Annotated in this window: 55 protein-coding genes and 1 tRNA gene (1 of these 56 running past the window's edge); 29 read left to right on the forward strand and 27 right to left on the reverse strand. The window is 68.6% G+C overall.

Translation table 11 applies throughout. The features are described from left to right. Positions 1-443 (reverse strand): hypothetical protein (locus AVL48_RS19000; RefSeq protein ID WP_208616222.1); only part of this gene is annotated, 443 nt, incomplete at its 3' end. After that, positions 443-697, reverse strand: coding sequence for a helix-turn-helix transcriptional regulator (locus AVL48_RS19005; RefSeq protein WP_061987950.1), 255 nt, complete (start codon positions 695-697; stop codon positions 443-445). The genes AVL48_RS19000 and AVL48_RS19005, both read right to left, overlap by 1 nt. A gap of 390 nt (positions 698-1,087) precedes the next feature. Here AVL48_RS19005 and AVL48_RS19010 point away from each other — a divergent pair, with 390 nt between their 5' ends. Continuing rightward, positions 1,088-1,753 carry a GntR family transcriptional regulator gene (locus AVL48_RS19010; RefSeq protein WP_061987948.1) on the forward strand — a complete coding sequence of 222 codons (666 nt, stop codon included), beginning with the start codon at positions 1,088-1,090 and terminating at the stop codon, positions 1,751-1,753. A gap of 68 nt (positions 1,754-1,821) precedes the next feature. Here AVL48_RS19010 and AVL48_RS19015 read toward each other — a convergent pair whose 3' ends face one another. Beyond that, positions 1,822-2,658 carry a hypothetical protein gene (locus tag AVL48_RS19015; RefSeq protein WP_061987974.1) on the reverse strand — a complete coding sequence of 279 codons (837 nt, stop codon included), beginning with the start codon at positions 2,656-2,658 and terminating at the stop codon, positions 1,822-1,824. Positions 2,659-2,953: 295 nt separating this feature from the next. Here AVL48_RS19015 and AVL48_RS19020 point away from each other — a divergent pair, with 295 nt between their 5' ends. The 8 genes from AVL48_RS19020 to AVL48_RS19055 all read left to right on the forward strand — a co-directional run bounded on the left by AVL48_RS19020 (position 2,954) and on the right by AVL48_RS19055 (position 10,887). Next, positions 2,954-3,394, forward strand: a complete 441-nt coding sequence (locus AVL48_RS19020) for a GNAT family N-acetyltransferase (RefSeq protein WP_061987946.1) — start codon at positions 2,954-2,956, stop codon at positions 3,392-3,394. Between the two features lie 85 nt (positions 3,395-3,479). Further along, entirely contained in the window at positions 3,480-4,646 is a 1,167-nt protein-coding gene (locus AVL48_RS19025) for an ROK family transcriptional regulator (protein WP_061987944.1), read from the forward strand. 97 nt (positions 4,647-4,743) lie between these two features. Further along, on the forward strand, positions 4,744-5,763 hold the full coding sequence (locus tag AVL48_RS19030) for an ABC transporter substrate-binding protein (protein WP_061987942.1): 1,020 nt from the start codon (positions 4,744-4,746) through the stop codon (positions 5,761-5,763). Beyond that, a complete protein-coding gene (locus AVL48_RS19035) occupies positions 5,760-6,521 on the forward strand; it encodes an ABC transporter ATP-binding protein (protein WP_061987940.1) in 762 nt (253 codons plus the stop codon). The genes AVL48_RS19030 and AVL48_RS19035 overlap by 4 nt, the downstream gene beginning before the upstream one ends. After that, on the forward strand, positions 6,521-7,357 hold the full coding sequence (locus AVL48_RS19040; protein ID WP_061987938.1) for an ABC transporter permease: 837 nt from the start codon (positions 6,521-6,523) through the stop codon (positions 7,355-7,357). Before AVL48_RS19035 ends, AVL48_RS19040 begins: the two co-directional genes overlap by 1 nt. Beyond that, the gene (locus AVL48_RS19045) at positions 7,354-8,691 is read left to right on the forward strand and encodes an LLM class flavin-dependent oxidoreductase (RefSeq protein WP_061987936.1); all 1,338 of its coding nucleotides are present in this window, start codon (positions 7,354-7,356) and stop codon (positions 8,689-8,691) included. The genes AVL48_RS19040 and AVL48_RS19045 overlap by 4 nt, the downstream gene beginning before the upstream one ends. Further along, positions 8,688-9,590 (forward strand): TauD/TfdA dioxygenase family protein, encoded by a 903-nt coding sequence (locus AVL48_RS19050; RefSeq protein WP_061987933.1) that lies wholly within the window; start codon positions 8,688-8,690, stop codon positions 9,588-9,590. The genes AVL48_RS19045 and AVL48_RS19050 overlap by 4 nt, the downstream gene beginning before the upstream one ends. 70 nt (positions 9,591-9,660) lie before the next feature. After that, positions 9,661-10,887 (forward strand): RNA polymerase sigma factor, encoded by a 1,227-nt coding sequence (locus AVL48_RS19055; RefSeq protein WP_061987931.1) that lies wholly within the window; start codon positions 9,661-9,663, stop codon positions 10,885-10,887. A 3-nt stretch (positions 10,888-10,890) separates the two neighbouring features. On the opposite strand, the gene AVL48_RS19060 is transcribed toward AVL48_RS19055, so the two are convergent. The 3 genes from AVL48_RS19060 to AVL48_RS19070 are packed head-to-tail and all read right to left on the reverse strand — an operon-like array spanning position 10,891 to position 12,842. Then, positions 10,891-11,502 (reverse strand): hypothetical protein, encoded by a 612-nt coding sequence (locus AVL48_RS19060; RefSeq protein WP_143105049.1) that lies wholly within the window; start codon positions 11,500-11,502, stop codon positions 10,891-10,893. 17 nt (positions 11,503-11,519) lie between these two features. After that, positions 11,520-11,963, reverse strand: a complete 444-nt coding sequence (locus AVL48_RS19065; RefSeq protein WP_061987927.1) for a nuclear transport factor 2 family protein — start codon at positions 11,961-11,963, stop codon at positions 11,520-11,522. Positions 11,964-11,966: 3 nt separating this feature from the next. Next, the gene (locus AVL48_RS19070; RefSeq protein WP_061987925.1) at positions 11,967-12,842 is read right to left on the reverse strand and encodes a TIGR03619 family F420-dependent LLM class oxidoreductase; all 876 of its coding nucleotides are present in this window, start codon (positions 12,840-12,842) and stop codon (positions 11,967-11,969) included. Between the two features lie 129 nt (positions 12,843-12,971). On the opposite strand from AVL48_RS19070, the gene AVL48_RS19075 reads away from it, so the two are divergent. Continuing rightward, the gene (locus AVL48_RS19075) at positions 12,972-13,757 is read left to right on the forward strand and encodes a hypothetical protein (RefSeq protein WP_061987923.1); all 786 of its coding nucleotides are present in this window, start codon (positions 12,972-12,974) and stop codon (positions 13,755-13,757) included. An 89-nt stretch (positions 13,758-13,846) separates the two neighbouring features. Here AVL48_RS19075 and AVL48_RS19080 read toward each other — a convergent pair whose 3' ends face one another. Beyond that, a complete protein-coding gene (locus AVL48_RS19080) occupies positions 13,847-14,656 on the reverse strand; it encodes an Fpg/Nei family DNA glycosylase (RefSeq protein WP_061987921.1) in 810 nt (269 codons plus the stop codon). Between the two features lies 1 nt (position 14,657). Continuing rightward, positions 14,658-15,131 (reverse strand): ribose-5-phosphate isomerase, encoded by a 474-nt coding sequence (locus AVL48_RS19085; RefSeq protein ID WP_061987970.1) that lies wholly within the window; start codon positions 15,129-15,131, stop codon positions 14,658-14,660. On the opposite strand from AVL48_RS19085, the gene AVL48_RS19090 reads away from it, so the two are divergent. Continuing rightward, on the forward strand, positions 15,051-15,896 hold the full coding sequence (locus AVL48_RS19090) for a 2-phosphosulfolactate phosphatase (protein ID WP_244162393.1): 846 nt from the start codon (positions 15,051-15,053) through the stop codon (positions 15,894-15,896). The two genes, AVL48_RS19085 and AVL48_RS19090, sit on opposite strands and share 81 nt — an antisense overlap. Further along, positions 15,893-16,696 carry an MBL fold metallo-hydrolase gene (locus tag AVL48_RS19095; RefSeq protein ID WP_061987919.1) on the forward strand — a complete coding sequence of 268 codons (804 nt, stop codon included), beginning with the start codon at positions 15,893-15,895 and terminating at the stop codon, positions 16,694-16,696. The genes AVL48_RS19090 and AVL48_RS19095 overlap by 4 nt, the downstream gene beginning before the upstream one ends. Here the strand turns inward: AVL48_RS19095 and AVL48_RS19100 are convergent. After that, the gene (locus AVL48_RS19100) at positions 16,693-17,313 is read right to left on the reverse strand and encodes a mycothiol-dependent nitroreductase Rv2466c family protein (protein ID WP_061987917.1); all 621 of its coding nucleotides are present in this window, start codon (positions 17,311-17,313) and stop codon (positions 16,693-16,695) included. The genes AVL48_RS19095 and AVL48_RS19100 overlap by 4 nt on opposite strands. Before the next feature lie 165 nt (positions 17,314-17,478). Here AVL48_RS19100 and pepN point away from each other — a divergent pair, with 165 nt between their 5' ends. Next, positions 17,479-20,052, forward strand: coding sequence for an aminopeptidase N (pepN, locus tag AVL48_RS19105; protein WP_061987915.1), 2,574 nt, complete (start codon positions 17,479-17,481; stop codon positions 20,050-20,052). 103 nt (positions 20,053-20,155) lie between these two features. On the opposite strand, the gene AVL48_RS19110 is transcribed toward pepN, so the two are convergent. Then, positions 20,156-20,638 (reverse strand): DUF5130 family protein, encoded by a 483-nt coding sequence (locus AVL48_RS19110; RefSeq protein ID WP_061987913.1) that lies wholly within the window; start codon positions 20,636-20,638, stop codon positions 20,156-20,158. Then, positions 20,625-20,888, reverse strand: coding sequence for an aa3-type cytochrome oxidase subunit CtaJ (ctaJ, locus tag AVL48_RS19115; protein ID WP_061987911.1), 264 nt, complete (start codon positions 20,886-20,888; stop codon positions 20,625-20,627). The genes AVL48_RS19110 and ctaJ overlap by 14 nt, the downstream gene beginning before the upstream one ends. 300 nt (positions 20,889-21,188) lie before the next feature. Between ctaJ and AVL48_RS19120 the strand changes: the two genes are divergently transcribed. After that, positions 21,189-21,560, forward strand: coding sequence for a hypothetical protein (locus AVL48_RS19120; protein WP_061987909.1), 372 nt, complete (start codon positions 21,189-21,191; stop codon positions 21,558-21,560). Positions 21,561-21,703: 143 nt separating this feature from the next. On the opposite strand, the gene AVL48_RS19125 is transcribed toward AVL48_RS19120, so the two are convergent. Beyond that, entirely contained in the window at positions 21,704-22,198 is a 495-nt protein-coding gene (locus tag AVL48_RS19125; RefSeq protein WP_037319481.1) for an HNH endonuclease, read from the reverse strand. Between the two features lie 421 nt (positions 22,199-22,619). Here AVL48_RS19125 and AVL48_RS19130 point away from each other — a divergent pair, with 421 nt between their 5' ends. From AVL48_RS19130 to AVL48_RS19140, 3 genes are read left to right on the forward strand one after another with little or no spacing between them, the layout of a single operon-like run. Further along, positions 22,620-23,597 (forward strand): mechanosensitive ion channel family protein, encoded by a 978-nt coding sequence (locus AVL48_RS19130; protein WP_061987907.1) that lies wholly within the window; start codon positions 22,620-22,622, stop codon positions 23,595-23,597. 20 nt (positions 23,598-23,617) lie between these two features. Next, a complete protein-coding gene (locus AVL48_RS19135; RefSeq protein WP_061987905.1) occupies positions 23,618-24,013 on the forward strand; it encodes a globin in 396 nt (131 codons plus the stop codon). After that, positions 24,013-25,566, forward strand: coding sequence for a glycoside hydrolase family 13 protein (locus tag AVL48_RS19140; protein ID WP_061987903.1), 1,554 nt, complete (start codon positions 24,013-24,015; stop codon positions 25,564-25,566). Before AVL48_RS19135 ends, AVL48_RS19140 begins: the two co-directional genes overlap by 1 nt. Positions 25,567-25,644: 78 nt before the next feature. Here AVL48_RS19140 and AVL48_RS19145 read toward each other — a convergent pair whose 3' ends face one another. After that, the gene (locus AVL48_RS19145; RefSeq protein ID WP_061987901.1) at positions 25,645-27,093 is read right to left on the reverse strand and encodes an LVIVD repeat-containing protein; all 1,449 of its coding nucleotides are present in this window, start codon (positions 27,091-27,093) and stop codon (positions 25,645-25,647) included. An 87-nt stretch (positions 27,094-27,180) separates the two neighbouring features. Between AVL48_RS19145 and AVL48_RS19150 the strand changes: the two genes are divergently transcribed. After that, a complete protein-coding gene (locus tag AVL48_RS19150; protein WP_061987899.1) occupies positions 27,181-27,822 on the forward strand; it encodes a DUF305 domain-containing protein in 642 nt (213 codons plus the stop codon). A gap of 87 nt (positions 27,823-27,909) precedes the next feature. On the opposite strand, the gene AVL48_RS19155 is transcribed toward AVL48_RS19150, so the two are convergent. From AVL48_RS19155 to AVL48_RS19190, 8 genes are all read right to left on the reverse strand, one after another. Then, positions 27,910-28,197 (reverse strand): hypothetical protein, encoded by a 288-nt coding sequence (locus AVL48_RS19155; RefSeq protein WP_061987897.1) that lies wholly within the window; start codon positions 28,195-28,197, stop codon positions 27,910-27,912. Positions 28,198-28,260: 63 nt separating this feature from the next. Further along, positions 28,261-28,896 carry a DUF8010 domain-containing protein gene (locus tag AVL48_RS19160; RefSeq protein ID WP_061987895.1) on the reverse strand — a complete coding sequence of 212 codons (636 nt, stop codon included), beginning with the start codon at positions 28,894-28,896 and terminating at the stop codon, positions 28,261-28,263. Beyond that, complete coding sequence (locus AVL48_RS19165) at positions 28,889-29,308, reverse strand: acyl-CoA thioesterase (protein WP_061987893.1); 420 nt, start codon at positions 29,306-29,308, stop codon at positions 28,889-28,891. The genes AVL48_RS19160 and AVL48_RS19165 overlap by 8 nt, the downstream gene beginning before the upstream one ends. Next, positions 29,308-34,281: an NAD-glutamate dehydrogenase gene (locus AVL48_RS19170; RefSeq protein ID WP_061987891.1), complete on the reverse strand. Its 4,974-nt coding sequence runs from the start codon at positions 34,279-34,281 to the stop codon at positions 29,308-29,310. Before AVL48_RS19170 ends, AVL48_RS19165 begins: the two co-directional genes overlap by 1 nt. A 343-nt stretch (positions 34,282-34,624) precedes the next feature. After that, positions 34,625-37,153: a hypothetical protein gene (locus AVL48_RS19175; protein WP_061987889.1), complete on the reverse strand. Its 2,529-nt coding sequence runs from the start codon at positions 37,151-37,153 to the stop codon at positions 34,625-34,627. 16 nt (positions 37,154-37,169) lie between these two features. Next, positions 37,170-38,846 (reverse strand): energy-dependent translational throttle protein EttA, encoded by a 1,677-nt coding sequence (ettA, locus tag AVL48_RS19180; RefSeq protein ID WP_037319456.1) that lies wholly within the window; start codon positions 38,844-38,846, stop codon positions 37,170-37,172. 97 nt (positions 38,847-38,943) lie between these two features. After that, complete coding sequence (locus tag AVL48_RS19185; RefSeq protein WP_061987886.1) at positions 38,944-39,399, reverse strand: single-stranded DNA-binding protein; 456 nt, start codon at positions 39,397-39,399, stop codon at positions 38,944-38,946. A 250-nt stretch (positions 39,400-39,649) separates the two neighbouring features. Then, the gene (locus AVL48_RS19190) at positions 39,650-41,680 is read right to left on the reverse strand and encodes a bifunctional copper resistance protein CopD/cytochrome c oxidase assembly protein (protein WP_061987884.1); all 2,031 of its coding nucleotides are present in this window, start codon (positions 41,678-41,680) and stop codon (positions 39,650-39,652) included. Positions 41,681-41,722: 42 nt separating this feature from the next. Here AVL48_RS19190 and AVL48_RS19195 point away from each other — a divergent pair, with 42 nt between their 5' ends. Further along, positions 41,723-42,361, forward strand: a complete 639-nt coding sequence (locus tag AVL48_RS19195) for a histidine phosphatase family protein (protein WP_061987882.1) — start codon at positions 41,723-41,725, stop codon at positions 42,359-42,361. Here AVL48_RS19195 and AVL48_RS19200 read toward each other — a convergent pair. Together AVL48_RS19200 and AVL48_RS19205 are read right to left on the reverse strand one after the other, a co-directional pair. Beyond that, positions 42,335-43,456 (reverse strand): sensor histidine kinase, encoded by a 1,122-nt coding sequence (locus AVL48_RS19200; protein ID WP_425266093.1) that lies wholly within the window; start codon positions 43,454-43,456, stop codon positions 42,335-42,337. The genes AVL48_RS19195 and AVL48_RS19200 overlap by 27 nt on opposite strands. Positions 43,457-43,564: 108 nt before the next feature. Then, positions 43,565-44,743, reverse strand: coding sequence for an MFS transporter (locus AVL48_RS19205; RefSeq protein WP_061987878.1), 1,179 nt, complete (start codon positions 44,741-44,743; stop codon positions 43,565-43,567). Positions 44,744-44,864: 121 nt separating this feature from the next. Here AVL48_RS19205 and AVL48_RS19210 point away from each other — a divergent pair, with 121 nt between their 5' ends. The 9 genes from AVL48_RS19210 to AVL48_RS19250 all read left to right on the forward strand — a co-directional run bounded on the left by AVL48_RS19210 (position 44,865) and on the right by AVL48_RS19250 (position 52,436). Beyond that, entirely contained in the window at positions 44,865-45,914 is a 1,050-nt protein-coding gene (locus tag AVL48_RS19210; protein WP_082857688.1) for a LacI family DNA-binding transcriptional regulator, read from the forward strand. Positions 45,915-46,101: 187 nt separating this feature from the next. Next, positions 46,102-46,491, forward strand: a complete 390-nt coding sequence (locus AVL48_RS19215) for a peptidase inhibitor family I36 protein (protein ID WP_061987874.1) — start codon at positions 46,102-46,104, stop codon at positions 46,489-46,491. A 243-nt stretch (positions 46,492-46,734) separates the two neighbouring features. Further along, positions 46,735-46,808 (forward strand) — tRNA-Arg (locus tag AVL48_RS19220). A gap of 369 nt (positions 46,809-47,177) precedes the next feature. Then, positions 47,178-48,338 (forward strand): hypothetical protein, encoded by a 1,161-nt coding sequence (locus AVL48_RS19225; protein WP_143105047.1) that lies wholly within the window; start codon positions 47,178-47,180, stop codon positions 48,336-48,338. After that, positions 48,335-48,751 carry a hypothetical protein gene (locus AVL48_RS19230; protein ID WP_061987870.1) on the forward strand — a complete coding sequence of 139 codons (417 nt, stop codon included), beginning with the start codon at positions 48,335-48,337 and terminating at the stop codon, positions 48,749-48,751. Before AVL48_RS19225 ends, AVL48_RS19230 begins: the two co-directional genes overlap by 4 nt. A gap of 124 nt (positions 48,752-48,875) precedes the next feature. Further along, positions 48,876-49,499, forward strand: a complete 624-nt coding sequence (locus AVL48_RS19235) for a hypothetical protein (RefSeq protein WP_061987968.1) — start codon at positions 48,876-48,878, stop codon at positions 49,497-49,499. Further along, the gene (locus tag AVL48_RS19240; protein WP_244162395.1) at positions 49,496-50,560 is read left to right on the forward strand and encodes a peptidoglycan-binding protein; all 1,065 of its coding nucleotides are present in this window, start codon (positions 49,496-49,498) and stop codon (positions 50,558-50,560) included. The genes AVL48_RS19235 and AVL48_RS19240 overlap by 4 nt, the downstream gene beginning before the upstream one ends. Beyond that, the gene (locus AVL48_RS19245) at positions 50,557-51,246 is read left to right on the forward strand and encodes an ABC transporter ATP-binding protein (RefSeq protein ID WP_061987866.1); all 690 of its coding nucleotides are present in this window, start codon (positions 50,557-50,559) and stop codon (positions 51,244-51,246) included. The genes AVL48_RS19240 and AVL48_RS19245 overlap by 4 nt, the downstream gene beginning before the upstream one ends. Further along, the gene (locus AVL48_RS19250; protein WP_061987864.1) at positions 51,243-52,436 is read left to right on the forward strand and encodes an ABC transporter permease; all 1,194 of its coding nucleotides are present in this window, start codon (positions 51,243-51,245) and stop codon (positions 52,434-52,436) included. Before AVL48_RS19245 ends, AVL48_RS19250 begins: the two co-directional genes overlap by 4 nt. On the opposite strand, the gene AVL48_RS19255 is transcribed toward AVL48_RS19250, so the two are convergent. From AVL48_RS19255 to AVL48_RS19270, 4 genes are read right to left on the reverse strand one after another with little or no spacing between them, the layout of a single operon-like run. Next, positions 52,433-52,918, reverse strand: coding sequence for a GerMN domain-containing protein (locus AVL48_RS19255; protein WP_061987863.1), 486 nt, complete (start codon positions 52,916-52,918; stop codon positions 52,433-52,435). The genes AVL48_RS19250 and AVL48_RS19255 overlap by 4 nt on opposite strands. Then, on the reverse strand, positions 52,915-54,324 hold the full coding sequence (locus AVL48_RS19260; protein ID WP_061987861.1) for a sensor histidine kinase: 1,410 nt from the start codon (positions 54,322-54,324) through the stop codon (positions 52,915-52,917). Before AVL48_RS19260 ends, AVL48_RS19255 begins: the two co-directional genes overlap by 4 nt. Beyond that, entirely contained in the window at positions 54,321-55,004 is a 684-nt protein-coding gene (locus AVL48_RS19265) for a response regulator transcription factor (RefSeq protein ID WP_061987859.1), read from the reverse strand. The genes AVL48_RS19260 and AVL48_RS19265 overlap by 4 nt, the downstream gene beginning before the upstream one ends. A gap of 8 nt (positions 55,005-55,012) precedes the next feature. Further along, on the reverse strand, positions 55,013-55,438 hold the full coding sequence (locus AVL48_RS19270; RefSeq protein WP_061987857.1) for a MarR family winged helix-turn-helix transcriptional regulator: 426 nt from the start codon (positions 55,436-55,438) through the stop codon (positions 55,013-55,015). A gap of 87 nt (positions 55,439-55,525) precedes the next feature. Here AVL48_RS19270 and AVL48_RS19275 point away from each other — a divergent pair, with 87 nt between their 5' ends. Continuing rightward, positions 55,526-56,480, forward strand: partial view of a substrate-binding domain-containing protein gene (locus AVL48_RS19275; RefSeq protein WP_279626627.1) — the 5' portion only. The gene runs 122 nt beyond the window's last position; 955 of the gene's 1,077 nt are visible here — the first part of the coding sequence; its start codon is at positions 55,526-55,528; its stop codon lies off the right edge, out of view.

Here is a 56,480-nt window from a genome sequence, read left to right on the forward strand (position 1 = left end):
GTCTTCGCCTTACGCCGCATCGCCGACTTCGACGCCACCCGCCGGATCTGCCAGCGCGACGCCACACCGCCATTACGGCGCGACCGCCGCGACCACTTCCCGATCAGCCCCGCCGAACCACTCCGGCCACGCAAACTCACGAATGCCGCGACCGCCAGCACCGGGCCACCGATCAGCAGGCCCCACGGCCACACCTCGTAGCCCGGCGTCTCCTCAGGAACCCAGCCCGCGAACCACACCGACAACCCGGTCAACCCGGCCGCGACCGTCACCAGCCGCGCCGCGTTTCCCTTCACCAGCTCCGCCAGACCAAACACGCCGGCGAAGACACCCGCGACCACAAACCAGGGCCACACCACAGCGGCCTTCACGTCCCAGTCGCTCAACAGATTTCCCAGCGCGATCAGCATCGCGCCCGTCAGAAACGCTCCGAAGGTGCGCATCAGGCCGCACCCCCAGCCGCGAACCCAGCTTCATCCTGGTCTTCGCGCTCAGCCCTTGTTGCCGCGGCGGACTCGCATGCGGCGATGTACTGCTCGATGGCCGCGCCCGGGATCCGAACCGCGCCCCTCCCGGTGCCAATCCGGATTGCACGTAGCGCTCCGGATTCGACCGCTCGATAGATCGTGGCCACTGAGACGTCGAAGCTGTCCGCGACCGTCCGAACCCGGTACAGCCGGGTACGTTCCACCTGCATCGTTACTCCCAAGGTTCCGGTGCAAGCCCCGGTCGGTGTGCCAGCACTGGCCGGGGCATCTGCTTTTGCTGCGGTCGCAACCCCCTCTGGAGTCGCTGTGATCGCAGCGTATACGCAACTGTGTATGCACAACAGTCCTGGTTATGCACAGTTGGATATACACAGGGCCGAGGCATCCGTTTTGCAGCCCTCACCTGGGAAAACCTTTAAAAGTAACGATCAGGCAACGGCCAAATCCACCGAGGTCGGGCTGAGAGTTCGGGCAGGCGACGTCTGTCCCCAAGGGGGACTGGCGTCGCGATGCGGCAACCCATCAACGGAACGCTATGTATACGCAGCTGTGTATACTCTGCGAAATGTCCGCTCGCCCCAATGCATGGAAGGAAACAAATGCCCGAGCCAGCGTACGTTTCCATCGCAGGTAAATACGCTCGAAAAATTCGAAGCGGGCAGCTTCCTCCGGGCGTTCAGCTGCCAAGTCTCACTGAGATTTCCGCAGAGAACGGTGTCTCAAAGATCGTTGCAAGAAAGGCGATCGAGCTTCTACAGAACCAGGGTCTCGTTCGAACAGTTCAACGTCGAGGGGTCTTCGTTTCGAGTCGAACAAACCTCGTTCGGGTGGCCTTGGAGCGACAGTTCGAAGATGCGGAAACAACCTTTGGTCATGAATCGGCCGAAGAGGCACATGTGGAGCGGGACACCGAGGAAATTCCTGCACCCCCGGAAGTAGCCGAAGCATTAAACGTGCCAGTCGGCGAGATAGTGACTCATGTTGTTACGAGAGCAACTGAAGAGCGGCTGCCGATCTCCATATCTGACACCTATCAGCCGCTCGGGATCACCGGGGTCTCTACCGCAAAGTACCTTGAGGAAACCCACGCCGACCGGCTTCCTGTTCCAGAACACGCCCAATGGCTGAAGGTTGAACCCGGAGAAATCGTGAAGACCGTGCATCAAAAATTCACCACAGAAGACGGCGACGTGGTGATGATTTCTGACATCTCCTACCCCCGGGACAGGTATGATGCATTTGTCTTCAAGATGACCCTTCGGTGAGATCGACCGTCGATTAACCCTCAAATGCGGGCCCGGCTTTCGAAGCCTGGCCCGCATTTGTTCGTTGATTAGCTCCGCTCCCAAATCTGGGCAACGTCGTTCAGGTTCCACCACGACACAAATCGATCATCTTCGGCGACAAGACTCCAGCGCGTTGCTAGAGCATCGAAAAATGACTCATCGCCTGTCTTTCCGCCACGTGGCTCACCAATGAACAAGAGTCGATGACCGCCGGACGCTTCGAATTTGGCCAACGACTCTGAAGCCATCGAGTTGCCCCACCCTGGCGGCCAACACAGGAAGAGCGCACTTTTGCCGCCGTCCCAGACGTCCGGCTGCAATTCCTCAACGCTCCGGACGGAATGCCACACGGCTTGCCGCCCCACTGCATGGTCAAATGACGCGTTCACAGTCGCGTCGGGCGGTGCGATATCGAACGCACGAACGTCGAGGCCCGACTGGCTCAGCTGGGCAGCCCAGTAGCCGCGGCCCGCACCTACCTCGACCACTGCGAACCCCGAACAGGCCAATGCAACCCACTCCAGGGTTTCCGGCGACGGAATGGCGTAGGCGAAGCTCGACTGCAAGATCGTGGCAGCGAACGCGAGCCGACTGCTGCCCGAAGGCCGGCCGCCATCGACGACTCGGCGACCGGCGCGCTCAGAAACGAGCGGCGCAACGATCTCCCAGTACGGATTGCCACTGGCCGACTCGCTGGCTGTCAGGTAGTGGACCATCCGCAAGTCGAAGGCTGCGTCAAGCTGGTCGTCACCGGTCCCTGGCAAGCCTGGTGCGATGTCCAGGTACTCGGCGAGTTTTGGGTACTCCCTTTGGAGACGTTCCTGATCGTCAAGCAGCGCGACCAACTCACTGCGGCGATTGTCTGTCAGCACAAGTTCGACCACGTCCAACAGTCTGACGCATCCCCTTCGAGCCCAACACTGCCCGCACGCCAACGAGCGAGCGTCGTTGACGTGTGTCGCGAGGCGGTGTCCGTCTCAGATTCCGTCTCAGTTCGTACCCCGTCGGGGCACTTCACGAGTCGCACAAATCGCGCTGACCTGCGCTTAAGCAACTTGGGCTAGCCCAGGAAACCGCTCCCCCGGGTCTTTGGGAGCGGAGGGTCGCAGGTTCAAATCCTGTCATCCCGACCATAGGTCTTCGACCTGCGGATTTTCGCCGACCGCTTTAATGGGAGGCATGGAGATCCGCCACGCTCACAGCGCAGACGCCCCCGCCGTGACCGGGCTGCTCGCCCAGCTGGGCTACCCGGACAACGAAGTGGAAGACGTGCGCCGCCGGCTCGAACGCTGGGAGCGTCATCCCGAAGGTGCCGCGTTCGTCGCCATGGCGGGCGAAGGCGTGGTCGGTGTCATCGCGGTGGTCGCGATCCCGCTTCTCGAGCGAGAGGGTTCCGTGGGGCGGATCGTGGCCCTGGTGGTGGACGAGACCCAGCGCGGTACCGGGGTGGGACGTGAACTGGTCGCCACCGCCGAAGCGGAGGCACTGCGGTGGGGCTGTGGTGGCATGGAGGTCAGCAGTTCCCGCCGCCGGACCGGTGCGCACGCCTTCTACCGGGCGCGGGGGTACGAGGACCGCTGTGAGCGCAGCGCCAAGTTCTTCCGTGAGCTGACCGCCTGACTTCGCCCCTGGGAGGGTGCCGCGAGCGGCTCCCGGATGCTGAGAGCTCTAGGTCCGTCAGCACCCGCTTGCGAACATCGGCACCGTGACCGGCAGGCGGAGCGCCAGTGCCAGTGCGGTGCTCCGCGCGGTGCTGGACGAAGGGGCGATAGCGCGCAGCACCATCGCGCGCCGCACCGGGCTGTCCGCGGCGGCCGTCACGGGGCATGTGGCGGAGCTGATGCGCCGCGGGTTCCTCACCGAGCTGCCCGAGGTGGCCGGCGCGGTCGGCAGGCCACATGTGCCGCTGGACCTCGACACGGAACGGTTCGTGGTGTGCGGAGCGCACATCGCGGTCGAACACCTCACAGTCGGACTCCTCGACCTGCGTGGAAAGGTGCTGGCCCAACTGGAGGCACCGCATCACGGAGCCGAGCCCGCCGTGCAGGCCGCACAGCTAGCGGAACTGCTCGACGACCTCCTCATCGGACACGCACCGGAACGCATCCCGCTCGGCTTGGGCGTCGCGACCGGTGGATGGGTCGACGAAGCGTCGGGGACGGTGGTGGAGCACGGCCTGCTCGGCTGGCGAGGGGTCCCGTTGCGCGATCTGCTGACGGAGGTCACCGGTCTCGACGTCCGGGTCGACGGGCATTCCCGTGCGCTGATTCACGCCGAAAGGCTGCTGGGGCAACCGAGAGCGCGCAGCAGTGTCGTGCAGTTGTTCACCGGTAACGTGGTCGACGCCGCCTTCGCGACCGGTGACACCGTCCATCATGGACCGCGGTCCGCCGCGGGCGCCGTGGCGCATCTGCGGGTCGACGACAGCGATGAGCCTTGCCGCTGTGGGCGTTCGGGCTGCTTGGAGGCCACCGTGTCCGAACGAACGGTCGCCCGCAAAGCCGTCGAAGCAGGGCTTCTCGAAGAACCGAGTTTCACCGCAGTACTCCACTTGGCGGCATCGGGAAACAAAGGCGCCGTCGCCCTTTTCCATGAGCGCGGGCGAATTATCGGACAGGCTGCTGCTTTGCTCTTCGACGTTCTCAATCCGGAAATCCTCATCGTGCTCGACCAGAGTGTACGCGACGTCGAAGGCTGCCTTTCCACGATTCGGGACGAGGTCTCCCAGCGTTCTTGGATCTGCCAAGACGCGGCGAAGAACGTTGTGGCGTCGAGCTTTCCGGGAAACGAGCTGGCGACGGCCGGCGGGGCGGTCATGTTGAACGCCCTCTACGAAGATCCGCTTTTCACCCGGCTCGCCAACGTCTCTTGAGGCCGGGATTACTTCATTAAATCGCAAAATTGACGCTCTCCACCGGGCCTGCGAAGAATCTTCTTCATCGACGCGAACTCGAACGAAAGAGCCCACCGTGAAGAAACCAGTGCCCTTGATCGCCGCGCTCCTCGCCGGATTGGCGCTGTCGGGCTGCGGCGCCTCCGCGACTCCGGCGGGCGTGGCCGGGCAGCCCGAAGAACTCGAACTCCGCTACCAAGGGTCGGCGAACAACGTCACCTTCCCTGAACTCGCCGAAGACCTCGGATACTTCGGCCCCGTCAAACTCAAGTGGGTCGGCAACACGATCAGCGGACCGCAGGACATCCAGTCCGCCGCGACCGACCAGACCGACTTCGGCGGCGCCTTCACCGGCGCGGTCGCCAAACTCGTCGACGCCGGGGCCCCGATCAAGGCGGTCGTCAACTACTACGGTTCCGACGCGAAGACCTTTTTGGGCTTTTACGTCAAGGAAGACAGCCCGATCCGCCACCCCCGCGACCTCATCGGCAAGAAGGTCGGCGTCAACACCGTCGGCGCGAACCTGGAGGCCGCCCTCGACACCTGGCTCAAACGCAGCGGCCTGACCGACGCCGAGATCGACCAGGTGCAGCTGGTCGTCCTTCCGCCGATCAATACCGAACAAGCCCTGCGCAACGGCCAGATCGACGTCGCCGCGCTCAACGGTGTTCTCCAGGACCGCGCCCTCGCCGGGGGCGGCGTGCGCGCCATCGTGAAGGACGTCGAGGCCTTCGGCCCCTACAACGGAGGGCCGTACGTGCTGCGGACCGACTTCATCAAGAAGTACCCGGAGACCACGAAGACCTTCGTCACCGGGGTCGCCAAGGCGATCGAATGGGCACGCACCACGCCCCGCGACGAGGTCGTCGCCCGGTTCACCAAGATCATCCAAACCCGCGGCCGCAACGAGAACACCGAAACGCTCAAGTACTGGAAGAGCACCGGCGTCACCAAGGGCGGGCTGATCTCCGACAACGACTACACGCTCTGGACCGACTGGCTCAAGCAATCCGGGTTCATCAAGAACGACCAAGTCGACCTGAAGAGGATCTACACCAACGAGTTCAACCCGTTCCGCGAAGGCGGTGGCGCGTGACCGCCAAGATCAGCCTCCGCTCGGTCACCAAGACCTTCGGCGCCTTGACCGCGCTGGACGACGTCTCCCTCGACATCGAGGACGGCACGTTCCTGTCGCTCGTCGGGCCCAGCGGTTCCGGCAAGTCCACGCTGCTCGATCTGCTCGGCGGGCTCGCGAAACCCACCTCCGGCGAGGTGCTGATCGACGGGAAGCCCGTCACCGGACCGGGGCTGGATCGCGGGGTCGTGTTCCAGCAGTACGCGCTGTTCCCCTGGCGCACCGCACGCGCCAACGTCGAATTCGGTCTCGAAGGCGGCACGCTGACCAAACGGCAGCGTGCGGAACGGGCACGGGAATTCCTCGACCTTGTCGGGCTTTCCGGGTTCGAAGACCATCTCCCCCACCAGCTTTCCGGTGGAATGAAGCAACGCGTCGCGATCGCGAGGAGCCTCGCCTACGACCCGGACGTGCTGCTGATGGACGAACCGTACGCCGCCTTGGACTCCCAGACCCGCGAACTCCTGCAAGAGGAACTGCGGCGGATCTGGAAGCGCACGGGCAAGACCATCGTCTTCATCACCCACAGCATCGAAGAAGCCGTCTACCTGGGACAGAAGGTCGCGGTGCTCACCTCGCGGCCGGGCAGGCTCAAGGAGGTGGTCGACATCGACCTCGGCGACCGCTCGAACGCCGACCTTCGCTCGGCGCCCGCGTTCGTGGCCCATCGCCATCGGCTGTGGGAACTCCTGCACGACGAGATCCGGAGGGCCGCCTGATGACCGCCACCCTCGAAGCACTCAAGGTCCACAATGGACCAAAGGTGGTCGAAAACCCCCGCAAGAAGAACCCGCTGCGCAAGGTGTTCCGCAGTTCGGCGGCGATCCTGCTGTTCCTGGCGATTTGGGAACTCGCTCCCCGGTACCTTCTCGACGAAGGCACGAGGACCTTCCTTCCGCCGCTGTCGGAAGACCTCGTCGCGCTGTGGGGACTGATCCTGAACGGGCAGCTGGCCGACCATCTGCTGGCGAGTCTCGGCCGGTCCGCGGCCGGATTCGTGATCGCCGTGGGTGTCGCGGTGCCGCTCGGACTGCTGATCGCCTGGTATCGCCCGCTCTCGGAGTTCTTGAACCCGCTGCTGGAGCTGGCCCGCAACACCGCCGCACTGGCCCTGCTGCCGGTGTTCACGCTCCTGCTCGGCATCGGCGAGGTGTCCAAGATCGCGCTGATCGTCTACGCCTGCGTCTGGCCGGTGCTGCTCAACACGATCGCCGGGGTCAACACCGTGGACCCCCTGCTGGTCAAGGCCGCGCGGTCCCTCGGGCTGTCCAATCCGAGCCTCTTCCGGAAGGTGATCCTGCCGTCCGCGGTGCCGACCATCTTCACCGGCATCCGGATGGCGGCGGCGTACTCGATCCTCATCCTGATCGCCGCCGAGATGGTCGGCGCCAAGGCCGGGCTCGGTTATCTGATCAACAACTCCCAGGTCAACTTCCAGCTCCAGCAGATGTACGCCGCGATCATCACGGTGTCGGTGCTCGGCCTGGCCATCAACGCGGGTTTCGTCGCGCTGGAGCGACGGTTCTCCACCTGGCGTGTCAAGGAGAAGGCATGACCTCGGTCAAGAAACAGCTGCACCTCAACGCGTTCATCATGCCGAACGGTCATCACGAGGCGGCATGGCGGCATCCGAGCACCGATCCGCGCCGTGCGGCCACGTTGAAGCACTATGTCGACATCGCGCGCACAGCGGAGCGCGGCAAGCTGGATTCGCTGTTCCTCGCCGACGGCGTCGCCTTGTGGGGCAACGTCCGCTACAACTCGCACACCCTGTTCGAGCCGCTGACGCTGCTTTCCGCGCTGGCCGGGGCCACCGAGCACATCGGCCTGATCGCGACCGCGTCGACGACCTACAACGAGCCGTACCACCTGGCCCGGAAGTTCGCGTCGCTCGACCATCTCAGCGGTGGCCGCGCGGGCTGGAACATCGTGACGTCGGCGGGCGAGGACGAAGCCCGCAACTTCAACCGCGACGCCCGGCCTGCGCATTCCCTGCGCTATGAACGGGCCACCGAATTCGTCGAAGTGGCCAGGAAACTCTGGGACAGCTGGGACGACGACGCGGCCGTGATCGACAAGGCGAGCGGGGTCTACGCCGATACCGACCGCATCCACCCGATCGACCACACCGGGCCGCATTTCCAGGTCCGCGGCCCGCTGAACATCCCGCGTCCGGTGCAGGGACATCCCTTGCTGGTCCAGGCCGGTTCGTCGGAGACAGGCAAGGAGTACGCGGCCCGCTTCGCCGAGGCGGTGTTCACCGCGCAGCAGACTTTCGCGGAGGGCAAGGCTTTCTACGACGACGTGAAGGGCAGGCTCGCGAAATACGGGCGCTCGCCCGACGAGATCAAGATCCTGCCCGGGATCAGCCCGATCCTCGGCCGCACCGAGGCCGAAGCGAAGGAACGTGAAGCCGAGCTCAACGCCCTCATCACCCCCGAGTACGGCGTGCGGCAGCTGTCGAACATGCTCGACCACGACCTGACGCCGTACCCGCTCGACGGGCCGCTGCCCGACGTCGGCACGTTCACCGAAGGCGCGCAGAGCCGGTTCGACCTGGTCACCGGCCTGGCCAGGCGTGAGAACCTGACCATCCGCCAGCTCATCGAACGGCTGGCGGGTGGCCGCGGCCATCGCGTCTTCGCCGGCACCGCCATCCAGGTCGCCGACCAGCTGGAGCATTGGTTCACCGAAGGCGCCGCCGACGGCTTCAACGTCATGCCGCCCACCCTGCCCGAAGGACTCGTCGACTTCGTCGACCTCGTCGTCCCGGAACTGCGGCGGCGCGGCCTGTTCCGCACCGAATACACCGCCACGACCCTGCGCGGCCACTACGGCCTCGCCCGGCCCGTCACCCGCACCACCACAGTGAAGGAGCACGCCGCATGACCGCCCTCAACACCCAGGTCGAGGTCCGCAAGATCACCGGCCGGATCGGCGCCGAGGTGATCGGTGTCGATCCCGCCGCGGAACTGGACGCGCCGACCGTCGCCTTCCTCACCGACGCCCTGCACGAGCACAAGGCGCTCGTCTTCCGGGACGTCGACCTCGACGACGCGGGCCAGCAGCGCTTCGCCGCGTACTTCGGGGAGTTGACGAAGGCGCACCCGACCGTCCCCTCGGTCGAAGGCGAGCCCGCGATCCTGCCGGTCGACAGCGAACGGGGCCGCGCGAACCAGTGGCACACCGACGTCACCTTCGTGCACAACCCGCCGAAGGCCAGCACACTGCGCAGCCTGGTCGTGCCGCCATACGGTGGCGAGACGCTGATCGCCAACTCGGCCACCGCCTACCGCGATCTGCCCGGACCGCTCCGGGCGTTCGCGGACACGCTGCGCGCCGAGCACACCAACGACTACGACTACGCGAAGCCGCCGGAGTCCCTTGACGAGGCGGAGGAGGAACGCCGTCAGGTCTTCATTTCGCAGAAGTTCCGCTCGGTGCATCCGGTGGTGCGCGTCCACCCGGTTACCGGCGAGCGCGGGCTGTACATCGGCGGGTTCGCGCAGCGGATCATCGGCCTGTCCAAGGGCGAGTCGCGGGACATCCTCCAGTTGCTGCAGTCGTACGTGACGCGGCCGGAGAACGTCGTCCGGGTGACCTGGGCGCCGAACCAGCTGGTGCTGTTCGACAACCGCATCACCCAGCACTACGCCGTCGACAACTACGACGACCTGCCCCGTCGCCTGAACCGGGTGACCGTGGCGGGTGACGTCCCGGTGGGCATCGACGGGGTGCCGAGCGAATCCCGCGAAGGCGACGCTTCGCACTACTCCCCCGTCGCCTGACGCCCCGCGTTTAGTCCTCTGGATGCGGTAGGTACGCGTTCAGAGGACCAAATGCGGTAAGACTGGCGTCGTGAATGTGGAACGCCAGGTGGAAGCGCTGCTCAGGGAGCTGGCGCCGCAGGTCATCGGTCTGCTGGCACGGCGGCACGGGCAGTTCGACGCCTGCGAGGACGCCGTCCAGGAGGCCCTGCTTTCGGCCGCGCAGCAGTGGCCGGAGCAGGGCATCCCGGACAGCCCGAAGTCCTGGCTCGCGACAGTGGCTTCACGGCGGCTGGTGGACGAGTGGCGCAGCGAGAGCGCGCGGCGGCGGCGCGAGGAGAACTCCGCGCTGATGGACCTGTCCGGCCCGGGCGAAGCGTCCACTGTGTCCGAATCGGACGACACCCTCACCGTGCTCTTCCTGTGCTGCCACCCTTCCTTGTCCGCGCCGTCGCAACTCGCGCTCACGCTGCGCGCGGTCGGCGGCCTGACCACCGGCGAGATCGCGAGCGCGTTCCTGGTCGGAGAATCGACGCTGGCTCAGCGCGTCAGCCGCGCGAAACAGACCATCAAGAAGGCGGGCGCGGAGTTCGTCCTGCCGCCGCCCGCCGAACTCGCCGAACGTCTCCGCGTCGTCCTCCACGTGCTGTATCTGATGTTCAACGAGGGCTACACGACCAGCGGCGGCCCCGAGCTGCACCGCGCCGACCTGACCGCCGAGGCCGTGCGGCTGACCCGCCTGCTGCACCGGCTGATGCCCGACGAGGACGAGGTCACCGGCCTGCTCGCGCTCATGCTGCTGACCGACGCCCGCCGCGCCGCCCGTGCCGGTGACGACGGCTCGCTCATCCCCCTCGCCGATCAGGACCGCTCACGGTGGGACGCCGGGATGATCGCCGAAGGGGTCTCGCTGGTGAGCGGGGCGCTCGAAGCCGGGCCTGTCGGGCCCTATCAGGTGCAGGCCGCGATCGCCGCCGTCCATGACGAAGCGGCCACCGCGGCCGACACCGACTGGTCTCAGATCCTCGCGCTCTACGACGTCCTCGAGAAGGTCTCGCCGGGACCGGTCGTCACGCTCAACCGCGCCGTCGCGGTCGCCGAGGTCCACGGCCCGGAAGCGGGTCTCGAACTGCTCGCCACCCTCGACGGCGACGCCCGGATGGACCAGACCCACCGGGTCGATTCGGTCCGCGGGCATCTGCTGGAACTGGCCGGTGACACCGGCGCCGCGCGTGAGGCCTATCTGCGGGCCGCCGGGAAGACCGCGAGCGAACCGGAGAAGCGGTATCTGAGGCTTCGGGCGCAGCGGCTCGGCTGAGCTTCACACGCGCAGGTGCGGCAGCAGGCGGCCCATCACCGCGGTGTAGTCGGACCGGGCTTCGATGGCGCGGGGCACGTCGTCGAACGTCGTCACCGAGTCCGGGCACACCCGGACCCCGGGCAGGACGAAGGTGTCGAGCAGGCGTTTGCTTTCGGCGTCGTAGGCCTTGTAGGTGTATTGGACACCGGTGACGGCGACGGAGAGGGGCGGCCTCCCCTGCCGTTCGTACCCGTCACAGGTGCCGATGGGCTTGTCCGTCGGCTTCGGGTACTCACACACCACCACCTGGACCCACCCCTCCTGGGAAGTCCCCATCGGCAGATGCTGGGCGGCGGTGCCGGTGAAGTCATGCATGCCCTTGTCGTCGATCACGAAGTAGGCCAGCCGATGCGGACCGGAAGGGGTGCGCGGTCCCGTCTTCCCGTCGAGACCGGACGGGGAGCGTACGCGATCCGATTCCGCGGTCTCCGGGCAGAAGGCCACGGGTGGTGCCGCCGTCGTCGTCGCCGGAGGCGGCGGGCTGGGTGCCGCCTCCGGAAGCGGTTTCTCCCGGGAGGTCACCACGACGGCGGCGACCACCCCCGCGGCCACGACGGCCAAGAGCGTGATCATGACCCGCCGCCGCATGCTCAGCCCTCTTGGCGAGCCGTGGCCATCGCGCGTTCGGTCTCCCAAAACGCCCGCATCGACACGATCAGCCCGTCCTCGCGGACCCGGTAGACGAACACGCCGTCGGTGTCGACGCGATAGCCACCGGGCAGGTACGTGGTGATCGTGCCGACGTTCGCGACCTCGTCACCGGCCGCGTGGGAGTCGCGGATGGTGAACTGGAAGCGTTCGACGTTCGCGATCGTCTTGTCCCAGAAGGCACTGATGCCGTCGTGCCCGTGGTGTCCTTTGCCTTCTTCGTCGAACATGGAGGGGCCGATCGGGTCCTCGACGACGGCATCCCCGGCGAAGAGTTCCAGCCACGCGGCCTTGTCCCCGGCGGTGACGGCGGTCATCGAACGAAACGCGGCCCGGCGTGCGGGCGGCTGCGCGGCGGCCGGATCCCAGCAGACGTCGACACCCATGGCTCAGTCTCCGATCTTGACGATGATCTCGTCACCGAACTTCTTGATGGAGTCCAGCTTCGGGCCGACTTCGGCGTCGAACCCGAGGCCGTCGAACACCCACGGCATGGTGATGATGTCGGTGACGCCGATGTCGCCCTGCTCGCGGTAACCGTCGAGGCCGAACTTGTCGATGCAGACGGCCTGGTACTCGAACGGGTCTTCAGCGCGGTCTTGTTCGGCCAGCAGCGCACGCAACCGGGCGATGGTGTCGCGGAGGTCGTCGAACTTCATCATCGCCGACGACCAGCCGTCGCCGACGCGCGCGGCCCGGCGCAACGCGACCTCGGTGTGCCCGCCGATGTAGAACGGCACCCGCGACGGCGGCGTCGGGCTCATCCGGAGCTTGTCGAAGTCGAAGAACTCGCCGTGGAACTCGACCATCCCGCCGTCGAGGATCAGGCGCAGCACGTCGATGGCCTCGTCCACGCGCTTGCCGCGCTTCTCATACGGCGCGCCGCACCAGCGGAACTCCTCCGGCGACCAGCCGACGCCGAGCCCGAGGCCGAAGCGGCCTCCGGTCAGCGCCGCGACCGTGTTGACCTGGCGCGCCAGCAGCACCGGATTGCGGGAGCCGAGTTTGAGCACGGAGGTGTAGAAAGTGAGCCGTTCGGTGACCGCGCCCATCGACGCCGCCGCCACCAGTGGATCGGCCCAGGGCGTCTCTTCGGTCCAGAACCGGCTGCCGTCGGGGGTATACGGATAGTCGGCGGAAACGGTTTCGGAATAGAACAGGGAATCCGGGAGCGCGATCGAGGAGAATCCGGCCTCTTCGGCCGCGCGGGCGAGCTCGCCCAGCTGATCGAGCGGATTCATCGCGATCGACAGGGTGAACTTCATGGGGTCGAACTATAACGTGTTCTAGTTTCGCCCGCCAGTGTTCGCGGTGACCGGGAGCACTGGCGGGAACCCCCGGTACACCGGCCGCGTTGTCCGGGCAAAGGGCCGAACGATTCCTGGAGTGAACCCATGGGCACCGCGATCTTCCTGATCGTGCTCCTCGCCGTCGTGGTCGGCGGCGGTATCTACTTCGCGAAATCCCAGGCGGCGGCCAAAAAGCGCCAGCTGGACGACGCGAAGGCGGACGCACGGCGCCTCGTCGAGCGACTCGGCGGTCAGGTCATGAACATCACCGGCACGGACACCGCCTCCCAGCAGGCGATGGCGGACGCGTCCGAACGCTTCACCGCGGCGGGTTCCCAGATGGAACAGGCACAGACCGTCGAGCAGGCCCGGCTGGTGCGTGAAACCGCCATCGAGGGCCTCTACTACGTCCGCGCGGCCAGGATCGCGATGGGCATGGACCCCGGTCCGGAACTGCCCGGCAGCGAAGAGCGCGACCGCGCCGGCAAGGTCACCGAGTACCGCTCGGTCGACGTCGAGGGCGAGCACTACGAGGCCTCGCCGGATCCGAGCCAGCGGACGCCGCACTACTACCCCGGTGGCCGCGTGGCGGGCCGTCCGGTGCCGCAGGGCTGGTACAGCGAGCCATGGTGGAAGCCCGCGCTCGTCGCCGGTGCCTGGGGTCTCGGATCGATGCTGCTGTTCAGCGCGATGTTCTCCGGGATGGCCGGGGTCGCGAGCGCGTCGGCCTGGGAGTCCGGCTACGACGCGGGCCAGGAGGACGCGGCCGCGGACGCGGGTGGCGACGCCGGTGGCGACCTGGGCGGGGACGCCGGTGGGTTCGACGGCGGCGGCTTCGATGGCGGCGGTTTTGACGGTGGCGGCTTCGACGGTGGCGGGTTCGACTTCTAGCCCGCTTAGGCTCCCGAGCATGAGATGAAGGGGCCTTTCATCGCAAATTTCGCGATGAAAGGCCCCTTCATTGCAGTTGGGGAAGCGCGTCAAGCGGGCTGGCAGGTCGGGCACCAGAAGAGGTTCCGCGCGGCCAGGTCGCTGCGCAGCACCGCCGTCCCGCAGACCAGGCACGGCAGCCCTTCGCGGCGGTAGACGTAGACCTCGCCCCCGTGCCGGTCCTGCCGCGGCGCGCGGCCGGTGACCTCGGGCAGATGTTCCGGCGCGACCGTGTCGATCCGTCCCACCCGGACACCGTGCCGCATGAGCGTCACGAGATCCGCCCACAGGTCTTCCCACAGCCCGCGATCGAGCGCGCGGCCGGGCAGGAGCGGGGCGACACCGTGCCGGAACAGCACTTCGGCGCGGTACACGTTGCCGACCCCGGCCAGCACCGACTGATCCATCAGCAACGCCGCGATCGAGGTCTTGGACCGCGAGATCCGCTCCCACGCCATGTCCGGCTTCGCGTCACGGCGCAGCGGATCCGGTCCCAGCCGGGCCTTGATCGCGTCGACCTGGGGCGTGTCGAGCAGTTCGCACCGGGTCGGCCCGCGCAGGTCGGCGGAATGGGTCGGGCCGATCAGCCGCATCCGCACCTGTCCCACCGGCTCCGAGACCGGCAAGGGGTCGTCGGAGAACGAGCCGTAGAGGCCGAGGTGGACGTGCACCGTCCCGTGTGGACCGTAGTCGTGGAACAGGTGTTTCCCGTACGCCTCGGCCTTCACCAGCACCCGGCCGTCCAAACGGGACGCTTCGGCGGCGAACCGCCCCTGCGGGCTGCTCACTTCGACCGGATGACCGGCGAAACGGCGTTTGTGCAGGCGTGCCAGCCGATGGAGCGTGTGCCCCTCGGGCATGTCAGTGCTCGGGCAGCGGCGGCGGCCAGCCGGTGTTCTCGTAGTCGACGATCTGCTGGACCCGGCGGCCGTGCCGCTCGTCCGGGCTCGGCGGGGTCGCGAGGAAGGCGTCGACGATTTCGGTCGCTTCTTCGGCGGTGTGCATCCGCGCGCCGACGCCGATCAGCTGGGCGTGGTTGTGCTCGCGGGTGAGCTTCGCGGTCTCGACGCTCCACGCGAGGCCGGCGCGAGCGCCCTTCACCTTGTTGGCCGCGATCTGCTCGCCGTTGCCGGAACCGCCGACGACGATGCCGAGGCTGCCCTCGTCCGCGACGACCCGGCGGGCCGCCTCGATGCAGAAGGCCGGGTAGTCGTCCGCCGCGTCGTAGACGAAGGGACCGACGTCCTCGACGTCGTGACCCTGCTCCTTGAGATGGGCCACGAGGTGGTTCTTCAGTTCGAAACCGGCATGGTCAGAGCCAAGGTAAACACGCACGGTGCGGAGTCTGCCATCACGTTCCGGCGCGGGCATGCTGTGGGGGTGGACATCAGGCTCGAATGGGGACCCGAAGGTGTCACCGCCTTGGGCGCGGACTGCGCCGTGCTCGTCGTCGTCGACGTGCTTTCCTTCTGCACCACAACGGATCTCGTGCTGGGAAACGGTGGCCGGGTGCTGCCCGTCCGCTGGCACGATCGCCGCGGCGAGGAGGCCGCGAAAGCGCGCGGTGCCATCCTCGCGGGTGAAAGCGAATGGACTTTGCGACCTTCGTCTGTGACGGAAATCCCTTCCGGCACACTCCTGGCGCTGCCGTCCCCCAACGGCGCCACGCTCTGCGACGCCGCCGCCACGACCGGTACCGAAGTCTTGGCGGGCTGCCTGCGCAACGCGACCGCCGTCGCCACCCGTGCGGCGGAACTCGCGGACGGGCGACCGATCGGCGTCATCCCGGCCGGGGAACGCTGGGGCATCGACATCCGTACCGAAGCCAAGACGTTCGGACCACTGAGGCCGTGTGTGGAGGACCAACTCGGCGCTGGAGCGATCGTCGCGGCACTGGAGGGCTACGGCCGCCTGTCCGCTGAAGCCAGTCTGGCGGCCGTCGCGGCAAAAGCGATCGACATCGCCGAAGCACTGACAGAGTGTTCTTCAGGGCGCGAGCTCGTCGCGGCCGGGCACGCGAACGACGTGAGGCTGGCCGCGAAGCTCGACATCAGCGGCACGGTGCCTGTGCTGCGCAACGGAATTCTGGAGGATTCGTGACTTGGCTCGAACTCGCGGACGGCGTGTACGCCCGTCGCTACGAGGAGCTGGACTTGACGGTCGGCCTGGTCGTCGGAAGTGAACGCTGCCTGGTCGTCGACGTCCGGGGCGACGTCGACCAGGGCGCCGAACTCGCCGCGGCGGTCCGGGAGATCACCCCGCTGCCGTGGTCGGTCGTCTACACGCACGCGCATTTCGATCATGCCTTCGGCACGACGGCGTTCCTGCCGTGCGACGTCTGGGCGCACGAAGGGTGCCTGACCGAGCTGACCACCTACGGCGACGGCGCGCGGCTCAAATGGATCCAGCACTATCTCGGCGAAAACCGCCCGGAGATGGCGGAGGCGCTGGAACGCACCGAGATCACCCTGCCGGACAAACCGGTCGTCGACACCGCCGAGATCGACCTCGGCGGCCGCGTCGTCGTGCTGCGGTTCCTCGGCCACGCCCACACCGACCACGATCTGTTCGTGCACGTCCCCGACGCCGGTGTCCTCTACGCGGGCGACGCCGTCGAGAACGCCGAAGCGGGCTTCAGCGCGTTCTCCTTCAACGACGGCACCTCGCTGGCCGAATGGCCCGGCGTGATGGACGCGATCCTCGCGCTGGAACCGAAGATCATCGTCGCCGGGCACGGAGACCCGGTCGACACCGCGTTCATCGCGAAGCACCGCGACGGGCTGCGCGAACTCGTCGCGCTCAAGACGCGGATCAAGGCAGGAGACCTCACGACGGACGAAGCCGTCGCGAAGTCCCCCTACCCCGACGATGTCACCAGGGCCGCCCTGGAGACCCCTTAATCGAAGTTCAGATCCCCGGTCCGGGTGCGCTTCAGTTCGAAGAAGTCCGGGTAGCTCGCGAGCGCGCGGGCGCCGTCGAAGATCTTGACGGCGTCCTCGCCACGCGGGATCGAGCTGAGCACCGGGCCGAAGAAGGCGACACCGTCGATATGGATGGTCGGGGTACCGACGTCCATTCCGACGGGGTTCATACCTTCGTAGTGACTCTTTTTCAGCGCCTCGTCGTACTCGGCCGACTCCGCGGCCGCGGCCAGTTCGGCCGGGGCGCCGATGGCCTCGAGGGTCTCCTTGATGACCTGCGGGATGTCCTTGTTGCCCTGATTGTGGTGGCGCGTGCCGAACTCGGTGTAGAACTCGCGCAGGGCCTCCTCGCCGTTCTTCTGCGCCAGCGCGGTCGCGACGCGGACCGGGCCCCAGCCCTGGCTCAAGAGCTCCTTGTACTGCTCAGGCAGGTCCTCGCGGCCGCTGTTGAGCTCGGAAAGGCTCATGATCCGGAAGCGCAGATCGAGCGAGCGGTGCTTTTCCACTTCGAGGATCCAGCGCGAGCTGATCCAGGCGAAGGGACAGATCGGGTCGAAGTAGAAGTCGACCTTGGTCGTCTCGGACGGGGCGGTCATCAAGTTCTCCCAATGCCATCGTCTGGTGGAGCGGTGCCTACGGAGTGCTACACAGCGAGCCAACATCGCGGCCGTCGGTGTTGTTCCCGTCGTCAGCACCACCCCGGACATGATTGGATGCCAGTAGTTGGAAACCAAAACCGATACCGATGACCAGAGGTGCCAGTGCCCGCCCCCAACCTGACCCGAGACCAAGCCAAGCTGCGCGCGGAGCTGCTCGACGTCGAGTCCTACGACATCGAGCTGGATCTGACCGACGGCCGCGGCGGTCCCGGTGAGAAGACCTTCACGTCGAAGACGACGATCAAGTTCGCGAGCGCCAGGAGCGGCGAAGCGTCGTGGGTCGACATCGTCGCCGAGGGGATCGAGTCGGCCGTCCTCAACGGGACGGAGCTCGACGTCAGCGGGTACGTCGAGGACAAGGGCGTCGAACTGCCGTCGCTCGCCGAGTCCAACGAACTCGTCGTGGACGCGGTCTGCCGGTACATGAACACCGGCGAGGGCCTGCACCGCTTCGTCGACCCGGTCGACGACGGCGTCTACCTCTACACGCAGTTCGAGACCGCCGACGCCAAGCGCATGTTCGCCTGCTTCGACCAGCCCGACCTCAAGTCGGTCTACCGGCTCACCGTGCTCGCGCCGAAGGACTGGAAGGTCATCTCCAACGCGCTGGTCGAGTCGACGGAAGAGACCCCGGAAGGCGCCGTCCGCACCGTTTTCGCCGTGTCCGAGCGGATCTCGACCTACCTGGTCGCGCTCATCGCGGGCCCGTACAGCGAGTGGAGCGACGAGTACTCCGACGACCACCGCACGATCCCGCTCGGCATCTACTGCCGCGCTTCGCTCGCCGAGCACATGGACGCGGACAGGCTGTTCACCGAGACCAAGCAGGGTTTCGCCTTCTACCACGAGAAGTTCGCCACCCCCTACCCGTTCTCCAAGTACGACCAGCTGTTCGTGCCGGAGTTCAACGCGGGCGCGATGGAGAACGCGGGCGCCGTCACCTTCCTGGAGGACTACGTCTTCCGCAGCCGCGTCACGCGCTACGCCTACGAGCGCCGCGCCGAGACGCTGCTGCACGAGATGGCGCACATGTGGTTCGGCGACCTGGTCACCATGCGCTGGTGGGACGACCTGTGGCTGAACGAGTCGTTCGCGACCTTCGCGAGCGTGCTCGCGCAGGCCGAGGCGACCGAGTACAAGAACGCCTGGACCAGCTTCGCGAACATCGAGAAGTCGTGGGCGTACCGGCAGGACCAGCTGCCCTCGACGCATCCGATCGCCGCGGACATCGTCGACCTGCACGCGGTCGAGGTGAACTTCGACGGCATCACCTACGCCAAGGGCGCGAGCGTGCTCAAGCAGCTCGTCGCCTACGTCGGGCTCGACCACTTCCTCGAAGGCCTGAAGGTCTACTTCGGCAAGCACGCCTGGGGCAACGCGACCCTGGCGGATCTGCTGGGCGCGCTGGAAGAGGCCTCGGGCCGCGACCTGTCGTGGTGGAGCGCGCAGTGGCTGGAGACCACCGGTCTCAACTCGCTGAGCCCGCGCTACGAGGTCGGCGCGGACGGCGCGTACACCTCCTTCGCGGTCACGCAGACCGGCGCCAAGCCGGGTGCCGGTGAGCTGCGGACGCACCGCGTCGCGGTCGGCGTCTACGACGAGGACGAGAACGGCAAGATCGTGCGCAAGCACCGCGTCGAACTCGACGTCGACGGCGAACGCACCGACGTGCCGGAGCTGGTCGGTCTCCCGGCAGGCAAGCTCGTGCTGGTCAACGACGACGACCTGACCTACTGCACGATGCGGCTCGACCCGGCGTCGCTGACCACGCTGATCGACCGCATCGCCGACATCACCGATCCGCTGCCCCGCACGCTGTGCTGGTCGGCGGCCTGGGAGATGACGCGGGAGGCCGAGCTCAAGGCCCGCGACTTCGTCACGCTGGTCCAGCGCGGCGTGCACACCGAGACCGAGGTCGGCGTCGTGCAGCGGCTGCTGCTGCAGGCGCAGACGGCGCTGAACTCGTACGCGAACCCGGCTTGGGCGGCGGACAAGGGCTGGCCGGAGTTCTCCGGACGGCTGCTGGAGCTGGCACAGGGCGCCGAGGCCGGTTCGGACCACCAGCTCGCGTTCGTGAACTCGCTCGCCGGATGCGTGCTCGACGAAAAGACGCTGGCGATCATCGCGGGCTGGCTCGACGGCACGGCACCGCTGGAGGGCCTGACCGTCGACACCGACCTGCGCTGGCGGCTGCTGCAGGCGCTGGTCGCGCACGGCAAGGCGGAGAACGCCGAGATCGACGCGGAACTCACCAAGGACGACACCGCCGCGGGGCGGCGGCAGGCGGAGCGCTCGCGGGCGCTCCGGCCGACCAGCGAGGCGAAGGCCGACGCGTGGCAGCGGGCGGTGTACGACGACGAGCTGCCCAACGCGGTCAGCGACTCGCTGATCACCGGGTTCTCCCACCCCGGTCAGAAGCATCTGCTCGGCGACTACGTGACACGCTACTTCGACGTCGTCGACGAGGTGTGGCAGCGGCGCTCCAGCGAGCGGGCGCAGCCGACCGTCGTCGGGCTGTACCCGTCGTGGGCGGTCGAACCGTCGACCGTTGAGGCGTCGGACACGTGGCTGGCCGGGGAGCACCCGGCGGCGCTGCGCCGTCTCGTTTCGGAAGGCCGGGCCGGGATCGTCCGCGCGCTGGCCGCCCGTGAGTTCGACTCGCAGGCCGACGCCTAGTCCGGTGAGGCGGTCGGTCCCGTAACGCAATGAAGGGGCCTTTCATCGCAAATTTTGCGATGAAAGGCCCCTTCATTGCACTTGAAAGTGCTTGAAGCGAGCGTCAGTGCCGAGGCGAGCCGGCCTGGTCGCTGAGCATGCGCAGGGCGTTCACGAGGCCGCCGATGAGGTCGCCTTCCTTGAAGGAGGCCACCATGCTGGCCACGGCGAGCTTCGCGCCGCGGTCGGGCAGGCGGTACCGGGCCTGCGAGCCCGTAACGATCTCGATGACCCGCTGGCCGGGCGACACGGCGACGACCACGGCGTCGGCCGGGTTGTCGGTCGAGGCCAGCAGGCCTTCGGCGGCCGCGCGGGTGTCGTCGCCGAGCTCGCCGAGGTACACACTGAAGTCGAGGCCGGTCTCACGGCTGGCCAGCGTCAGCGCCTCGTCCAGCCGGGCAAGCTGCTGGGTCGAGAATGGGCTGTTCGGCCCAGCCGGTTCGTACATCCTGGCAGCGGAAATCCGGCCGCTGGAGGTAACGGCGGCGCCGTAACCGGGCTCTTCGTCAACAGCTGCGGACGCGTGGGTCAGTTCACCAGTTGCCACGAGCGCCTCCCGTCACCGAAGTTCCGTCCGTCGCACCGACGGCGGTCGCACCGCCCACGCTCGCGTGCGAATGCCTGGCGCCGACCCCCTCGGGGTTGGCGCTCCACCACATGGCCGGGTACTCCCACGGCTGCCCCGGCCGGTACCGGGCGTTGCCCGCGCCCTTCGACCGCAGCGTGGCCACCCCGCAAAGCGCGTAGATGGCCAGAGGGATCACCGCGAAGACCAGGATCGTCTCGACAAGGTTCACGCGCGTGAGCGTATCCGACCCGGGTACGGAACGCCGTGCCGCACCCGGTCCCGTGACGCGCTCCGTGCCGCTCACCACTCGCCGTCCGGGAGGGGCCGTCCGCCGCTTGCCGCGAAAGCGCTCCCACGTTGAGCCGAAGCCCTCAAGGCCGAAAGGTTGCAACTCAACGTACGGGCGGCCGCACCGGGCGCTGTCGTCTTGTCGCGGCCTTGAAATCCTCGTAGCTTTTTCACCTGTACGGGCCTTGCGCCCAGCTTCCCCACCCCAGCAGGTAACGCACCGGTCGCAGGAGGATATGTCATGCAGAGCACCCAGACACCCGGCCAGGCGATCAACGACGACATTTCGTCACTCTTCGAAACTGAATTCTTCACCGGCACGCGTGTGACGGCGGGCACACGGGTTACGCGGGGTACTCGTGTCACTCGCGGTACCCGGGTCACCGCCGGCACCCGCGTCACCCGTGGCACCCGGGTGACCCGAGGCACCCGCGTCACCGCCGGCACTCGCGTCACCTGTGGAACCCGCGTCACCCGGGGTACGCGCGTCACACGCGGCACCCGCGTCACGGCCGGCACTCGTGTCACCTGCGGAACCCGGGTCACCCGTGGCACGCGCGTCACTCGCGGCACCCGCGTGACCTGCAAGAACGACTTCGCGCTGGCCGCCTGAGCCCGAGCACGACCGGCCGGACGGCGAGACGCGGCAGTAGGAGATTGCGTGATTTTCAGCGGTACCGAGCAGCACGACGGCATCATCGGCCCGCCCCGGCCGCCGGAAGGCAGCCGGGGCGCCGACGTTTCTTCAGGCCCCGGTCAGGCCGCCGTTCCCAGGTACGGCCGCCACAACGGGTCCGCTTCCTTCGAGTGGGCGAGCAGCCGCCAGTGCGGCCCGTGCGGGGCCCTCGGCACGACGCGCAGCCGCCAGCCGATCTCGGACAGCAGCTTGTCCGCCTTCCGATGGTTGCATTTGGCGCAGCAGGCCACGCAGTTCGTCCAGCTGTGGGGACCGCCACGGCTGCGCGGGACGACGTGGTCGATCGTCTCGGCCCTTCCCCCGCAGTAGGCGCAGCGGTACCGGTCGCGGTGCATCAGCCCGGCCCGGGTCAGCGGCACCTGCGCGCGGTAGGGCACGCGTACGTAGGTACTCAGCCGGATCACCGAAGGCACGGGCAGTGAAACCGTGGCGGCGTGCAGTTCGAGCCCTCCGGGGTCGCCATGCACCACCTCGGCCTTGCCGCACATCACCAGCACCACCGCGCGCCGCAACGGCAGCGCCGTGAGCGGCTCGAACGTGGCGTTCAACAGCAATACCCGTCTGCGACCCCACGAAGTCGTCGTGGGTGCCGCCGTAGGCGACGGATCCCGCCCTCTACGCTGTCCGGGCGGGCGGGCAACACCCCCTGGCCGGGTTCCCGGCCCGCCCGGTAGGGCCCCGTGCGAGGGGGCACCTCCCGGATGAGCGCGCAACACGACCTCCGGCGCCTGTCCGGCCAAGGCTTGGCTCGGGACGCCGAGGGGGATGGGTTGTCGGTCTGGCACTCGACCACCTCCACCGGTGCAGGCATAGTCGACCACAGATCAGCCCCAAAGTGCACGTGTGTTACAAGACGTGTCACATGCGCGCGACCCCGCGTCCACCTGAAGATGGGTGTTTCGCATCCGCGGGGGCTCCCGCCGCGCCCAGCAGCGCGAACGGTCCCCGCCGAGCTGGAAAGGACAATTCTTCTCCGTGAACCTGCTGCCCACCGAACCTCCGGCCTGCGTCAAGGACGCCAGCACCTTCTGCGGCCAGGTGTTCCAGGTCACAAACAACGAATGGCTCTCCGCGTCGGCCGGCTGGCTGCTGACGAAGCCGATCAAGATCCTGCTGATCATGGCCGTGGCGTTCCTGCTGCGGTACCTGGTCCGTCGCCTGATCAACCGCGTGACGCGGATGCCGAGCGGCTCCAAGAAGCTGCCCGCCCTGTTGAGACCGCTGCGGGAGAAGGCTCCCGAAGTGCTCGGGTCGGCGGTCATGGAACGACGCCGTCAGCGCGCCGCCACGATCGGCTCGGTGCTGAAGTCGATGGCGACGTTCTTCATCTACGGCCTCGCGTTCATCCTCGTCCTGGGCGAACTGGGCATCGACCTGGCACCGATCATCGCCTCCGCCGGCATCGTCGGGGTGGCGCTCGGTTTCGGCGCGCAGAACCTGGTCAAGGACTTCCTCTCCGGCATCTTCATGATGATCGAAGACCAGTACGGCGTCGGTGACGTCGTCGACGTCGGCGAGGCGTCCGGCACCGTCGAGGCCGTCGGCCTCCGGATCACCACCCTGCGTGACATCAACGGCACCGTTTGGTACGTCCGTAACGGCGAGGTGCTGCGGGTCGGCAACTCGAGCCAGGGCTTCGCGGTGGCCGTCGTCGACGTTCCGCTGAGCTACTCCGCCGACGTCGAAAAGGCCATCGAATTGATGGCCGAGAAGTCGACCGCGCTGCTGGAGAGCGAGGCGCTGGCCCCCAACGTGCTGGAGCCGCCCGAGATGCTCGGTGTGGAGACCGTCACGCCCGAAGGCATCAAGGTCCGCATGACAGTGAAGGTCCGCCCGGGCAAGCAGTGGTCCGTGCAGCGCGCGCTGCGGGCGCACCTGCTCGCCGCACTCGACGAGGCGGGCTTCGAACCCCCTCTGGGGCGCTTTATGTCGACCGGCCCCGCCGCCCAGTAGGACAAGGGCAGAATGGAAGTGTGCCCGTGAGCGAACCAGACCCCACGACCTTGTACGAGGCGATCGGCGGTGAACCGGCCTTCACCCGGATCATCGCGCGGTTCTACGCCGAGGTGGCCGTCGACGAAGTCCTTCGCCCGCTGTACCCCGAGGAAGACCTCGGGCCGGCGGAGGAACGCTTCCGGCTGTTCCTCATGCAGTACTGGGGCGGCCCGCACACCTACTCGGATCAGCGCGGCCACCCTCGGCTGCGGATGCGGCACGCGCCGTTCAAGATCGGCCCGATCGAACGCGACGCCTGGCTGCGCTGCATCAAGATCGCGGTCGACGAGGAGCGCATCGAGGAGCCGTACCGCTCCCAGCTGTGGGCGTACCTGGAGATGGCGGCCAACAGCATGATGAACAGTTTCGTGTGATGGAGCGCGACGTGGCTTGGTGGGACCAGGCGGTCTTCTACCAGGTCTACGTGCGCTCGTTCGCCGATTCCGACGGGGACGGCGTCGGTGACCTCGAAGGCATCCGCGGCAAGCTCGGGTACCTGGAGCTTCTCGGGGTCGACGCACTGTGGCTGACGCCGTTCTACCGCTCGCCCATGGCCGACCACGGGTACGACGTCGCCGATCCACGCGATGTCGACCCGATGTTCGGCACCCTGGGCGATTTCGACGTCCTGCTGACCGAGGCGCACAAACGCGGCATCAAGGTCACCGTCGACGTCGTCCCCAACCACACCAGCAACACCCACGCCTGGTTCAAATCGGCGATGGCGGCGCCGCCGGGCAGCCCGGAACGGGACCGCTACATCTTCCGTGACGGGCTCGGCCCGCACGGCGACCAGCCGCCGAACAACTGGGTCAGCGCGTTCGGCGGCCCGGCGTGGACCCGGGTCCCGGACGGCCAGTGGTACCTGCACCTGTTCTCGCCGCAGCAGCCGGATCTGAACTGGACCAACCACGAGGTGGCCGCCGATCTGGAGCGGACCCTGCGGTTCTGGCTGGACCACGGGGTGGACGGTTTCCGCATCGACGTCGCGCACGGCATGGCGAAACCGCCGGGCCTGCCGGACATGGACCCGCGGGTGAACCCGCTCGGGCCGAGCGAGTTCTACGACCCGCGATTCGACAACGACCGGGTCCACGAGATCCACCAGATGATCCGCAAGGTCCTCGACGAGTACCCGCACGCGATGGCCGTCGGCGAGATCTGGGTGACCGACGAGGAACGCCTCGCGCGGTATCTGCGGCCGGACGAACTGCATCTGGCGTTCAACTTCCGGCTCGTGCTCACGCATTTCGACGCCGACGCGCTGCGGACGGCCATCGAGCGGTCGCTGGCGGTGCCGAAGTCCGCCGGGGCCTCCGCCACCTGGACGCTGGGCAACCACGACGTCTGGCGGCAGGTCAGCCGGTACGGCGGTGGCGAGCGGGGCGTGCGGCGGGCGCGGGCGATGGCGCTGGTCGAACTCGCGCTGCCCGGGACGATCTACCTGTACAACGGCGAAGAACTGGGCCTCGGCAACGTCGACCTCCCAGCCGAGGCGCTCGCCGACCCGCGCGCGAAGATCTCCGGCGCCGAATTCGGCCGCGACGCGTCGCGGGTGCCGCTGCCGTGGGAGGGCGACCGTCCGCCGTTCGGTTTCTCGCGCAATCCGCGCACGTGGCTGCCGATGCCCGCGTCCTGGGCGTCGGTGACGGTGGAAGCGCAGCTGGAGGATCCCGCGTCGACGCTGTCGCTGTACCGGCGGGCGATCGAGCTCCGGAAGTCGCACCGGGCTTTCCGCGGCGACGACCTCGAGTGGTACGGCGCCCCGGCGGGCTGTTTCGCGTTCCGGCGCCGAGGTGGCGGGCTGGTCTGCGCGCTGAACACCTCCGCGAGCCCGATCGCGTTGCCGCCGGGCGAGGTGCTGCTCTCCAGCGCGGGGCTGGTGGACGGGAAACTGCCACCGGACGCGGCCGTTTGGCTCGTCTGAGCGCCCCCGGGAATGCAATGAAAGGTCCTTTCCTTGCAAAATTTGCAAGGAAAGGACCTTTCATAGCGCGCTACGGGATCAGTTCATGCCCGGGTGCAGCTTGTACTGCGTCTGGGCGTTGAACTGGTTCTGCCGGACGAACTTCGCCGGGAAGGTCCGCCAGTCGTTCAGTTCGAGGACGTCGAGTCCCTTCACGATGTCGGACGAGAAGATGTAGCCGTTGTACCAGTACGCCGACCACGTGCCGCCGCCGACGAGCTTCTCGTTCGAGAGCGGGCCCCGCTCCCAGTACGCGATCTCCTTCGGCTTCGCCGAGTCGGTGAAGTCCCACACCGAGACGCCGCCCTGGTACCAGGACTGGACCATGATGTCCTTGCCCGGCACCGGGATCAGCGAGCCGTTGTGCGCCACGCAGTTCTCGGTCTCGGACTGGAGCCGCGGGATCTTGTAGTAGCTGCGGAACTCCAGCTTGCGGTTGTCGCCGCGGCCGGTGATCTCGTAGATGCCGTTGGCACCGCGGGTGGAGCCGAACTTCTCCAGGCAGGTCGCCATGCCACCGCCGCCGAGTTCGTCGGTGAAGACGACCTTGTTGGCGTCGTTGTTGAAGGTGGCGGAGTGCCAGAACGCGAAGTTCACGTTGTCCTGGACCCGGCTGAGGACCCGCGGCTTGAGGCGGTCGGAGATGTCGAACAGGACGCCGTCACCCATGCAGGCACCGGCCATCAGGTCCTTCTCCGGGAGCGCCGTCAGGTCGTGGCAACCGGTGGTCGGCGAGCGGCGGGTGCCGTCGGGGTTGTCGCCGCCGGCGTTGCCGCCGTCCGGGAACAGCACCGGGGTCGCGACGAGCGCGGCCTTCGCCGGGTCCTTGACGGGGACCTTGATGATCGAGATCTTGTCGTGCGGCGGCTGGCAGTCGGGCAGGTTCGCCGCCGGCGCGTACGACGAGACGTACACGTAGACGTTCTTGCCGTTCTTGTCCGGCACCATCGTGTTGGTGTGCGAACCGCAGTCGGTCTCGACCGCCGCGACGTACTTCGGTGCCGCGAGGTTCGAGATGTCGAAGATCTTGATGCCTTCCCACGCCGACTTCTCCGACGCGGGCTTCGACACGCTGTTGCACGAGTTGTCGCTGCGCGAGGAGTCGGTCGACAGGAAGAGCAGGTCGCCGGAGATCGACACGTCGTTCTGCCCACCGGGGCAGAGGACCTGGCTGACGATCTTCGGGCGGTAGGGGTTGCGGACGTCGAAGACGTTGAAACCGTCGTAGGTGCCGACGATCGCGTGTCCCTTGGTGAACGCGATGTCCGTTCCGGTCGAGTCCTTGGTGAACGGTCCCTGCTGCGGGACGTTCGCGATCGACCGGAGGTTCGGGCTGTGGACGATCTCGTCCACCCCGGGGATCGTGGTCGCCGACGGTTCGGCGATGACGGCCGGCGCGACGAGCGCGCTCGAGGCGCCAAGGGCGGCGACTGCGGCCGCCGACACGAAGACCCTGGTCAAGCGGCGTTTCAGCCCAGGCTGCAGCACGATATGGCTCTCCTTCCACCCAGCTTTACGCGCACCTTATTCCTTATTTAGGCTCAGCAGATACCGACCAATGGAGGATCTCCCGGGATGAAAAAGAGTTTGACATCGGCGCTCTTCGTCGCCGCGTTCCTCGTCTCGGGCTGCACCGGCGACGAAACCCCCGCCGCGCCGGCGTCCAGCGCCCCGGTGATCGTCCCCGGAAAGCCGGGTGAGCAGGCGGGCACCGTCGCTCCCGGCCCGGTGAACCGCGATCAGCCCAACCAGGCCGACGTCGACTACATCACCATGATGATCCCCCACCACCAGCAGGCGAAGGTGATGACCGAGCTGGTGCCGGGCAAGACGGCGAACGAGCGGATCCGGGCGATCGCGAGCCGGATCTCGGTCGCCCAGGACGGTGAGATCACGATGATGAGGACGTGGCTCACCGACCGCGGCAAGCCGGTGCCCGGGGAGGGTCACGACGGGCACGGCGGGCACCACGATCACGCGCTCATGCCCGGGATGGCGACGGAGGCGCAGCTGGCCGAGCTGCGCGCGGCCTCCGGCACGGCCTTCGAGAAGCTGTTCCTCGACCTGATGATCGCGCACCACCAGGGCGCGCTGACGATGGCCGAAGCCCAGCTCGGCAAGGGAGTGGAGATCAAGGCCCAGGAGATGGCGCAGGAGGTCATCACCGGCCAGTCCGCCGAGATCGAGCGCATGAAGGCGATGCGGGCGACGCTCTAGCCGTCCATGCGTTTCGTCCTCTGAACGCGGTAGTCGGCGACACGAACCACCGCGTTCAGAGGACTGAATGCGGGAGGTTCGAGGGGGTCAGGCGTCGTTGGAGGCGCCGAAGTCGCCGGCGTCCGAGCCGGAGTCGTCGAGGGTGCCCGACACGATCCAGGTCGCCAGCGCGGCGGCCTGGACATAGGGAGCCGCCTTCGCCGCGGCCCGTCCGGCCGATTTGGCCCGGCCCCACTTCTCCGGGCGCTCGGCCCGTTCCGGCGCCTCCTCACCCGGCGGCCGCTCGGTCCGCCACGGGGTCTCCTCCGGCCGGACCTCGGCGAGGAAGTCCGCGGTCGGATCCTCCCCGTCCTTGCCGGCGTCCTTATCGCTCATGGGGACAGCCTGACACCGCGGGCGGCCGGAAGCCACCCGCGGCGTGCGGCGGTAAGAAACCCGTCAGAACAGCAGGGGCAGGAGGGCGTGGCGGCGCTTGAGGACGGCGCCGTAACGCGCGTCGATGCGCATCCACGAATCCGTCGCGGTCACGCGGACGACGTCGTCGGCGATCGACGAGTCGAGGAAGCCCATCCCGGACAACGCGAACAGGCACCGCATCTGGACCTTGATCTCCAGCTCACCGCCGGTGACGGTGAGCACCGCCTGGTCCATCAGCGACGCGGGCGGGTTGCCGTGCGGGCCGACGTTGTCGCGGGCGAGCGCCACCCCGCGATCGGCGAGCTCCGAGATCACCGTCGCCGGCAGTTCGTCCACCAGCTGCCAGCGCCCCGGCGCGGGCAGCTCCGAATGCCACATCAGGTCCCTGGCCGGCCCCGGATCCATCCGCTCGCCGCCCGCCACGGTCAGCGCGGCGAGCAGCTCGTTGCCGGACACCGTGACGTCCGACGGTGTGATGTCGCCGGCGACGGCCCTGGTCGCGAGGACGTCGAACGGGGTCGCGCTCCACGCCTCGACGACACCGTCGCCGCGCTGACGCAAGCGCACCAGGGTGTTCTGGTCGAGCCGGACCGCCCTGGCCACGAACGCGCCGAGCGTTTCGCGGTCACCCGCGTCCGGGATGACGAGCTCAGGCATCCGCGAACCCCTTCTCCAGGAAGGCGCGTTCGTCCTCGGTCAGCCGCCGCGGCCGCTCCGTCACCGTGTCGTACGGCGCGAGCACCGTCTCCGCGGTGACCGCGACCTTGTCGACCTCGGCGGGCCCGGCGTGCACCCGGTAGCCAAGGGTGAAGCTGGCGTGCTTCAAGTCCTTCAACGAGATCTCCACCCGGATGTCCTGATCGGACACCACGATCGGCGAACGGTAATGGACGGCCAGCTTCACCACCACGATGCCCTTGGGCAGTTCGGTGAGCCCGGCCCGGACGGCGTCCCCGAACAGCAGGGGAATCCGCGCCTCCTCGAGCAGGGTCACCAGATTCGCGTGGTTGACGTGCCCGTAGACGTCCATATCCGACCAGCGTGGCCGGATGAGGGAAATGTAGCTCACTACCTCACCGTGCTCCGGATCTGCCTCGCGGCCACCGACAGCGTCGCCAGGTCGAGCTTGCCGGACTTGCCGATCTCGTCCAGCGCCACCCTGGCGCGCTGCAGCCGCGACGCGTTGGTCTTCTCCCAGTGCGCGATCTTCTCATCCGGGTCGGTGCCCGAATCGCTGTGCCGCAACGCGTCCAGCGTGATCGCCCGCAGTGAGCCGTACACGTCGTCCCGCAGCGCCAGCCGCGCGAGCGCGTGCCAGCGGTTGCCGCGTTCGAGACCGCTGATCGAGGTCAGCATCTTGTCGACGCTGAGATGATCGGACAGCGCGTAGTACAGCGCCGCGGTCTCCGCCGGGCTGTGCACCGCGTCGATCCCGACCTGCTGCTCGGCCATCTCCGCGACGTCGGTGACGTCGAGCAGGCCGAAGGTGTGCAGCAGGAGCGCCACGCGCTGGGCCAGTTCGGCCGGGACACCGTGCTGGACCAGCCGCTCGGCGTTGTCGTCGACGGACGCGCATTCGACACCGCGGAGCAGTTCGTGCGCCCGCGGGGCCAGTTCGCCGACGACCCGGCCGAACCGGTTGATCTCGGCGAGCGGGGCCAGCGGCTGCGGCCGGTTGGTGAGGAACCAGCGGGCCGCCCGGTCGAGCAGCCTGCGGGTCTCCAGCATCATCTCGTCCGCGACCTCGGTCGGCACGACGTTGTCGAGCGCGTCGATCTGCGCCCACAGCGAGGGCAGGTCGTACACCTGGGTGACCACGGCGTACGCGCGGACGGCGTCGGTCGCGGTGGCGTTCATCTCCTCCATCAGGCGGAAGACGTAGGAGATCCCGGCACCGTCGACGACCTCGTTGGCCACCATCGTGGTGATGATCTCGCGCTTCAGCGGGTGCTGGAAGATCGCCTCGCCGAACTGTTCGCGCAGCGGCTTCGGGAAGTACTCCGGCAGGCGCCGCGAGAACACTTCCGAATCCGGGAGTTCGCTCGCCAGCAGCTCGTCCTTGAGGTCGAGCTTCACGTGCGCCATGAGCGTCGCCAGCTCCGGTGAGGTGAGGCCCTCGTTCGCCTTCTCCAGCGCGCGGAACTCCGCCGAACTCGGCAGGGCTTCGAGCTTGCGGTCGAAGGCGCCCTTCGCGACCAGCGCCGCGACGAGCCGCTGGTGCACCGAGACCATCGGCCCGGCGTGCGCCCGGCTGACCCCGAGCACGGCGTTCTGCCGGTAGTTGTCGGCCAGCACCAGCTCGCCGACCTCGTCGGTCATCAGCTCCAGCAGCTCGTTGCGCTGCTCGGCGCCCAGCGATCCGGTCGAGACCAGGTGATCCAGCAGGATCTTGATGTTGACCTCGTGGTCGGAGCAGTCGACGCCGGCGGAGTTGTCGAGCGCGTCGGTGTTGATCTTGCCGCCCGCGCGGGCGAATTCGATCCGGCCGAGCTGGGTCAAGCCCAGATTGCCGCCCTCGCCGACGACTCTGACGCGGAGCTGGTTCCCGTTGACGCGCAAGGCGTCGTTGGCCTTGTCGCCCGCGTCGGCGTGGGTCTCGTTCTCGGCCTTGACGTAGGTGCCGATACCGCCGTTCCACAGCAACTCGACCGGCGCCAGCAGGATCGCCTGCATGAGGTCGTTCGGCGCCAGCTTCGTGACGTCCTCGCCGAGCCCGAGCGCCTCGCGGACCTGCGGGCTGATCGGGATCGTCTTCGCCGACCGCGAGTAGACGCCACCGCCCTCGCTGATCAGCGAGCGGTCGTAGTCCTCCCACGAGGACCGCGGCAGGTCGAACAGCCGCCGCCGCTCGGCGAACGAGGTCGCCGAGTCCGGGTTCGGGTCGAGGAAGATGTGCAGGTGGTTGAAGGCGGCCACGAGCCGGATGTGCTCCGAGAGCAGCATCCCGTTGCCGAAGACGTCACCCATCATGTCGCCGATGCCGACGACGGTGAAGTCCTCGGTCTGGGTGTCCTTGCCCAGCTCGCGGAAGTGGCGCTTGACGCTCTCCCAGGCACCCTTCGCGGTGATGCCCATGGCCTTGTGGTCGTAGCCGACCGATCCACCCGAGGCGAAGGCGTCGCCGAGCCAGAACCCGTAGTTCGCCGAAACCTCGTTCGCGATGTCGGAGAACTTCGCGGTGCCCTTGTCGGCCGCGACCACGAGGTAGCTGTCGTCGCCGTCGTGACGGACCACGCCCGGTGCCGGGACGGTCTTGCCCTCGACGCGGTTGTCGGTCACGTCCAGCAGGCCGGAGATGAACATCCGGTAGCAGGCGATGCCCTCGTTCAGCTGAGCGTCACGGTCCAGGCCCGGGTCACCGGTGGCCGTCGGCGGGCGCTTCACGACGAAGCCGCCCTTCGCGCCGACAGGCACGATGACCGCGTTCTTGACCGCCTGCGCCTTGACCAGGCCGAGGATCTCCGTGCGGAAGTCCTCCCGGCGGTCGGACCACCGCAGGCCACCGCGCGCGACGTCGCCGAAGCGCAGGTGCACGCCCTCGACCCGCGGCGAGTACACGAAGATCTCGTACTTCGGCCGCGGCTCGGGCAGTTCGGGCACCGCGCTCGGATCGAGCTTGAGCGCCAGGTACTGCCGGGGACTCCCCTCCGCGTCGGTGACGTGGTAGTTCGTGCGCAGCGTGGCGAGGATGACCGCCATCAGGCGCCGCAGGATCCGGTCCTCGTCGAGGCTGGTCACCTCGTCGACGAGCTCGCCGATCTCGGCGGTGAGCTGATCGGCCTGCGACGCGCGGGCCTCGGCGCTGATCGAGAGGTCGAAGCGGGTCTCGAACAGCCGCACCAGCGCGGTGGCGATGTCGGTGTGCGCGAGCACGGTGTTCTCGATGTACTCCTGCGAGAACGGGATCTTCGTCTGGCGCAGGTACCGCGAATAGGCCCGCAGGATGGCCGCCTGACGCCAGGTCAGCCCGGCGCGCAGGACGAGCCCGTTGAAGCCGTCGACCTCGCAGTCGCCGCGCCAGGCGGCGTGGAACGCGTCCTGGAAGCGGACGCGCAGGTCGGTGTCCGCGTGGTCGAGGACCTGCGGGTCGATCCGCAGGCCGAAGTCGTAGATCCACGACCGGCCGCCGTCTTCGCGGCGCAGTTCGTAGGGCCGCTCGTCGACGACCTCCACGCCCATCCGCTGCAGGACCGGGAGCACCTTCGAGAGGGTGACGCCCTCGCCGCGCAGGTACAGCTTGAAGCGCCGCTCCCCCGCCTCGGCGTCGGCGGGCAGGTAGAACGACATCGACAGGTCACCCTCGTCGGTCAGCGACTCCAGGGCACGGAGGTCGGCGAGCGCTTCGAGCGCGCTGAAGTCCTCCTTGTAGCCCTCGGGGAACACCGCGGCGAACCGCTGCCCCTGTTCACCCGCGGACTCCTCCCCCAGCAAGCCGATCGCGACACCGCTGTCCCCGGCACGCTCGCGGCGTTCGGCGAGGATCGCCTCGACCATCCGGTCGTCCCAGCTGCGGACGGCTTCGTTGAGCCGTTCCTGGATGCGCAGGGTGTCCGGTTCCGACCGCTGCGAGGGGTCGGTGTGCACGATGAAGTGCACCTGCGCGAGCACGGTCTCCCCGATGCGCGCGCTGTACTCCAGTTGCGTGCCTTCGAGTTCTTCGAGCAGCACCTCCTGCATCGCGAGCCGCGAACGGGTCGTGTAGCGATCGCGCGGGAGGTACACGAGGCAGGAGTAGAAGCGCCCGTACGGGTCGCGGCGCAGGAACAGCCGCAGCCGCCGTCGATCCGACAACGTGATCGCGCCGGTCGTCGTGGAGTACAGCGAATCGGTGTCGGCCGAGAACAGGTCGGCCCGCGGCCAGTTCTGCAGCACTTCGAGCATCCGCTGGCCGGAGAAGGACTCCATCGGGAAGCCCGCGCGGTGGATGACCTCGCGAACCCTGTTGCACACCACGGGGATGTCCAGCACGTTCTCGTGCAGGGCGGTGGTGGTGAACATGCCGAGGAAGCGGTGTTCGCCGGTGACGTTTCCGTTGTCGTCGAACGTTTTCACGCCGACGTAGTACGGATAGACCGGACGGTGCACGGTGGACGGCGCGCTTGCCTGGGTCAGCACCAGCAGCGTCGGCGCGAGCGCGGACACCGCCGTGTCGGGCCCCGCGGTGAGGCTGCGCGCGGCCAGGCTGTCCTGGCGCAGCACGCCCAGCCCGGTCGCGAGCACCGCGCGCAAGGCGGGCTCGTCGTTGCCGGGATGCGGGTTGTCGATCAGCTCGTAGCGGCGGTAGCCGAGGAAGGTGAAGTGCCCGTCGGCGAGCCAGCGCAGCAGGCGGGCGCCTTCGGCGACCTCACCGGTGGGCAGGTTCGGCGGGTTCTCGTCCAGCTCGTCGGCGAGACGGCGCGCCTGTTCCGCCATCTTGTCGGTGTCCTCGACGACCTCGCGCACGTCGCCCAGCACCGAAGAGAGCCGGTTGTCCAGCTCGCGGGCGCGGTTCGGGTCCGTCACCAGGTCGATCTCGATGTACATCCACGATTCGGCCGCCGAATTCGACGGCGGCTCGGCCGGGTCGGCGTCCGGGTGGACCGCCAGCAGTTCACCGGTCAGATCACGGCTGACCACGACGATCGGGTGCACGATGCGCTGCACCTGCACGCCGTCGCGGGCGAACTCGGCCGCGACGGAATCCACGAGATAGGGCATGTCGTCCGTGACGACCTGCACGACGGTGGCCTCACGCGTCCAGCCGTCTTCGGGGCCGGTCGGGTTCAGCAGGCGCACCGCGGGACGGCCGGGCATCCGGTCCTTGGCCAGCTGCAGATGCGAGCGGACGGCGCCGACGAGGTCGACCGGGTCGTCACCGAGAATCTCTTCGGCGGGGATGTGCCGGTAGTACAGGCGGATCAGGTCGCCGATCTCCGGGGCGTACGCCGCGGCGGCGTCGATCAGGTCGTCCCGGATCTGCTCCGGGTTCACCGACCGGCGCCGGGCGCCGTCTTCGGTGCCGACATCTGTTCCGGGCGGGGACGAGACTCCCGTCGAGCTCATTTGAGACAACTCTCCACTGTGCGAGATTGACACCGCGACCGGCACGACTCTGTACCGGCCCAGACCCCAACCTACAGCTCCGGACTGACGGCACCACACGGCCGGGTCATTCCCGTCCGTCGAAGATTTCCCTGCTCAGCTACCGGAATCGCCGTGATCGGTTCAGCTACTGGCCGGTCACATCGACGGTCTGTCCGGCCCTTCGCCCGCCCCGTCGCACCGGGGGTGACCAGCACCCATTCCCGTTCACCGGACCGGCGCACAGCCTCACCCGGCCGACTGAATCGTTCCAGTGAGACCTGCTCCGACCGAGGTGCAGCAAGGGACCTTTGCTATCGCCGGGTCAGTCGCTCCCGTTGGCGCGGTGCCGGTCGCGGCCGTTGACCGGACGCTTTCCCGAGTCCTGGGAACCGAGTTGTTTCACGAGCGCGGCGGCGCTCGCGGTGCCGGCCTGATGCTCGGCGAGTGCGCGGGCGAGCAGGTCGGCGAGACCGGCGTCCGGCGGCGGCTCGTCTTCCGCGATGGCGCGGGCGTAGCTTTCGGGGAACGGCGTGATCGGCCGCCAGGAACCGGTGTCGGTCAAGGGGTCCAGCGCCGGCGGCATCCGCAGCCGGGGCAACCACGGCTCCACGACCTCTTCCTTGGCGCTTTGCGAAGAACTTTCCCGGGCACCTTCCCGGACGTCTTCCTGGGTGTTGCCGGGGAACGACGGCGCCGGGTCTTCCCGAGGCGGCGGCGCGAGCGGGACGGCGGGTTCGGCGTACTCCACCGGCGCCTGCTCCCGGCGGACGTGTCCGGTTTCGGCGCGTTCTTCGGGGGCAGGGCCGGGATGCGCGTCCGCGGTGTTGTCCGCACGACGGCGGCCACCACCCTGCCCGCCGGTGCTGGAGATCCCGAGCCGGTCCAGCACCGATTTCGCCGCCACGGAACCGTGTTCGGCGTCGTGCCTGGTCGTCCGCGAGACGGGGGTGGTCGACCGGCGGGCGCGTTCTTCGGCCGCCCATTCGTCGCTCTCCCACAACGGGGCGGCGGTCCCCGGGGGACGCGGTGGTTCGGTTTCCGCCGCGATCCGCGGCCGGGGTTCGGCGGCGGGTTCGGGAGCCAGGAGCAGTTCCGGGATCACCGGTTCCGGCGACGGCTCCTCGTACCGCACGGGCGGCTCAGGCCGGTGCCGCGCGGCCGGAACCGGGGTTTCCGACCGGGTGACCGTGGGGCCGGGTGCCGCGGAGGCGACCTGCTCGCGAGCGGGAGGAGGTTCCGGACGACTGCGCCGCCCGGGCTCCGGCTCCGGTCGCGGTGCCGGTTTCGGCGGCGGCTTCAGTGTCGGCGCGGCCGGTTCGGCCTTGGGCTCGAACCTGATCGACGGCTTGGGTTCCTGGGGTTTCTTCGGTACCCGGCGACGCCAGTCGCCGGCGGACGCCGCGGCTTCGCGCGGCGGCTCCGGGCGGGACGGCGGCTTCAACACCGGCGCTTCGGTCTTTTCCGCGGCAGGTGACTCCTCCGGACGCGGAGGGACGACGGGACGGGGAGGCTGGGCCGGCGTGTGCCGCGACGGCTCGGGCGCCGCATGGCTGTTCTGCCGCACGGGCCGCGGCGGTTCACGGCGGACCGGCGGTTCGGCGGCCGCCCGCTTCGGCGGCGCCACGTCGATCGGCGCCATCACCGCGGTCACCTCGGCCGGGGCGGGCTCGGGTACCGCGGTGGCGGCCGGACGCGTGGTGACGGCCCGCAGGACGTCGTCGAGATCGACCGCGGTGTTCTCGGCCGCGCCGAACTCGCCGACCAGGACGTTGCACGCCTGCCTGCGCGCGCGGGCGTGCAGGTGTTCGGCGGCACGCGAACGGTGCAGGCAGCCGATGGCCTCCTCGGGACGGCCGAGCCGTTCCTCGATCTGCGCGAGTTCCAGCCACAACCGGGCGGTGACAGCGTGCAGGCCGTGATCCTCGGTCCCGGCGACCGCTTCGCGCACGAGCATGCCCGCGGCTTCCCCGGAGCCCGCGGGTAGCAGGACGCGGGTGGCCACCGCCAGCCGCAACCACGCGGCAGGCGAGATCCCGGCGGCGCGGACGGGCGCGTCGAGGACCGGCTGGGCGAGCTCCAGCGCCATCTCCGTGTCGCCCCGGTCCAGCAACGTGCAGACGAGTTGCAGGATCAGCCGGATCCGGACGAGACCGCCGTCGTCATCGGGGTTCGCGAGCTTTTCGAGCATGCCCAGCCCGGTCCGCGCGGCGTCCGCCGCCGCCGTCAGATCGCCGTGCCGACGACGATGCGCCGACACCCCGACCCGCAGCATCGCGCGGATCAGCAGCTGCGAATCCGCCGTCATCGAGCCGTCGCCGAGCACGAGCTTGTCCGCTTCGGCGAGCACGCGGTCCAGCTCCGTCTTCCGGCCGAACTGCGCCAGGCAGCCGACGAGATGGCACAACGCCTCGGCCCGGTGCACCGGCGAGACCGCCGGATCCGCCAGCAGCGGACGCAAGGCGGCCAGCCCGGTCAGCGGAATGCCGACACTGCGCGCGCAGACCGCGAGGTCGATCCTCAACCGGGCCGCGATGTCGCCGTAGCCCGCGTGTTCGGCGGCGCGCAAGGCGGCCACCGCCCGGCCGACCGTCCGGGGACGGCCACCGAGCCGCACCCGAGCGGTCACCACGAGACTCTCCGCGCGGATCCACTGCTCGTCGGCACCGGCCGCCTCGGCGAGCGCGGCCGCGCGCTCCCCGAGGACCAGTGCGAGTTCAGGCGCCCTCAAGTGCAGGGCGTCCGCTCGTTCGATCAGCCTTCCGACAGCGGACAAGGTTCCCCCGGTGGCAGCCGTCCGCCCACCCACCATGGTGGTGGGCGGGCCCGGCCGTTGGCGCTTGCTGGCTTCCACGGGGAACCCCCGGCCCTCAGTCGCGGGTCAGCTTGCGATGGGTGACGCGGTGCGGACGAGCGGCCTCGGCACCGAGACGCTCGACCTTGTTCTTCTCGTAGCCCTCGAAGTTACCTTCGAACCAGAACCATTGCGAGGGGTTCTCGTCGGTGCCTTCCCAGGCGAGGATGTGCGTCGCGACCCGGTCGAGGAACCACCGGTCGTGCGAGATGACCACGGCGCAGCCGGGGAACTGCTCGAGAGCGTTCTCCAGCGACCCCAGGGTCTCGACGTCCAGGTCGTTCGTCGGCTCGTCGAGCAGGATCAGGTTCCCGCCCTGCTTGAGGGTCAGCGCCAGGTTCAGCCGGTTGCGCTCACCACCGGAGAGCACGCCCGCCGGCTTCTGCTGGTCCGGGCCCTTGAAACCGAACGCGCTGACGTAGGCACGCGAGGGCATTTCGGTCTGCCCGACGTGGATGTAGTCCAGCTTGTCCGAAACCACCTCCCATACCGTCTTCTTCGGGTCGATCCCGCCGCGGTTCTGGTCCACATAGGACAGTTTGACCGTCTCGCCGATCTTGACCTGTCCGGCGTCCGGCTCTTCGAGCCCGACGATCGTCTTGAACAGGGTCGTCTTGCCGACACCGTTCGGCCCGATCACCCCGACGATGCCGTTGCGCGGCAGGTCGAACGACAGACCGTCGATCAGCACGCGGTCGTCGAAACCCTTGCGCAGCTTCTCGACCTCGACGACCACGCTGCCCAGCCGGGGCCCCGGCGGGATCTGGATCTCTTCGAAGTCGAGCTTGCGGTGCTTGTCCGCCTCCGCGGCCATCTCCTCGTAGCGGTCGAGCCGGGACCGCGACTTGGTCTGGCGCGCCTTGGCGTTGGACCGGACCCATTCGAGTTCGGACTTCAGTCGCTTGGCGAGCTTGGCGTCCTTCTTGCCCTGGACTTCGAGCCGCTCGCGCTTCTTCTCCAGGTACGTCGAGTAGTTGCCCTCGTAGCCGACGACGCGGCCGCGGTCGAGCTCCATGATCCACTCGGCCACGTTGTCCAGGAAGTACCGGTCGTGGGTGACGGCGAGGACGGCGCCGGCGTAGTTCGCGAGGAACTGCTCCAGCCACAGCACGCTTTCGGCGTCCAGGTGGTTGGTGGGCTCGTCGAGGAGCAGCAGGTCCGGCGCGGACAGGAGGAGCTTGCACAGCGCGACCCGGCGGCGCTCACCACCGGAGAGGTGGGTGACCGGCTCGTCCGGCGGCGGACAGCGCAAGGCGTCCATCGCCTGCTCCACCGCGGAGTCGATCTCCCACGCGTCGGCGTGGTCGAGGTCCTCCTGGAGCTTGCCCATCTCCTCCATCAGCTCGTCGCTGTAGTCGGTCGCCATCAGCTCGGCGACCTCGTTGAAGCGGTTGAGCTTGACCTTGATGTCGCCCAACCCCTCCTCGACGTTCTCGCGGACGGTCTTTTCCTCGTTGAGCTCCGGCTCCTGCATGAGGATGCCGACGCTGGCGCCAGGCTGGAGGAAGGCTTCGCCGTTGCTGGCCTGCTCGATCCCCGCCATGATCTTCAGAACGGTGGACTTACCCGCGCCGTTGGGCCCCACCACGCCGATCTTGGCGCCGGGGTAGAACGCGGTGCTGACGTCGTCGAGGATGACCTTGTCCCCGACGGTCTTGCGCACCTTCTTCATGGTGTAGATGAACTCGGCCATACAAGCGATCGTAGAGCGAGCCGATCGCGGCCTTGACGGCGGTCACCATCGAACTACCGACAGTCAGCCCGATATCACTGAAAGAGCATCGGACCCCTCATCCCACGGGTGCCTCCTCCAGTGCGGTGACCATGGGATTCCCCGGGGGTGGCGACGGCATCGGGATCGCCTTCGGCCGGTCACGCCCGATCCGCCGGATCTCGGCCGAACAGCGCGCGAGGTTGGGGCCGATGGAGAAGGCCTCAAGCTCAGGTAGACCGAGAGGGGCCGGGATCTCCTCCGCGGTCTCGGCGCCGCGCAGCCGCCCGGCCACGATCACCGGATCGCCCTTGCTGAGGCACGAGAAGGCCGCCATCGCCAGCTTTCGCCAGCAGGTGACCCGGACCGCGAGCTGCCGCCCGTCGCCCCACTCCCCTTTTTCCTTGTCGTACCGGCGTTCGACACTCCGCAAACCGAACGACACGACGTCGTGCCCGTGCACCCGCTCCGGATGGTGGACCGGTTCACTGGTCAGGTTGCCGATCATGGTCACCCAGGTCTCGCCCATCGCCATCACATCCGCCTTTCGCCTCGATCCGGGCCGCTCCCGGTGCTTCCCTCGAACACAGCCTGCCTCGGATCAAGGGGCGAAACCGGGCGCGAACCGAGTCTGTGGACAACTCCGGGTGAGACGGGCTTCCTGTGGACAACTCGGGCCGAGAAACGGGGAGAGCCGACGAAGATGTGGTACGAGACCTACCGGTCCCGCCCTGACCGCCCGGTTGTCCTAGTGCTGCCACCCGGATCGGCTATCGAGGGAAAGGTCACACAGAGCCGGAACCCGGACCCCGGCCCTGATCCGCGAGTTTCTTCAGCATCGCGTTGTAGGCGTTCAAATCCTCGTCGCCCGAGGCGTCCTCGCGTCGATCCCGCCGCCGGGCCTCCCGCTCGTCCTGCCGCGCCCACTGCACCAGCAGCGCGACCAGCACCAGCAACACCGGCAGTTCACCGGACGCCCACGCGATCCCGCCGCCGAGCCGCTGATCGGTCAGCAGGTCGGTGACCCACGACAGCTTCAGCGACCGGTAGAAGTCCTGGCCGAGCACGGTCTGCATGCTCATCAGCGCGATCCCGAAGAACGCGTGGAACGGCATGGCGGCGAACATCATCCCCAGTCGTCCCAGATGCGGGAGCCGGCGCGGCGCCGGGTCGACACCGATCACGGGCCAGTAGAAGACGTAGCCGGCGAGCAGGAAATGCGCGTTCATCGCCAGATGCGCCCAGTGGTAGTTCAGCGCGGCGTCGAACAGGCCCGAGAAATACAGGCCGTAGAAGGAACCCACGAACAAAAGCAGGGCCACGATCGGATGCGTCAGGAACCGCGAAATCGGCGAATGCACGAAGGCGAGCAGCCATTCACGCGGTCCGGGCGGCGCGTCCTTGCCCGCAGCGGGCAGGGCGCGCAGCGCGAGCGTCACGGGTCCGCCGAGGACGAACAGCACGGGCGCCACCATGGACAGCAGCATGTGGTTGCCCATGTGCACGCTGAACATCGCGGGCGCGTACCGCCCGATACCGGACGACGTCGCGATCAGCAGCACGAAGCAGCCCGCGAGCCACGCGACGATCCGGCCGGTCGCCCAGGTGTCGCCGCGGCGCCGCAGCCGACGGACACCGGCGAGGTACAGCCCGGCGAGAACGATCGCGAGGGTGCCGTAGACGAGGTCGAACCGCCAGTCCGTGAGCAGCCGGAAAACGGTCGGCGGACCGGAAAGGTCGTAGCCGATCAGCAGTTCAGTCGTGGACGGCTGAGTGAACGATTCCTGCGGCGGCGGGGTCTTCGCGAGTCCGGTGGCGATGCCGATGGTGACGAACATGATCAGCACCTCGACCGCGGCGAGCCGCAGCAACTGCCCGCCGCCGGCGCCGTTCACCAGCCCGGCGACCCCCTTCTGCCGCTGCTGATGGCCGAAGACGCCGAGCAGCAGCAACGCGACGATCTTCGCGAGCACGAGCAGGCCGTAGTCGGTGGTGAACAGGTCGGCGATCTCGATCCGCACCAGCGCGTTGACGAGGCCGGAGACCGCCATCACCAACCAGCAGACCAGCGCCAGCTTGGAAAACCGCGTCGCGGCGAGGGTGAGGTTCTGGCCACGGCGCCAGCCGAGCGCGAGCAACGCCACCAGGCCGCCGACCCACAACGCGGCGGCGATCAGGTGGTAGAGCAGGCTGTTGGTCGCCAGGTCGTGCGAGCCGCCGCTCGCGGAATGCCCGGTGACCGCGACCGGGATCAGCCCGCCGACGGACAGGAAGAAGACCACCGTCGTCCAGCCCCAGGTCAGCGCGAGACGGCAGCCGAGGGCGACCAGCAGCGCGATCAACGCGGTGAACAGCCAGGCCTTGGGCTGCTCGATGGCGTCCACGAGGTCGATCAGAACCTGCGGTGAAAGCACCTCGGTGAACGGGCGGCCCGCGCCGTCCGCGGCGGAGAAGAAGATCGACGCGGCGGCGGCGAAGAACCAGACCCACGCGGCGGCGCCCGCGACGCGGATGGCCGCGTAGCCGTCCGCCGCGAGCGTGCCGGACTTCTGCGGCGGGACGAGGAACGCGGCGAGCAGCAGTGAACCGACGCACAGCACCGAGGACGCCTCGGCCAGCACCCTGACGACGGTGATGCCGTAGCGCGTCACCAGGCCCGGATCCGGCAGGCCCGCGATGACGTAACCGGCGCCACCGGTCAGCGCGACCAGTCCGACGGCCACCACCGCGGCCAGCAGCGCCCCGATCGACACGAGCGGCAGGACACCGGCCTTCCGCGCGGATGGGGCCGGTTTCGTCTCGGGGTCTGAAGGCACGTCACGAGGGTATGCCTGGTACGCAAGGGGCAAGATGGCGGCGTGCGGATCATCCTGCTGAGGCACGCCGAGTCGCTCGGCAACGTCGACGAGCTCGCCTACACCCGGATTCCCGACCACGCCCTCCCGCTCACCGAGGCAGGCCGTGAGCAGGCGCGGCTGGCGGGCCCGGAGATCGAAGCGCTCCTCGACGGGGAGCGGCCGGCGGTGTACGTCAGCCCGTATCTGAGGACGCGGGAAACGTTGCGGCTATTGGACATCAGTGACTGCTACGAACGGGTCGTGCCGGAGCCCCGGCTACGGGAACAGGACTGGGGCAACCTCCAGGATCCGCTGGAGCAGGAGGTACAGAAGCAACGCCGTCACGAGTTCGGGCACTTCTTCTATCGCCTCCCGTTCGGTGAATCCGGGGCGGACGTCGACGACCGGGTGGCGGCGTTCCTCAGCGAACTGGCGGCTTGCGGCGAAAATCACCCCAAGACCGTGCTGGTCGTCTCACACGGCTTGACCATCCGGTTGCTGTGCCGACGGCTCTTCGGGTGGAGCATCGAGCTGTTCGAGTCGTTGTCGAATCCGACGACCTGCGAATACCGCGTCCTCGAACGCGACGGCGACAAGTGGACGCTGGACCGCCCGTTCCGTCAGTGGCGGGACTCACCCGACGGGGAGACTCAGGACTGAAGGTGCGAGAAGCACCACCCGCGTCCCCAGACCGGGGCTGGATTCGATGCGGGCGAAGCCGCCGATCTCCGCCATCCGCGCGATGATCGAGTTCTCGAGCCCGAATCCGCGCCGTCTGTCGCCGACGTCGAAACCGGCGCCGTGATCCCGCACGGTCAGGGAAACGCCGCCGTCGATCTCTTCGACACTGACGACGGCCCGCCTGGTCCCGGAGTGCTTGAGGGTGTTGCGCAAGGCCTCCCGCGCCGCGTCGTGCAGCGCGACGGCCACCTCCTCCGAGAGGTCGGGACCACAGTCGTCCTGGATGACGACTTCGGCCCGCAAACCTTCCGCGGCCATCTCGGCGGCGAGCAGCCGGAGCCGCTGGTGCAGTCCGAGCGGCCCGGTCTGTTCGTGTTCGAGGCTGATCCGGATGCGCATCGCCTGCGCGCGGGCGGTCCGGCGGACCCGGTCGAGGCTGGCCGCCGGGTCGAGTTCGTCGGCGGGCGCGGGGATCGCGAACGACTCCATCACCTGCAGGACGGTGTCGTGGACGTCACGGCGGTGCCGTTCGCGTTCCGCCGCCCTGCCCTGCTGCTCCCCGAATCCGAGCGCGAACCGCATCGAGGCGCCGACCAGGCCGACGATCGCGAGTGACGCGACCAACGCCGTTCCGAGGGTGAGGAAGAGACCGAGCGAGGACCCCGGGTACACGGTGGAATGCAGCACCACCGCGCCCACGCTGACCAGCGCACCCGCGAGCGCGCCGCGCAGGAGGGTCCAGATCATCACCGTGCCCATCAGCTGGGTCCAGACGATCGACAGGATCGCGGTGTCCGGTCCGGTCAGCGCGGCCCCCAGGGTGAGTACCAGGGCGGACGCGGCGTCGGCCATGGGGACCGGCCGGGTATCCGCAGAAGCTCGGAAGACCCAGGCGGCCTCGGCGACGTTCGGCACCAGGTGCAGCGCCGCGATCGTCCACAGCGTCGACGAGCCGCCGTCACCCGCCGCCCACAGCGCCTGCACCAGCATTGCCAGCCGGAACACCACCGGGACCAGCACGAGCCGGGGCAAGGTGGTCCGCACCAGCCGCGGCGGGATTCCGCCTCCGCGCATCAGCACCCTCACGCCGCTCCTCCCCGGATCAGCCGTCCTGAAACAGCGAGCGAGTCGCATTCATTTCAGTTTACGAGCAATCAGCTTGCCCGCGGCGCGGCGAGGATGTCAACGGGCGACCGGTTCGGCGACCTCCTCCCGTTTCCCCGCCCGTGCCGCGGCCAGCGCGGACGGGACGATGAGGGCGGCGGTCAGGCCGACGAACAGGAACGACACCGAAAGCGACGTCACCTGCGCGATTCCGCCGATCAGGGGTGGTCCGGCGAGGAAGCCGGTGTAGGCGATCGCGGTGACGAAGGCCAGCTCCCGTTCCCCGCCCGTGCCGTCGGCGCGTTTACCCGACGCCCCCGCGAGGCTCAACGCGATCGGGAAGGCGGCGGCCAGCCCGGCGCCCGCCAGCGCGAAGCCGGCGAACCCGAACACCGGCACGCGGGCCAGCGCGGCGAGCACGAGTCCGGCCGCGGCGATCCCGGCACCCACCGCCAGCGCGCGAGTCGCGCCGAAGCGGTTCTGGAGCCAGGCTCCTGCGAGCCTGGCGATCGCCATGGCCAGGGAGAACCCGGAGTAGGCGAACGCCGCGGCGCCGTCCCCGACGCCGTGCGCGGAGGTCAGCAGCAGCGCGGACCAGTCCGAACTCGCGCCTTCCGCGATCGCCGAGAACAGCGCGATGGCGGCGAGCAGCCAGAGGACAGGACGCTTGATCGGCGCCACCCGCGGTTTCTCGACGGGAGCGGTGCGCACGGGCCGAGCACCGGGCACGGCCACGATGACGAGGGCGAGCACGACCAAGGCCGCCACCGCGGCGAAGGTGAGATGCCTGCCCGGCGACCACTGATGGGACGCGGCGAAACCGGCGGCGACCGAACCCGCCAGCGCGCCGAAACTGAATCCCGCGTGCAGGACCGGCATGATGGCGCGCCCGGTCCGGCGCTCGACCTCCACGCCGGCGACGTTCATCGCGACGTCCAGCGCGCCGACGCTCCCACCGAGGACGAACAACGCCCCGGCGAGCAAGGGCACCGACGTCGAGAAGCCGATCATCGGCAGTGCCGCGCAGGCGATAACCGTGCTGCCCGCGACCACCGCGCGGGCACCGTGCCGCTCGATCAGCCGCCCGGACACCGACGCGGCGATCAGCATGCCGACGCTGGCCCCCAGCAGCGCGAGGCCGAAAACACCCGGCGAGGCGTGGACTCTTTCCGACAGCGCCGGAGTCCGCGGCGCCCAGGAGCCGAGGGCGGCACCGTTGAGCGCGAACACCACGAAAACGGCCGTACGGTCACGCATAGACCCCAGTCTCCTTCCGATTCCTGTTTCCTCAGAATGACTTAAGCGCTTCAGAAAGTCTACCGGTCCCGCCCCGGACTAGACTGCGGCCGTGACCAGCACGCGACGGCGAAGGCCGACGTTGGACGATGTCGCCGACGCCGTCGGGGTGTCGCGCGCGACCGTTTCCAACGCGTACAACCGGCCCGATCAGCTGTCCGCCCAGCTGCGGGACGAAGTGCTGCGCGCGGCCAAGAAGATCGGGTACGCGGGGCCGAACCCCACCGCGCGCAGCCTTGCCACCAGCCGCACCGGCGCGATCGCGGTCATGCTGGACACGAACCTCTCGCTCGCGTTCTCCGACCCCGCCCTTTCGGTCACCCTCGACGCGCTCGCTTCCGTGGTCGACCCCGGGGGGCACGCCCTCCTGCTGCTGCCGGGAGACGGCGAGAGCGGTGGCCCGCGCGCGGAACGCGTCTTGACCGCGCAGGCCGACATCGCGGTGGCGTGCTCCCTGGCGGACGGCGCGCCGGCGCTCGACGCGATCCGCGACCGGAGGATGCCGTTGGTGGTGATCGACCAGCCGCACGTCCGCGGGTCGGCGAGGATCGGCGTGGAGGACAGGGCGGGCGCGGCCGCGGCGGCCCGGCATCTGCTCGACCTCGGGCACCGGCGGATCGGCATCTTCTCGGCGCAATGCCTGTCCTCGCCGCGCGGTGGCGAGATGACCCCGGAACACGCCGCGGACACGCGTTTCCACGACACGCGCGAACGACTCGCCGGATACCTGGACACGCTGGCCGAGGCCGGTATCCCGGCGGCGGACGTGCCGATCTGGGAGGCGTCCGGGATTTCTGTCGAGGGCGCCGTCCCGAGCGCCTTCGGCCTGCTCGACCGGGATCCGCGGCCGACGGCACTGCTGTGCATGTCGGACCAGCTCGCGCTGGCCGCGATCTCCGCGGCGGGGCATCTGGGCCTGTCCGTACCCGCGGATCTCTCGGTCGTCGGATTCGACGACGTCCCACCGGCGCGGTGGTCCGAACCTCCACTGACGACGGTGCGGCAAGACCTTTCGGCCAAGGGGCGGATCGCCGGAGAACTGGTGCTCGGCCTGCTTCGCGGCGACAAGACGCCCGCGCCCGCCCAACTCCCCGTCGAACTGGTCGTCCGCGGCTCGACCGCGCGCGCTTAGCACCTGTTTCCGGACCGCACAACGCGGTCGGGCGATCTGTGGACAACTCGCCCCGATCGAGCGGCGCGCGACTACTTATCCACAGAAGTAGAAATGCGGGCAGACAAAGCCTTTCCGCCGGGTCATCGTGGAATCACACATTCGACGACGGCGATCGAACCGCCGATTCACGGGGGAGAACCCAGCCATGACACGACGTTTGACGAACCTGCGCGTCCGCCTCCCGCACGTGCTCCTGTTGGCCGTCTTCGGCCTGCTGACCAGCACCGGAGTCGCGAGCGCCACCACCGCGCCGCCCGCACCCGCCTGTCAGAAGGGCGAGTTCTGCGTATGGGGCGAAGAATCATTCGGCGGCACAGCGCACAAATTCGACCTGCGCACCTCGAATCCCGAGGAATGCATTCCGCTGCCCGCGGGCTTCGCCGGGCATTCGTTCGTCAACCGGCTGAGCCGGGATGTGACGATTTATCAGAGCGAAGAGTGCACGACCGAAGGAGATTTCATCACCTACCCGGGTGGCGGCACCTACGTACCCCAAGGACCGTTCGTGATCCGCGCCCTCAAGATCTGGGACTGACCACCCCGGCGGTTCGCGCGCGTCGCTTGCGGAGGAGTCGACTCGCGACCTGCGCGAACCCTGGGGCCGCTCCCCCGAAGCGGCCCCGGCCCGTGAGCGCGTCACCCCGCGTCGCGACGCGCTCACGGGCGTTCCAAAAAAACGGTGGGCTCGACCTGAAACGATCTGGCGGTGTCGAACGATCGACAGGTTGGCGACGGCTAAGCTGCCGATGCTGGGCGACACCCAACGTCGCCGACGTTGGCCCTCGTAGCTCAGCTGGATAGAGCAAGAGCCTTCTAATCTCTAGGTCGCAGGTTCAAGTCCTGCCGGGGGCACTACCAGGGGAAACCCTGGTGAGGTCAGCGTGTACGTCGCTTGCGCAGCAAGAGATTGCTTGCCGACGATCCGGCCATGTCGAGCACTTACGGCATGGCCGGGTCGGAACTTTTCGGCGAGCTGTCGCCGGACCGGGTCCGGTCGCTCGAGTCCAAGCGAGTCTCACAATGCCCGTTCGAACTCTGTCGAGACAGCTTCGTTACCTCGGCTTCGATCGACGTCGAGGCCGACCGCGATCGATGGAACCGATCGAGCTTGTGTGACATCCTACCCCCAAGTGCCACATCGACCCGGCCGGCGACGGCCGGGAGCAAGGGGGTGGATCGATGGTGCCAGCCGGAGCGGGGTTCTTCGTACGGCCGGAAGCGGTGGAGGGGCTCGCCGGTCTGGTCCGTAAGCAGGGAGATGGGGCAGGCGACTTCCAGCTGGCGTTCCGCAACACCATCGTGCGCGGCGACGACGGCGAGGGGCTGCTCGCGCTGATCTGGCCGAAGCTGGACGAGTGGCGGGACAACATGAGAAATCACCTCGGTATCGCGTTCAACTGGGGTGTCTCCGCCGGTGACGCACTCCATTGCGCGGCCGTCTGGTATCGCGGCACCGACCGCGCCAAGGCGGCCGAACTGGACTTGCAGCTCCGGGAGCTGGGAGTCGAGCGCGTCGGACGGGACGAGGTCCGCGATCCCGCCTCCGCGGGAACGTTCCGGGAGGTGGCGCCCGTGGACTATCCGGGCCCGGACCCGGCGAAGCTCACCGACCCGGCCTGGTGGCCGGTCAGAGCCGAGGAAGCGGTCGAAGAGGTCGTCGGCCTCGGCGGCGCCTTGGGCGACGTGGCCGGGTTCGTCAAAGACCTCACGGGGGTGGACATCTTCCACGTGGCCGCCAGCGCCGTGATCGGCGATTGGAAAGCCTTACAGGAGCGGGCGGTCCTGTTTCGCGACGCTGAATCCGGGTTCGCCGACATCGCCGCCAACATCCACCAAGGTCAATACGGCATCCAGGACCAATGGACCGGCCGGGCGGCCGACGCCGCCATGGATTGGCTCGACAAGTACCGCACGGCGTGCCTGGACCTGTCCGAATACTGCGGTGCGGCAGGGGATGCCATCGAGGGCCTGGCCAAAGCGGCGTACCACCTGATGCAGGACCTGAAGCACGGCTTGGGCGCTCTGATCGACATCCTGCTGCTGCTCTACACCCGAGGGTCGGCGGCGGCCGCGAGGGCAGGCAAGAAAAACGTCGAGTTCATTCTCGAGATCATCAGCATCATCGCCGATGGCAAAAACCTGTGGAAAGTCATGATCGACGGCGAAGCCAAGCAGCTCGTCGCCCTCGCCGTGGCCGCCATAGACCAAACCGGCGCCCTCCGCGCCATCGTCAGCGCCATCCTGGCGCTGGCGCACCAATGGGAACTCGGCCGGGCCATCGGCGAGGCGACCGGCGCCACCGCGCGCAACATCGAACTCCCCAGCTGGCCCTTCACCTACGACCATCCGCACGCGGATTGCGGACAGGAGGTCCGGGCATGACCCTCATCGATCCCGCGGACGACCCGAACTGGCCGACCGCCCGGCACAACATGCTGCGGCTGCTGGCCGCGTCCGGAGCGGGGGCCGGTGCCGATTTCGCCAAGGACGTCCTGGCGGGCAACCGGCAACCGCGCGAACTGCTGTCACACCGGCCCGTCGCCGACGAACTCACCGAGCAGGGCGCGGCCTTCCGACGGCTGCTGGACAAGATCCCACCGGCCGAGCTGCGGGAGTTGCGGACGCATGCCCAAGAGGCGGTGCGTCGCGAGGTCGACGAGCTGGCGAACCTGGACATCGAAGCCGCCGAGGCGGAACTGCGTGCCGCGGCCGAGCCGCCGAGAGCACCCCGGCCGTCGGAACGGCGCGACGAGGACGACGACTGGTTCGACCGGCCGGTCATGGAGGAACTCTGACGCAGGACACCGCCGCAAGGGCCACCGAGATTCTGACGCCTCGCTGCCGCTCGGCTTGGCGTTGTTACGTTCCCATCATGTCTTCATAGAAGGACGACCATGTCCTGCTCGCATGCTCATCCGCATGAGCAGCGAAACCCGTTTCCGCGTATTCCCTTCCCGGTGGCCTGCCGCGTTGATCGCGCTCCCGTTGCTGCTTTCGGCGGCTTGTGGTGGTGAACCGAAGGAAGCGGACATCGCCTCGGCCGGTCCCCCGTCGGCGGGCACCTCGTCCGTGTCCGCCACCGCACCGGGTTCCCCGGGAAAAAGCGCCTTCTACGACGCGCAACTCGCCTACACCCAATGCATGCGTAAGGAGGGTTTGAAGGACTGGCCGGATCCCAAGCTCTCCGGCTACCCCGACCTGACCAAGGTCGAACAGATCCAGCAAGAGGAGGAACGGAAGGACAGGCAGACGAAACTCAGCGCCGCGCTGGAGGCGTGCAAGGAGCCGATGCAGAAGGCGATGTCGCTGGAGCCGGAGAAGGACCAGCAGAAGGTGTACGAGTCGCTGCTGGCACACGCCCAGTGCATGCGGGCCAACGGCGTCAGCAAGTTCACCAATCCGACCATGCAGAACGGGATGGCGCAGCCGGGTGGCGACCCGACTCCGGGGTCACCGCAGATCGATCCGGGCTCTCCGGGCTACAAGCAGGCGCAGAACGCATGCCGGGACAAGCTCATCGAACAAGCGCAAGGCATGCAGTGAACCGGCGGACGGGCTTGGTGCTGGGCGCGGTCGTTGTGGCGGTGGTCGGCGTGGGTGCGTTCGTCGTGGTCGGCAGCGGGGACTCCGGTGGCACCGCCGGCACCGTGGCCATGCCGCCTGCGACAGCGGAGATCACCCGCGCTGATCTGATCCGGAGCAAGACGGTCGACGGCCACTTCGACTACGCGAACCGCCGCGCGGTGAAGTCACCGGTCGAAGGAACGGTGACGCAGGCCGCCGAGCCGGGGAAGACCGTCGAGCGTGGTCAGGTCCTCTATAAACGGGACGCCCGGCCGGTCGTCCTGCTCTACGGGGCGACACCGATGTTCCGGGACATGACGGTCGGCACGCTGGGACCGGACGTCCAGCAGCTGAAGCGCAATCTCCGGGACCTCGGGCGGGGTAAAGGACTGCCTGCCGACAACAAGTACGACGAAGCCACCCAGGCCGCGGTGAAGTCCTGGCAGAAGGCGCTCGGTGTGCTGGAGCCGACCGGCGACCTCGGCAAGGGCGACCTGGTGTTCCAGCCCGGGGCCGTGCGGGTGGTGGCCGCCGACGCGGCCTTGGCCGACCAGATCGGCGCGGACAAACCCGTGCTGACGATCGCCTCCCCCAAGCCGGTCGTGCGAGCCAAGCTCGACCGGGAGGACCAGGTGCTGGCCAAGCCGGGTACCAGGGTCGAGGTCTCACTGCCCGACGGCGCCACGGCGGGCGGCCAGGTGACCGGGACGGTCAAGGCGGAGGCCGGGAACGGTGCCGAGGCCACACCCGGCACGACCGGCGTCGAAGTGGAGATCACCCTGGACGACGCGAACGCCGGCTCGGGGGACACCACCGGCACGTCCAGCGTCAAATTCATCCAAGAGAGCCGGAAGGGGGTGCTGACCGTCCCTGTCGAAGCCATCGTCGCGCTGCGCGAAGGTGGCTACGGCCTGCAGATAGTCCGAGATACCGCGACCACGACCGTGCGGGTCGAGACCGGTATGAGCGCCGACGGCCGGATCGAGATCACCGGTGACGGACTGGCCGAGGGCATGAAGGTGGGTGCTGCCAAACCATGACGGCGGTGATCGAACTGGCCGCGGCCACGAAGTCCTATCCCGGTGGTGTGTCCGCGCTGCGCGGGGTCGACGTCCGGATCGACCAGGGCGAACTGGTGGCCATCGTCGGGCCGTCGGGGTCGGGAAAATCCACGCTGCTCAACCTCATCGGCACGCTCGACCGCGCGACCTCGGGCACGGTGCGGGTGGCGGGCTATGACGTCGGCGGGCTGACGGACGCGCGGCTGTCGGCGTTGCGTGCCCGGCACATCGGGTTCGTGTTCCAGCAGTTCCACCTGGCGCCTGGCCGCGATGCCGTGGCCAACGTCGCCGACGGCCTGCTGTACGCGGGCGTGCCGGCGAAACAGCGCCGCGACCGGGCCCGGGAAGCGCTGGGAAGGGTCGGGCTCGGCCACCGGCTGGCCCACACCCCCGAGGAGTTGTCCGGTGGGGAGAAGCAGCGCGTCGCCATCGCGCGGGCACTGGTCGGCGAGCCCGGCCTGCTCCTGGCCGACGAGCCGACGGGAGCGCTGGACACCGCGTCCGGTGAGGTGGTGATGAACCTGATCCACGCCTTGAACGCGAGCGGGACGACGATCTGCGTCATCACCCACGACACCGAGATCGCCGGGCGTCTCCCCCGGCGCGTCGGGCTTCGGGACGGCGAGATCGTCTACGACACCCGGGCGGCGGTGACGACGCCGTGAGCGCGCCCGTGAAGCCCGCCCGGCTCTCGCCCGCCGACATCCTCCGGCTGGGGGTGACCGGCCTGCGGGCCCGCCGGACCCGGGTGGCGCTGTCCGCGCTCGGGATCGCCATCGGGATCGCGACGATGGTCGCGGTGGTCGGGCTGTCCACGTCCAGCCGGGCCGATTTGATGGCGCAGCTGGACCGGCTCGGCACGAACCTGCTGACCGTCGAGGCCGGCAAGGACGCCGACGACAAACCGGTGAAGCTCCCCAAGGCCGCGGTCGCGATGGTCGAACGGATCGGCCCGGTCGAGAAGGTCACCGCGACCGCCGAAGTCGACGCGCGAGTACGGCGGAGTGACGCGGTGCCCGAGGAACTCGCTCCGGGTGTCACCACACAGGCCACCCGCACCGACCTGCTCGACGCGCTGGGTGCGCGGGTCGACCGGGGACGCTGGCTGGATCCGGCGAGCGAGCGCGTGCCCACGGTCGTGCTCGGGGCGATCGCGGCCGGACGGCTGGGGGTGACCGAGCCAGGCGCCAAGATCCTGATGAACGACGAGTGGTTCGTGGTCATCGGGATACTGGCACCGGTCGAGCTCGTGCCGACCCTCGACCGTGTCGCGCTGGTCGGTTTTCCCGCCGCGGAGCGGTTCTTCGGCTTCGACGGGCATCCGACCACGATCTTCGAGCGGTCTTCCGACGCGTCGGTGGAAGCCGTCCGGGGTGTGCTGGCCCGCACGGTCAATCCGGGTGACGAGTACTCCGTGAAGGTGTCCCGGCCGTCCGACGCCCTGGTGGCCAAGGCCGCCACGGACAAGGGTCTGACCACCCTCATGCTGGGCCTGGGCGCGGTCGCCCTGCTGGTCGGCGGGGTCGGGGTCGCCAACACGATGGTCGTCTCGGTGCTGGAGCGACGCCGGGAGATCGGGCTCCGGCGAGCCCTCGGCGCCACCAAGAACACCATCCTGCTGCAGTTCCTCACCGAATCGCTGCTGCTTTCGGCGCTCGGCGGGGTGGCGGGGGCGCTGCTCGGCGCCATCGCGACCTTCGGATTCGCCCAGGCACAGGGCTGGAGCGCGGTCATCCCACCCTGGGCACTGGGTGCGGGGCTGGGCGCGACTCTGGTGATCGGCGTCGTCGCGGGGCTGTATCCCGCTGTCCGGGCTTCGCGGCTACATCCCACCGTCGCGCTCAATGCCACTTAGCCGGTCAAGAACTGGGAGCACTGGTACGGCCCGACGGCACCGCCTTGGGCCACGATGGTCACTCGCACGGCGTCGGGCCGGGTTCCGTGCAGCAGGGACTCGGCACGGGAGAGGCTGCAGACCAGCTGGCCGGCGGCCATCCCGGCGACGCCGCCGAGCACGGTCCGCGGGATGCGCAACGTCACCCGGCCATCGGTGGCGGTGGCGGACAACTCGCCGGTGATGGCGGTGAGATTGGTGAGGCCGGCGGCGAGTTCCGCCTCGTTGGGCCCGGCCATGACGAGTTTGACGACGGCGGCGAGTTCCGTGATCTGGGTGCCGGGGCGGGAAACACCGCGCAGTCCCCGGTCGGAGGCGAAGTAGATCCGCACTCCTTCAGGGATTCCCGCGGCGGGCGCGCCGCCGTCGAGCACCTCGGTCGGTCGCACGCCACAGCCGCCGAGCAGCGCGATCGCGGTCAGCGTGACGACCGTGCGTCTCATCTGCCGGGCTCCTTTTCGTCGCGAGGCAAGCGGAGACCGAAGACGGCGCCACCGCCCTCGCGGCCGTCGACGGTGATGACGCCACCGTGCAGCCGCGCGTTCTCCTGGGCGATGGCCATCCCGAGGCCGCTCCCTTCGGACCGGGTGCGGGCGGTGTCCGCCTTGTAGAACCGTTCGAACACCCGCTCCATGGCCTCCGGGGTGAGGCCGGGGCCGCGGTCGGCCACCTCGACGAGCACGTCGGCCGCCGTCGATCGCAGCACCACCGTCACCGGCGGCGCGCCGTGCCGCAGGGCGTTCCCGACGAGGTTGGCGACGATGACGTCCAGTCGCCGCCGGTCGAGCCGGGCCCGCACTCCGGTGGGGAACCGGGTCTCGACCCGGTCCGTCCAGCCGCGGGTGGACAGCGTCGCGCGGAGCACCTCGGCGACGTCGATGTCCTGTCGGGTGAGGGTGGCGGCCTGGGCGTCGAAGCGGGAGATCTCGATGAGGTCGTCGACGAGCCGGGCGAGTTCGGCGGTTTCGGCGCTCACCGTGCGCGCGGCGTGCGCCGTGTCCGGGGGCAGCTCGTCGGCGTCCTCGTCGAGCACGGACGACACCATCGTCATCGCGGCGAGCGGCGTCCGGAGTTCGTGCGAGACGTCGGCGACGAACCGCCGCGCGCGGGCTTCCTGCTCCCGCAGTTCGGCGACGGAAGCCTGGAGCGCGTCGGCCGTTTCGTTGAAATCCCTGGCGAGATCGGCGAGTTCGTCGCGGCCCTTGACCGGGACGCGGGTCTCCAGGCGGCCACCGGCCAGCCGCCGGGTGGCCCGCGCGAGCCGGCGTACGGGCCGCAGCACCGTTCCGGCGGCGAGCAGGGCGAGCACGGCGGTGAAGGCCACGACCGGGACGACGCCGTCGCGAACGGACGTCAGCAGGGCGGCGATGTCGTCCTGCTCGTCCTGGAGCGAACTCACCTCGAACACCTCCACCCCGGACAGCCGTCCGGAACCGGCGAAAGCGACCGGTGTACCCACCACCAACCACGGCGCGCCGTTCCACTCGACGCGTTGAAAGCTCGACCGGCTCTCCGCCCGAACCCGGTCCCGCAGCCCGGCCGTGATCGCGCTCCGGCCGTCCGCTCCTCCGGCGGTCGCCACGAGGTCCTGGTAGCGGACGACGATCTTCGCGTCGCGGGCACCGGAGACGATGACCTCGGCGAGCCGGTTCAGCGCGAGCTGATCGGGCGGCACGACGAATTCCCCGACGGCCACGCTCACCCGGTCGTGGAAGTTCCGGACGGCCGAAGTGCTGGCGCGTTCGAGAATCGCCTCCCGGGCTTGGTCGTAGGCCAGTACCGTGGCCGTGGCCGCACTGAGCAGGGACACCAGCACGAACGTCACGACGAGACGGCTGCGGAGCTTCACAGCGGTCCGAAGCGATAGCCGAAACCGCGCACGGTCTGCACATAGCGCGGCCGGGAAGCGACGTCTTCGATCTTGGCGCGCAACCGCCCCACGGCGGCGTCGACCAACCGCACGTCGGCGAAATAGTCGTGTTCCCAGACCAGTTCCAGCAGCCGTTCCCGCGTGAAGACCCGCCCTGGCGAAGCGGAAAGTTCCAGCAGCAAACGAAGTTCGGTCGGCGGGATGGCGAGCGGGGCACCGTTCTTGGTGACGGTGAGGCCCGCCCGGTCGAGGACGAGTGCGCCGAAGGTCTCGGGGGCCCGCGTCGCCGGGGTGACCCGGCGGACGGCCGCGCGGATCCTCGCTTCGAGCACCCGCGCGGTCACCGGCTTCACCACGTAGTCGTCGGCACCGGCTTCCAGACCGCCGACGATGTCGAAGTCGTCGCCGCGCGAGGTGACCATGATGATCGGCATCGTGCTGAGCGCGCGGATCCGGCGGCACACCTCGAAACCGTCCATCCCCGGCAGCATCAGGTCCAGCACGACCACCTCGATGCCGCCCGCGCCGGGACGTCGCAGCAGGTCGAGTCCGTCTTCGCCGCTACCGGCGGCATCGACGTCGTGACCGTGGCGCCGCAGGACGAGTTCCATCGCGTCGCGAATGGACACATCGTCTTCGATCAGCAGGACATGCGGCATGATCGTGATTATGGCGACCCGGTTCGGGCGCCGAGCCTCCGGAGCGCCCCGAGCACCTCGTCCGGCACACCGAGATCGGCTTCGACCTCGCTCACCTTCACCGCCACCCGCCGGTGTGTCGCCCGGCCGCGCGCGCTGAGGTGGACGAGCACACGGCGCCGGTCGGCGGCGTCGACCTCGCGATAGGCCTGCGCGGTGGTCACCAGTTTGTCGACCACTCTCGTCAGGGTCGGCCCGGTGGTCAGCGTCCGGTCGGCGAGATCGGCCATGGCCAGGCCGCCGTTACCGCTCAGCGCGTCCAGCACCAGCCATTGGTCCAGGGTGAGACCTTCTTTGGCGAGCACCTGCTCCACCCTGGTGGCGACGGCCCGCGCGGCACGGGTGAGCGAGCCGGTGAGCGACAGTCCTGTGGTCGCGACGCCGCGTGGCCCCATATCCCGTCCCCTTGCCAAAACCGGACACCCTCGCAATACTTCCAGGTGAAAGCAATTTGACCTTACCGGGCCACCGCACGGAGCGCCATGCCCCCACGCCTCGCCACGCGGACCCGCGGCGACACCTGGCGGGTGGCCATGGTGGTCCCGTTGCGGGGGCCTGCCGGGCTGTTCGGCCCGTCCTGCGAGGCGATCACCGACCTGGCCGTCCACGAACTCAACGAATCCGGCGGCATCCTCGGCAGGCAGGTCGAGACCGAGGTGGTCGACGGCGGCGGCAGCCCGGCGCAGGTGGCCGACGATTTGCGACGGCTGGTGGACAATGGCCGGGTCGACGCGGTGAGCGGCTGGCACATCTCGTCGATCCGGCACGCGCTCGCGCCGGTGGTGGCCGACAGGGTGCCGTATGTGTACACCTCGCTCTACGAAGGCGGCGAACGCCGGTCGGGCATCTTCTGCACCGGCGAGACGCCGCGCTGCCAGATCGAACCGGCGCTGCGCTGGCTGCGCGATCACCTCGGTGTCCGGCGCTGGTTCGTCGTCGGCGACGACTACGTCTGGCCACGGCGGTCGACGCGGGCGATCCGGCAGTACGCCAGAGATCTCGGCCTGCGCATCACGGGCGAGGCGTTCGTCGGGCTCGGCACGGGCGATATGTCCACTGTGGTCCGCTCGGTGGAGCGGTCCACAAGCGACGGTGTGCTCATGCTGCTGGTCGGACAGGACGCGGTGCGGTTCAACCGCGCCTTCGCCGCGCGCGGGCTCAGTGACCGGCTGGTCCGCTTCAGCCCGCTGATGGAGGAGAACATGCTTCTCGCGAGCGACGCGGACGCCACCGGCAACCTCTACGTCTCCGCCGCCTACTTCCGGTCCATGGTCACCGCCGACGCGATGGACCTGCTCGGCCGCTACGTCGACCGCAACGGCCCCGGCGCCCCCGCCCTCAACAACGCCGCCGAATCCTGTTACGAGGGACTGCACACGCTGGCGGAACTCGTCCGCCGGGCGGGTACGGCCGATCTGCCCGCGCTCAACGCGGCGA

This window comes from Amycolatopsis regifaucium, from assembly GCF_001613935.1.
Lineage (GTDB): Bacteria > Actinomycetota > Actinomycetes > Mycobacteriales > Pseudonocardiaceae > Amycolatopsis > Amycolatopsis regifaucium.

What these genes read in the sequence shown, in the direction of transcription:
- AVL48_RS19005 (WP_061987950.1), bottom strand. Translation starts at nt 697, where the DNA reads ATGCAGGTGGAACGTACCCGGCTGTACCGGGTTCGGACGGTCGCGGAC.
- AVL48_RS19010 (WP_061987948.1), top strand. Translation starts at nt 1,088, where the DNA reads ATGCCCGAGCCAGCGTACGTTTCCATCGCAGGTAAATACGCTCGAAAA.
- AVL48_RS19020 (WP_061987946.1), top strand. Translation starts at nt 2,954, where the DNA reads ATGGAGATCCGCCACGCTCACAGCGCAGACGCCCCCGCCGTGACCGGG.
- AVL48_RS19040 (WP_061987938.1), top strand. Translation starts at nt 6,521, where the DNA reads ATGACCGCCACCCTCGAAGCACTCAAGGTCCACAATGGACCAAAGGTG.
- AVL48_RS19045 (WP_061987936.1), top strand. Translation starts at nt 7,354, where the DNA reads ATGACCTCGGTCAAGAAACAGCTGCACCTCAACGCGTTCATCATGCCG.
- AVL48_RS19050 (WP_061987933.1), top strand. Translation starts at nt 8,688, where the DNA reads ATGACCGCCCTCAACACCCAGGTCGAGGTCCGCAAGATCACCGGCCGG.
- AVL48_RS19060 (WP_143105049.1), bottom strand. Translation starts at nt 11,502, where the DNA reads ATGATCACGCTCTTGGCCGTCGTGGCCGCGGGGGTGGTCGCCGCCGTC.
- AVL48_RS19065 (WP_061987927.1), bottom strand. Translation starts at nt 11,963, where the DNA reads ATGGGTGTCGACGTCTGCTGGGATCCGGCCGCCGCGCAGCCGCCCGCA.
- AVL48_RS19070 (WP_061987925.1), bottom strand. Translation starts at nt 12,842, where the DNA reads ATGAAGTTCACCCTGTCGATCGCGATGAATCCGCTCGATCAGCTGGGC.
- AVL48_RS19075 (WP_061987923.1), top strand. Translation starts at nt 12,972, where the DNA reads ATGGGCACCGCGATCTTCCTGATCGTGCTCCTCGCCGTCGTGGTCGGC.
- AVL48_RS19080 (WP_061987921.1), bottom strand. Translation starts at nt 14,656, where the DNA reads ATGCCCGAGGGGCACACGCTCCATCGGCTGGCACGCCTGCACAAACGC.
- AVL48_RS19100 (WP_061987917.1), bottom strand. Translation starts at nt 17,313, where the DNA reads ATGACCGCCCCGTCCGAGACGACCAAGGTCGACTTCTACTTCGACCCG.
- AVL48_RS19120 (WP_061987909.1), top strand. Translation starts at nt 21,189, where the DNA reads ATGCAGAGCACCCAGACACCCGGCCAGGCGATCAACGACGACATTTCG.
- AVL48_RS19140 (WP_061987903.1), top strand. Translation starts at nt 24,013, where the DNA reads ATGGAGCGCGACGTGGCTTGGTGGGACCAGGCGGTCTTCTACCAGGTC.
- AVL48_RS19150 (WP_061987899.1), top strand. Translation starts at nt 27,181, where the DNA reads ATGAAAAAGAGTTTGACATCGGCGCTCTTCGTCGCCGCGTTCCTCGTC.
- AVL48_RS19155 (WP_061987897.1), bottom strand. Translation starts at nt 28,197, where the DNA reads ATGAGCGATAAGGACGCCGGCAAGGACGGGGAGGATCCGACCGCGGAC.
- AVL48_RS19160 (WP_061987895.1), bottom strand. Translation starts at nt 28,896, where the DNA reads ATGCCTGAGCTCGTCATCCCGGACGCGGGTGACCGCGAAACGCTCGGC.
- AVL48_RS19170 (WP_061987891.1), bottom strand. Translation starts at nt 34,281, where the DNA reads ATGAGCTCGACGGGAGTCTCGTCCCCGCCCGGAACAGATGTCGGCACC.
- ettA (WP_037319456.1), bottom strand. Translation starts at nt 38,846, where the DNA reads ATGGCCGAGTTCATCTACACCATGAAGAAGGTGCGCAAGACCGTCGGG.
- AVL48_RS19185 (WP_061987886.1), bottom strand. Translation starts at nt 39,399, where the DNA reads ATGGCGATGGGCGAGACCTGGGTGACCATGATCGGCAACCTGACCAGT.
- AVL48_RS19200 (WP_425266093.1), bottom strand. Translation starts at nt 43,456, where the DNA reads ATGCGCGGAGGCGGAATCCCGCCGCGGCTGGTGCGGACCACCTTGCCC.
- AVL48_RS19205 (WP_061987878.1), bottom strand. Translation starts at nt 44,743, where the DNA reads ATGCGTGACCGTACGGCCGTTTTCGTGGTGTTCGCGCTCAACGGTGCC.
- AVL48_RS19215 (WP_061987874.1), top strand. Translation starts at nt 46,102, where the DNA reads ATGACACGACGTTTGACGAACCTGCGCGTCCGCCTCCCGCACGTGCTC.
- AVL48_RS19230 (WP_061987870.1), top strand. Translation starts at nt 48,335, where the DNA reads ATGACCCTCATCGATCCCGCGGACGACCCGAACTGGCCGACCGCCCGG.
- AVL48_RS19235 (WP_061987968.1), top strand. Translation starts at nt 48,876, where the DNA reads ATGAGCAGCGAAACCCGTTTCCGCGTATTCCCTTCCCGGTGGCCTGCC.
- AVL48_RS19245 (WP_061987866.1), top strand. Translation starts at nt 50,557, where the DNA reads ATGACGGCGGTGATCGAACTGGCCGCGGCCACGAAGTCCTATCCCGGT.
- AVL48_RS19255 (WP_061987863.1), bottom strand. Translation starts at nt 52,918, where the DNA reads ATGAGACGCACGGTCGTCACGCTGACCGCGATCGCGCTGCTCGGCGGC.
- AVL48_RS19265 (WP_061987859.1), bottom strand. Translation starts at nt 55,004, where the DNA reads ATGCCGCATGTCCTGCTGATCGAAGACGATGTGTCCATTCGCGACGCG.
- AVL48_RS19270 (WP_061987857.1), bottom strand. Translation starts at nt 55,438, where the DNA reads ATGGGGCCACGCGGCGTCGCGACCACAGGACTGTCGCTCACCGGCTCG.